A 57,671-nucleotide genomic window follows, 5' to 3' on the forward strand; every position below is an offset into this window, starting at 1 on the left:
GCAAATGGTCAAGCGGATCGACGTGAACAAAGACGGAGAAACTCACGTACAGACATATATTTAGTCATGCGTGCTTGAAAACACGTTACGAATGTGATGCAAAAGTTAAACGTCAAAGGCCGTTCTCAGGCCGTTGTCGAGCTGATCAAGCTTGGGGAATTAAAAATCTGATCGAAGCCTCTCTTGCGACCTTGGCCTTCTGCAGGATGTCTTCCTTGACGGGAAGGCATGCGGGAGGTTCTTTATTTTGTTCACTTTCCATCTTATGCACGGATTTCGTTACATGAGAAAGGGTACCCTGTCGGGCACCCTTAGCAGATGGTTACTGTCTGATGATAAGAATGTCCTGAGGCGGTCTGCCGGTGCTTTGGATTTGGGAAATTTCGGCGTTCGTCAGGTTGCGTCCAACGAGGATGAAAGAAGACGTGACGTTGTTAAAGTTGAAATTGCCCAGGTTGGCTACATTTTGACTGCCGCGGAACACGCGGAAAGATCCCTGGAAATTAATCCGTGAGAACAAAACAAGCGTCACTTGATTGCTCTGCACCGTGTTTCTGAGCCGGAAGCTGGAGAGGACATTGTCGAAGCGGAAAGCTCCAAGGTCGCGGACCGCAACTCCACCGCGTCTGAACAAAATTCTGCGGCCCGTAAAATTAATGCCGGACCAAAGGGCAAGACGTACATCGCTGTTTGCCAAATATATCACTCCTTTTCTTAAGATTGATATATTCTATGCCGGCTTCACCAATTGGTATCGGACAGATGATAGCGTGCAAAAGTTTGATTTTTCATAGATTCATATTTTGTGGGCTCGTGGGGAGCGGGAAGGCCCAGCTAAGGAAAAAAATGCTATACCCAAACTTTATCGCTTCTTCAAAGTGAAGGCATGAGATAATGAGCGAGGCCATACCAAAACCATTTTTTGGAGGAATACATATTGTCAAACTCTACGATTCGCCGTTTTGGCAAGGAGGATTTTCCGGCGGCCGCGGCGCTGCTGAGCCTGATCTGGTCGGAATCCGTCACCGCCAAGCAGCTGCAGGACGAAGAGGAGAGCATTCCGCCGGGCCAGCTCCATTACGACGAAGAGGGGCGGCTGATGGGCTGGGACCGCCCGAAATGGGTCGCGGTGAGCGGGGAAGGAGAGGTCATCGGTTACGCCATCGCCTGGCGTGCGCCTTGGAACGAACCCGGCAATCTCCACGTCACCCTTGTCGTTCGTCCGGATGAGCGCGGCCGTGGAGCCGGCAGGGCACTGTCCCGGGAAGTACGCGAGTGGGCGGGTCAGGTTAAGGCTTCCCGTCTCGTTTGTTATATGAGGGAGAATGATGTGGAATCGCTGGTGTTTGCGGAGCGCCGGGGCTACCTGGTGGAACGTCACACCTTTGAATCCGTGCTGGACTTGTCGTCTTTTACCGATCAAGCTTTGCTGCCATGCATCCGCAGCGCCGAGGCAACCGGCATCTCGTTCGTGACGCTGAAGGGCGAGCCCGGCGAGGCACAGGAGCGGAAGCTTCATGAGCTGTACAAGATCACCCATCAGGACATTCCGGGATACAACGAGGATTTCCCCTGGTTTGAGGAATGGAGGAAATGGAGCATTAACCTGCCCGGCGTGCGGCCGGAGTATGTTCATATCGCCAAGGACGGGGACCGCTATGTCGGCGTCGTGACCCTGCAGCAGAACGAACAGACCCAGGCGATGTACCACCAGTTTAGGTGTGCTGCCCGAGTATAGGGGCCGGCGGATCGGGCTGGCGCTGAAGCTTCTAGCCATACAAACCGCACGCACTGCCGGTGCGCCGTATCTGCGAACCCACAACGATTCGCTGAACGGTCCCATGCTTCGCATCAACCGCGATCTGCTGGGGTTTCAGGCGGTTCCCGGAAACTTCAAAATGGTCTGTTCTCTGGATAAGGAACGGTCATAAAAACAGCAGCATAAACAACCCGATCACGATAAAAATCGAGCCGAGCACGATCGCAAGGAAGCCGCGGACCTGTTGGAGTTCCAGGTAGGACTCGCTGGGCTCCGCTTCTTCTTCCGTCTTCCAGCTTTCATTGATCCGCCATCCCATTCCCGGGTTCCGGCGGGTCATGATGCCGCCGCCTATCAGGATCAGCCCTAAAATGACCAGAACGAGGTCCATATCCATCAGCTCCTTTCTATATAGAACGTCTAAATGGAGCATGTCGTTCCAGAACATAAGAAATATGCAGCTTCATATCATTTTCCGCAATTCATAAGAAATCCCGGGAAATTAAACATGTTAGGATAAGGGCAGAATCAACGAATCCTTGAAATAACTTGGAGGAGGATAACCGTGGATACGAAAAACACAGCATTTCCGCAAATCGTTTCGGAGGAAGAGTGGATGGACGCGCGCGATAAGCTGCTCGTCAAAGAGAAGGAGCTTACCCGTGCGCTGGATGCGCTGGCCGCAGAGCGCCGCAGGCTGCCGATGGTACGGATCGGCAAAGATTATATTTTCGAGGGACCGGACGGTACAGTGCCGCTGCTTGAACTTTTCGAAGGACGCCGCCAGCTCATGGTGTACCACTTCATGATGGCTCCGGGCGCTAGTCAAGGCTGCACAGGCTGCTCCTCTTTTGTCGACAACATTGGTCACCTTGCCCACTTGAACGCCCGGGATACGACCTTTATTCTGGTCTCGCCCGCGCCCCTGTCACAGATCCAGCCGTTCAAAGACCGGATGGGCTGGCGTGTGCCCTGGTTCTCTTCGAACGGGAACAGATTCAACAATGACATGGGAGCTGGGGACGGATTTGGCTTGAGCGTCTTCCTACGCGATGGAGATGAGGTGTTCCGCACCTATTTCACGGCCTCACGCGGCGTCGACCGGATCCGCGCGGACTTCAACTTGCTCGACCTGACACCGTTTGGCCGCCAGGAAACCTGGGAAGATTCGCCTGAAGGATGGCCGCAAACCCAGCCTTACATCTGGTGGCGCCTCCATGACGACTACCGTTAATCCGTTTTGACGATACGCGATGCCGCTCTGCATTGGTTATTCACCAATGCTCCGTTTCGTGGCGACAGCGGAGGGATTCCACGCGTACCCATCCCGAACACGAAGTTACCTTCCGTCGGCTTCTAACCGATAAAATAAGGCAGCCCCTTCTCTTTCCCCGATTCGGAAGAGAAGGGGCTGCCTTGTGCTGTCTGCTGAGCCGATATCAGACCAGCTTCTTCAGCATCGCGTTGATCATGCCGGCATGCGATGCCTCGTGGCTGATGTTCATGACCAGCAGCTCGTCGATCGTCTCGGCTTTGGCAAAGTTGTCCGCTTTGGCCACAGGCTGATTTAGGTCGTCACCGAGCTGCTCTTGGAAGAAGCGAACCTGCTCGGTGAGCTGCGAGATCAGGGTATCCCACGCCGGTGCCTCGCCCTGCCAGTCCGCCGGTTTCGTCCCGGAAGCGAAATAAGGACGGTATTCGGCCGGAATGACGCCATCCTTGCCGCTGTACTGGAGCACGAGCACGTCGGATATGACCAGCAAATGCCCGAGATGCCAGTGGATATTGTTGTTGAATCCCTCGGGGACGATGTCCCGCTTGGATTCGGGCAGCGCAGATACCTTGTTGATGATGCCCATACGCACGCGTTCAATTTGGCCGAACAAATAAGGACTTCTCATATTGTACCTCCGTCGTTCTCCGATTATGATGTAACAGTAGTTATTGTAAATCTGCAAGGCTTGTCAGGCAACCCGCCGAACGTCCCGCTTCTACCAAACGACCCCTGTAGGGCACAGGGGATCCGCAAACAAGAGACCTGCCAGAGAAGGCCGCTCGTCCGCAGCCAGCATGCAAGCTGATTGGAATGAAATGAAAAAGTTTAAAAAATGCTTATCGGTTAAAAGCTATACCGGTAGCTTGTGACGAGTAAGGCAGTAAAGGAGTGTGCACCATGTACAAGGTGGTTCTGGTCAGACATGGGGAAAGCGAGTGGAACCGTGAAAACCGGTTCACCGGCTGGACGGACGTCGATTTGACGGACAAAGGGGTCCAGGAAGCGATCAAGGCCGGGCACCTGCTGCAGGACGTTCCCTACGAGATCGATATCGCATATACGTCCGTATTAAAGAGGGCGATCAAAACGCTGAATTATATTTTGGACGTCAACGACCTGTTATGGATTCCGATCCGCAAATCGTGGAAGCTGAACGAGCGGCATTACGGCGCGCTCCAGGGACTAAATAAAGAGGAGACGGCGAAGAAATACGGTGCGGAGCAGGTCATGCTGTGGCGCCGGAGCTTCGACGTGCCCCCGCTGCAGATTACGGCCGACGATGACCGCTACCCTCCTAAGGACAAGCGCTACGGCAACTTGACGAAACAGGAGATCCCGCTGGGAGAAAGCCTGAAGGATACGATCGCGCGCGTGCTCCCTTACTGGGAAGCGGAGATCGTGCCGCAGATCAAGGCGGGTAAGAAAGTGCTCGTCGTCGCGCACGGGAACAGCCTGCGGGCCTTGATGAAGGTGCTGGAAAATATCAGCGACGAGGATATCGTGGATTTGAACATCCCGACCGCAGTGCCGATTCTGTACGAACTGGACGACGATCTGAAGCCGCTGAACCGCCATTTTCTGGGGACACCGGAGCGCGTGCAGGAGAAAATCGACGTCGTCGCCAACCCGTCGAAAATTATGGAATAGAAGTGTAAGGCTTCGGATTCGGCACCAGCAGTAACCATTGGCATAAAGGAGTGATCTCTTGGGGAGGTGACTCCTTTGCCGTTTTTATGGTAGGTTAGTAATGCCGATAGTTTTAGATCGGGCACAGCTTTAGAAAGAAAGAGAAAGAAGGGAACGGCTTTGCCTTTTGTCAGATTTACAGGTTTTGAAAAGAATGTGGTGGAGACCGCCGCACCGGCCATTATCGAATGCATTTCGGGAATCGCCAACATTCCGGAAGAAATCGTCAAAATTGAGCTTTTACATGTGGAAAAAATCACAAACAGTCCCCGGTCCGTGGAAATTTTCATGTTCCCGCGCGAGGAAGAGAAGCATCATGCGATTGCCGAGAACATCAACCGGATCCTGGAGAACCTCGGATGCCCGCATACCCATATTTTCTATGTGCTGCTGAATCCGTCGCTGTATTATAAAGAGGGCCAGCCGCTGAAGCGGATACCGGCCAAGACACCTCCCGAAATCAGGCTGTAACAAAGCGCTCAGGAATAAATCTCTGTAAAGGAATTGGAATATAGCCCAATTACCGCTATAATCGTATGTAGATTACGGCATGAACCAAGTCTTCATTTATTCCAATCGATAAAGGAGCAGTTGAAACCATGGCAAAAACATTGATTTTCGGGCACAAAAACCCGGACACGGACACGATCACATCGGCGATCGTATACTCTTACCTCAAGAATAAGCTCGGCCACAATACGGAGCCGGTACGTTTGGGCGCCGTCAACGGGGAAACGCAGTTTGCACTGGATTATTTCAAAGCCGAGGCCCCTCGCCAAGTGGAAACCGTGGCTAACGAAGCTAGCGAGGTTATTCTCGTTGACCATAATGAGCGCCAGCAGAGCGCGAGCGACATCGATCAGGTGCGTGTGAGCGAGGTTATCGACCACCACCGCATCGCGAATTTCGAGACAAGCCATCCGCTGTACTACCGCGCTGAGCCTGTAGGCTGCACGGCAACGATCCTGAACAAATTGTTCAAGGAAAAAGGCGTTGAAGTTACGCCGCAAATCGCCGGACTGATGGTATCCGCGATCGTATCCGACACGCTCCTGCTGAAATCCCCGACCTGCACCGAGGAAGACGTAGCCGCTGTCCGCGAGCTCGCCGACATCGCCGGAGTCAACCTGGAGCAATACGGACTGGACATGCTTAAAGCGGGTGCGGATGTCAGCAGCAAGACGATTGCCGAGCTGATCTCCCTGGACGCCAAAGAATTCCAAATGGGCAGCAGCAAAGTGGAAATCGCCCAAGTGAACACCGTGGACCCTAACGACGTCCTGAACCGTCAGGCTGAACTGGAGGACGCCCTGAACGCGATCATCAGCGAGAAAGGTCTGGATCTGTTCGTATTTGTCGTAACGGATATTCTGAACAACGATTCCGTGGCGCTGGCCCTCGGCAAATCCGCTGCTGCGGTAGAAACGGCTTATAACGTGAAGCTTGAGAACAATACGGCTGTATTGAAGGGCGTTGTGTCGCGTAAATCGCAAATCGTTCCGGTGCTGACCGAAACGCTGAGCAAATAATGACATTGAACGGCTGAACAAAAAGCAGGCTGCTTCCTTGACATTGGGGGACGGCCTGCCTTTTCTTTTTTTAACCGAAATTCAAAAAACCTGTTCATCGCTGAACAGGTCTGTAGGATTAGCTTCTGTGTATCTGGGAGAAGGGATTGTGTTGCCAGTTAAGCTTCTTCGTCGTCTTCTTCATCTTCGGCTTCTTCGTCTTCGTCCTCATCCGCCTCTTCTACGAATTCGGATTCTTCCTCGTCTTCCGCCTCATCATCTTCTTCTTCGATGTCGTCGATTTGCTCTTCCTGTTCTGCTTCTTCGTCAGCCATCAAGATGTCCAGTTCCAAATGCTCCATATCTAATCCCTCCAATTTTTAAAACACTATGAATTAGTGCATTTTCACTATATCACTACTCAGGTGAAAGGTTTGTCGCAATATGGGCTCGTTTCCGCATTATTTTCCGCTATATTTCGGCAAAGGATGGCGGCTGTGGCCGCACCCGAATAATTAGGGACGGGACTTTTTATTGCAGGGGATCGACACCGGAGGGGTGGATGGATTAATCTGGATTCAATTCATTTTATATTCGGTTCAAGGGAGGAGACCTGTAGATGAGGCTGGAGACGAACAGGCTGGTTATTCGCGAGTTTACGCCGGAAGACTGGGAGAGTGTACACCGGTACGCATCAGATCCCGAAGTCACCCGTTATACCCTTTGGGGTCCCAATACTGAGGAAGAAACGAAGGATTATGTCGCTGGCATGATGGCCATGCAGCAGAAAGAGCCCAGGACTCATTACGAGTGGGCGGTGACCCGCAAAACGGACGGAGAGCTGATCGGCGGCTGTGGAATCAACGTCTCGGGCTCGAACGGAGAAATCGGCTACTGCTTCCATGCGGATCATTGGGGCCAAGGGTACGCTTCCGAATGCGCCAAAGCGATGCTGGAATTCGGCTTCCATCAGCTCGGAGTGCACCGGATTTACGCGACCTGCCGTCCGGAAAATATCGGATCCGAGCGGGTCATGCAGAAGATCGGCATGCAAAAGGAAGGGTATCTCCGTGAGCATATGCCGACGAACAAAGGAGGCTTCGCGAATTCCTGGCTGTACTCGATCCTGGCGCATGAATATGTGCCTGAGTCGTAAGCCGGACCGGTCCTATATCCGTCACATTCATACAATCCCGTGGCGCGTCGAATCCTATACCACATACGGCAGGCACAGGCTGCCGCAGGCTGGTTTCAATCGTCCCTTTTGAATGTAATGATGAATGGAACGACTCACACAGGAGGATGACGCAGAGGATGAGGGATTGGTATGAAAAAAGCTTTGGGGAGGATTACCTCCTGGTATATAAGCACCGGGACATTGAAGGGGCAGCCCGGGAGGTAAAGACGATGATCTCCTGGCTGGACCTGCCGCCAGGGGCGCAGGTGCTCGACTTGTGCTGCGGAACAGGCAGGCATTCCCTCGCACTGGTGGATGCTGGCTACCGCGTCACCGGGGTGGATCTCTCCGACGTGCTGCTGCGGGAAGCCCGGAAGCTGGACACGAAGGAGCGGGTGGAATGGCGGCAGGCCGATATGCGGGAGCTCCCGCTGGAAGGCGGGTTTGACGCGGTCGTCAATCTGTTTACTTCGTTCGGGTACTTCCGCGAGGACGGCGAGCAGCTCAAGGTGCTCCGGGAGATTCTCCGGATGCTGAAGCCCGGAGGCTGGTTTATTATCGATTTCATGAACTCCCCTCATGTCCGGAGCCACCTGGTTCCGGAATCGGAACGGGAGGAGGAGGGGCAGCGGATCGTGGAGAAGCGCCGAATCGACGGAGATTTTGTAATCAAGGACATCTCCATTTCGGATATGCACGACACCAAGGGCACAAGGGAGTATCATGAGCGGGTGAAGCTGTATACGCGTCCCCGGCTGGAGGCAATGCTGCAAGAGGCCGGGCTCATGACAGACGAAGTGTACGGCGGCTATAATGAAGAAGTGGAATACGACGAGGCCCGCTCACAGCGGATGATTTTCGTGGGTCGGCGCCCGCTGGAAGAAAAAGCATAAAAGAAAGAAGGACGGGGCATTGAAGATACCCGAGATTACGCAATATGAAGACGGCATCATCCAGATAAAGATTGCGATGTCGTACCCTTTGCGCTGGGTAAACAGCTATCTGCTGCGGGGGCCTTCAGGCGGGGTTACGGTGATCGATCCGGGACCGCGGACTACGGAGAATGAAGCTGCCTGGGACAAGGTATTGGATGAACTGGGCATCCCTTTCGGGAATATGGAGTCGGTCGTGCTTACGCACCATCATCCCGATCATTTGGGATTGTCAGGGTGGTTCCAGGAAAAGGCGGGCTGCCCGGTCCGGATGTCCGTGCGGGCGGCGGAGGAAATGCAGCGGATGTGGGGCGAGGCATCCACGATGAATGACGACCTGCCGCTATTGTTCCGGCGGCATGGCATGCCCGAGGCGTGGACAAGCCAGCTCCCCGCCCATTTGGAGAGCTTCTTCCCGCAGGTGGAGCCGCTGCCTTCGGCGCTGCCGCTGACCGAAGGGGAACCGCTGGAGATGGGCGGGCGGCGATGGATGCCCATCGAAACGTGGGGACATGCACCCGGCCATATGTCGCTGCTGCATGAGGAGAGCGGGGTCATGCTGTGCGGAGATGCGGTGCTGCCGCAGATCTCCCCGAACGTCAGCCTGCTGCCCGGAAGCGATCCCGAGCCGCTGCATTCGTTTCTGAACGGGCTCAGGAAGCTGCAGGGCTTTCAGGTAAAACGGGCCTATCCGGGGCACCGGAATCCGTTTGACCATGTTGAGGCCCGGCTTGAAGCGCTCCTGCAGCACCATGAAGAGCGGCTGGTCCGGGTGCTGGGACGGATTCAGGCAGGGCCGGCGACCGGCTTTGAGCTGTGCGCCGACCTGTTCGGCACCGCGCTCGGCATTCACCAGATGCGCTTCGCCATGTGCGAGACACTGGCGCATACGCAGGAGCTGGAGCGGCGCGGCCAGGTCAAGCAGGTGCCGGGCGATGACGGCATCATTCGATATGAGGCCGTTATATAGCGGCAGGAAGAGCGGGAAGGACGGCCAAGAGGCCGTCCTTGTTTGCGTTCGGGGCATTGCATCCGCCCGGCTTCGTACCATCTGTGTTATTTTCCTCGCCAAATGACAAGAGGAGGGCTGACGAATCAGCCCTCTCCCGATATGAAGATGATGTTTTTAGTGATCTTCGGGAAGCTGAACCTCATCCGGCTCGTCGCCCGTTTCCTTCTCCGCCTGCTTGCCGTGCGCGATCCGGCTGCTGGCCGCCGCGGCGACCGCGCCGACAATATCGTCCAGGAACGTATGGGTTTCCCCGGTGCTCTTGTCATTCAGGCGCTCCAGCACGCCGGGTTTGAGCTTATCGATATACCCGTAATTCGTAAAGCCGATGCTGCCGTATACGTTCACGATGGAAAAGGCCAGCACTTCGTCGACGCCATATAGACTCTCGTCATTTTCCAGCATGTCCTGCAGCGGGGAGAGCAGCTTGCCCTGCTCGGCCAGCATATCGAGCTGGATGCCGGTCAGTACCGCGTTTTGCACTTCGCGCTTGCTCAGCACTTTCTCCACGTTCAGGATGCATTCTTCCATCGTCAGGTTCGGGTAGTACTTTTTCTGCAGCAGCATGACGAGCTCGGCGATCTCCTCCACCCTCACGCCCCGGTGATGAAGCCATTCCCGCGTCGCTTCGGATACCTTTTTACTGTTTAAGCTGTATGGAATTTTTGCTTGCTTTGCCTCATTTGCTTCACTCATTACGTCACCCCGTCATCCAAGTAGTATGTAACTTCACGCACTTTGATTGTATGTTTTGCAGTATATCTTTGTCCAGTTATGCCCATTTTGACGCATCCTCAAGCAGCAGGGAAGGCGCAGGAACCTGTATAAAATTTAAATATGGACCGGCTGTTATTTTTTCGGAAAGGGGCTCGTATACATGGTAGTACAAACTGTACAAAATGATTAGGAGGAACCAGACTTATGACCAAGCTTAATAAAATTCGCGGCATTTCCGCCGCCGGATTGCTGGCCGTTCCCGTTATTCTGTCCGGCTGCGGTTTGTTCGGAACCCATTCGGCTTCGGAAGACCTTGATGCGCCGCCGAAGGCGGTCGAGGAGCAGATGCTCAATATGTCGGACGGCACTGGCACCACAGGCGCCAAGGCCGAGCTCACAGGCACCCCGACGACCGTCTATTTGGCGGACGGAAACGGAATGCTTGCACCCGTTACCCTCGGTCTGCCGGAAGTGAAGGATAAAACTTCGGTTCAGCTGTCGGTGGAAACGCTCGTTTCCGGCGGAGCTTATGCCAAATATATTCCGGAAGGCTTCACGGGTGTCCTGCCTGCGGGAACCGAGGTCAAGAAGGTCACGGTGGACAAGGATAACAAGCTGGCTGTTGTCGAGTTTAACAGTGCATTCACGAAATACAAAGCGCCGGATGAGCGCAAAATTCTCGAATCGCTGGCCTGGACTCTGACCGGTAATGCGGATGTGCAAAAGGTCCAGCTGTGGGTGGACGGCAAGAAGCTGTCGGAAATGCCGGTTGCGGGCACTCCGCTGGATCAGCCGCTCAGCCGCAGCATGGGCATTAATCTGGAAGTCGGGCAGGGGGCCACGCTGACGAATTCGTCGCCGGTCACCGTTTACTTCTCGGCGGCATCGCCGGCCGGTATCCAGTATTATGTTCCGGTAACGCGGCTTGTCAAACCGGGACAGGACGCGCTGCAGTCGGCACTCGCCGAATTGATCCGCGGTCCGCAGGAAACAGACGGCCTGGAACAAGTCATGACCGACGAAACGCAGCTGCAGTCCGTGAAGAAGGAGAAAGACGGCACGGTAACGGTATCCTTGAAGGAAGACATGTTCGCCGAAGGCGATGCGGTACCGACCGAAATGCTTCAGTCCGTCGTGCTGACGGTGGCGGAAAACGCGGGAAATCCCAAGGTCAAAATCGAGCTGAACGGGGAGTCCAAGGTCGTCGGTACCGACAATCTGGACTACAGCCAGCCGGTCACACGTCCCGACTATATTAACGAAATCCCGCTTTAAGGGCAGCTCAGGGTGTTTTTATCCCTCCATTTTGGTAAAATAAAGGTTGCTTAAACAGGATGCGAACGAAGTAGGAGGCAGAAATGATGAGATCAAACGGACGCAGCAGCCATCAGCTTAGGCCGATGAATTTGACAGTGAACGTAAACAAGTACGCGGAAGGCTCCGTGTTCATTGAAATGGGGGACACCAAAGTCCTTTGCACCGCCACGGTGGACGAGAAGGTTCCTCCTTTTTTGAAAGGACAGGGGAAAGGCTGGGTAACCGCGGAGTATTCGATGCTGCCCCGGGCTACGCAATCCCGCAACCAGCGGGAAGCCGCGCGCGGCAAACTCAGCGGACGTACGATGGAAATTCAGCGGCTGATCGGCAGAGCGCTACGCTCCGTTGTGAATTTGCAGGCGCTGGGCGAGCGGACCATTACGCTGGATTGCGACGTCATTCAAGCAGACGGGGGCACGCGCACGACGTCGATTACCGGCTCGTTCGTGGCGATGGCCATCGCGATCAACAAAATCGCCCAGCAGCATAAGCTGCCGGTGTTTCCGATCACCGACTTCCTGGCTTCGGTCAGTGTCGGGGTGGTCGGCGAGGAGCCGCGGCTCGATCTGAATTATGAGGAAGATTCGAAGGCGAAGGTGGATATGAACCTCGTCATGACCGGCAGCGGCGCGTTCGTCGAGCTGCAGGGAACCGGCGAGGAAAGCCCCTTCACGCGGCAGGAGCTCGATGAGCTCCTGAAGCTTGGGGAGCAGGGCATCCGCGAGCTGATCATCAAGCAGAAGGAAGCCCTTGGCCCGATTGCGCTGATGATCGGCTCAGGACAAGCCGGAAGAGAGGCCTAGCATGATTCCGGCGGGTGATACGATTATTGTGGCGACGAAGAACAAAGGGAAGGTCAAGGAGTTTGAGCATGCCTTCGCCCCGCTGGGCAAACAGGTGAAAAGCATGTTCGACTATCCCGGCATTCCGGATGTAGTGGAGGACGGGAGCACGTTTGCGGAGAACGCGCTGAAGAAAGCCAAAACCGTAGGCGATGCCCTCGGGCTTCCGGTGCTTGCCGACGATTCCGGCTTGTGCGTTGACGAGCTGGAAGGCCGTCCGGGCGTATACTCCGCCCGCTTTGCGGGCGAGCATGCCACGGATGAGCAGAACAACGAGAAGCTGCTGCAAATGCTGGAGGACAAAAAGATGGGCGCGGACGTTCAGGATTCGCTGCTCAGCCCGGCGAGCTTTGTCTGCACGCTGGTGCTGTACGATCCGGCAACGGGCGGCTTCACCGAGGCTTCCGGCTCGGTTCAGGGGTGGATCACCGCCGACCGCGCCGGCTCGGGCGGATTCGGGTACGACCCGCTTTTCTATCTTCCCGATTACGGGAAAACGATGGCGGAACTGACGATGGAGGAAAAGCAGGCGATCAGCCACCGGGGAGCGGCGCTCCGCAGCCTGATGGCCAAGCTGACTCCATCATAAATGTGATTCCGGTAAAGGCTGTTCCCTTGGATCAATCGGATCCAAGGGGGCGGCCTTTTAGCCGTGTCCAGCATTGCGCGTCCCCACACGGGAGTTCCCGCAAAGCAGCATCGATTACATCCAAGCAATGAACCCGCCTGCAGGGGGATTCATGCCTTGGACCCAATTTTGTGATCGCTTTCCGGCGGATTATGGTAGAATGGGCGTGCGCAAACTTTGAGAAATGAGGTGCTGATGTGAGCAACACAGCCAAACCGGAGATCGAGCTCCGGTTCATGTCGTATAACATCAAAAACGACTATGACAAGGAAGGCGAGAACACTTGGGACAGCCGGCGGGACCTGGTTGCCGGAATCGTCCGCTTCCACCGCGCCGACTTGGTCGGCATGCAGGAGGTGCTGCATAACCAGCTTACCGATCTTGAAGAACGTCTGCCGGAGTACGGCTGGATCGGAGCCGGCCGGGAGGACGGGAAGCAGGACGGCGAATACGCCTGCATCTTCTACCTGAAGCAAAGGTTGGAGCCGCAGGAGCATGGACATTTCTGGCTGTCCGAAGAGCCGGAGAAGCCGGGCAAATTGGGCTGGGACGCAGCCTGCACCCGGATGGTGACCTGGTGCCGGTTCCAGGATACATATACGGGAAAAGAATTTATCCATCTGAACACTCATTTTGACCACATCGGCGTGGAGGCGGTCAAGCAGAGCGCGCATTTGATCAAAAGCCGGATCCGGGACATGGTGGAAGAGGGCGCCGCGGTGCTGACCGGGGATTTCAACGTCACCAGCGATTCGGAAGCCTACCGCGTCCTCTGCGGCGAAGAAGAGGGCAGGGCTATGCTGCGTGATGCGGCGGTCAGCGCGGATTACCGGCATTTCGGCCCGGCGTTCACCTTCCAGGGCTTTGACTCCCGGGAAACGGCCGCGCGGCTGTTCCCTGCGTATTTGAACTCGGGCGTGGAGCATGGCCTCGAGTTCGAGAGCGCCATCGATTTTATTTTCGTGACCGGCGGGGTACGGGTGCGCAATTTTGGCGTGATCACCGATCACCGCCAGGGCCAAATGCCGTCCGACCATTTTCCGGTTGTCGCCGACCTGCTGGTATAGCAGGCGTTGGCCATACTAAGGTATTAGGATTTCCTATGTATTAGGATCTCCTAGGGATTAGCACTTGCTGTGTGTTGGCATTTATCAGTCAGGTCATTATATGGTTTCGGCCGCATCAGCAAAAAAACATCCGTTTGGCTTTGTCAGCTGCGGATGTTTTTGCATGGTTGCGCTTCTCTCTTTATCCGTTTAGCGTAGTTTTTCCGGACCCTGCGCCGGCCGTTTTGCCGTCATGGCGAACCATCGTCAGGACCATTAGGGCGATCAGCAGGCTGGCCGACGCGACGACAAACAGGGAGGCATAGCCGAACTGGTCGATGATCAGCCCCAGCAGCGGCGGCGAGGTGATCGCCGCCAGGGAGGACACAAGGTAGTACAGTCCGGTCCGGGTTCCGATGCTGGCTTCGCTTCCGGTCGATACGATGAACGGATAGGAATTAATATTGATGCACGCCCAGAAGATGCCTCCGAGGGCGAGCAGTACGCGGAGCGGTCCCACGGTTCCGATGAACGGCACGGCCGCGAACACGAGAAACAGGCCGGCGACGCCCATCAGAATGATCCGCTTCTTCCCGAATCGGTTGCCGAGCCAGCCGCTTGGGATGGCAAACAGGACGAAGAACAGCGAAAAGAAGGTCAGGGAGAAGGAAGCGGCGCTCTCCTGCAGTCCCATATGATGCTTGCCGTAAAGCGTAAACAACGATTCGACGCCCTGATACCCGACGAACCAGAAAAAGATCGCGATCAGCAGCAGCACCGTCGTCCGGTCCAGCTCGCCGCGCAGCTTGATCCGGCTTCCTTCCTGCGGCGCGGAGGAAGGTGTGGGGCCGCTTCCACGAACGGGTACGAAGCGGTACAGAATCCACAGCGACAGCAGGGTGATGACCGCCGCGGCGATAAACGGGAAGGAGCGGTTCTGGTTGTACAGCAGCGATCCGCCGGCAAACGCGAGAATACCGCCCACGCCGCCCATGAAGTTGATGACGCCGTTGGCTTTGGTCCGCTTCCCTTCCGGCATGATGTCCGGCATGAGTGCGATCGTCGGCGAGCGGTAGAGGCTCATCGCCAGGTTCATCAGCATCATGAACAGGACCAGCGTCAGCAGGCTGGTGTGAAAGGGGATCAGGATGACGAACAGCGCAGCGAGCGGCATCCCGATAAGGAGGTAGGGCATCCGCTTGCCGAAACGGGAGACGGTCCGGTCGCTCCGGTTACCGATCCATGGCTGCAGGAACAGGGCGAAATAGTTGTCGATGGTCATCATGAAGCCGATCCATGCGGCGCTTTTCAGGTACGGATCGAGAAAAAACGGAACAAACGCGTTGTACAGCGCCCAGGTGATGCTGATGCTGAAAAATCCGAAGCCAAGCAGCCAGGTCTTTTTCATGGACGACAAATCCTCCGTTTCGTGTTAGGGGTCATTTTCCACTATTATACAACAGCGGTGTATCCGGGAGCTTCATGCGATTGTAAAATTTATTTTAGGAAGGATATTCCTGCCGCGTGTCGTATTATGTTTCAGGACACCCCAAGTGGGAACATAATAGGAGGTTTTGTCATGTTGAAAGGAATTTCCGCATTGCTGTCTCCTGAGCTGTTGAAAATATTAAGCGAAATGGGGCACGGGGACGAGATCGTATTCGCCGACGGGAATTTCCCTTCCGCCAGTCTGGCTAAGCGGCTGGTTCGGGCGGACGGCCACGGCATTCCCGAACTGCTCCAGGCTGCGCTTGAACTGCTGCCCCTGAACAGGTACGTGGAGTACCCCGTCATGCTGATGCAGGTGGTGCCGGGAGATCCGGTGGAAACGCCGGTGTGGGAAGTATACCGCAAGATCGTGCATGAGACGGAAGGGGAAGACATCAAGTTCACCGAATTGGAACGTTTCGAATTTTATGAACGCGCGAAGAAAGCCTATGCGGTCGTGGCGACCGGAGAGCGTGCGTTGTACGGCAACCTGATTTTGTCCAAAGGGGTCATTTCTTAATGGAATGACAGATACGAAAGATCCAGATTCCTCACCCCCAAGCAAGTAAAAAACGGTGCTCACCTCGTCTAAGAGGAAGCACCGTTTTATTGTATTTTCTGACATGTCACGAAAACGTAACAAGCTTAGAGCTGGGGCATAATATCCGCCCAGACGGCATCGAGAATGCCCTGCATATCATCTTCGTCACTGTTGATGGCGATCACGGCCTCTTTGTCCGGGATGACGACGCAAAACTGTCCGTGCATGCCGTCGGCGCGGTATGCTCCATGCGTGCACAGCCAGAATTGGCCGCCGTAACCCGCGCCCCAGTCCGCCGTTCCCGGCGTATCGATTTGCTTTCGGGTAACCTCGCCGATCCATTCCTCCGGGATCAGCTGGACGCCCCGCCACCGCCCCTTCTGCAGCAGCAGCTGGCCGAACCGGCTCAGCTCTTCGCAGCGGATCCACAGCCCGGTGCAGCCGAGCGTAACGCCGAGCGGTGACGTGTCCCACCGGACATCCCGGATGCCGAGCGGCTCGAACAGCCGTGGCACTAAATAATCGCGCACGCTCTCCCCGACCGCAGCCTGAACCATGGCCGAGATCATAAACGTATCGCCGCTGCTGTACGTGAAGGTCTCTCCGGGCATCCGGTCCAAGGGCAGGGACAAATAGTATTTTGCCCAATCCTTCTCCTGCAGCGTTTCCCGCTCTTCCGCCCAGAGCGGCGGGGCATCATGGCCGGAGGCCATCCGGAGCAGATGACCGAGGGTCAGCTCTCCCGGAGGATAGGGCGAATCGGTCACCAACTTCCCGTAATCCGGAAAAAAATCGTTTAACCGCGCATCCAGCGTCAGCTTTCCTTCGGCAACCGCAAGTCCGACCGCCATGCTTGTAAAGGACTTGCTGACCGAATGCTGAAGCCGGCGGGCGTCGCCATCCCGGTCCCATTGCCCCAGCCGCTGCCCATGTTGCAGTACCCGGACGGATAAGACGTTCAGTTTTCTGCTGTTAATGTCATCGACAAAACTGTCAATTTGAAAAGTCATCGTTATGCCTTCCTTCCGCTTGATCCCAGTGGCTGAAACGGGCTACAGCATATGCCGCTTCCGGTCCCGCCGTCAGGAATCGGATGAATTCTATAGAAACGTTTCCACGTATTATCGTTAATCTTGAGATTATTACAGATTCCTTCCTCATGTCAACCCCATTTTGTAAGCGGTTACCGAGACTCTTTTGGTATAGATTTTGCCGCATTAACGTAAGCAAGATCAGGGATTTGCACAAAAATACAGCTCGCTGGGCCTTTGTAAAAAAGGTTGTTGACAGGTTTAGACAACCGGATTATGATGTTAATCGAAACGATTCGAAAAAATCGCTTTCATCGCTTTTGGCGCTCCTGCAGCATCCACCGATAACGTCTGACAAGGCTGAAATCGGATCGTGGACAGCGGGAATGCGAGGCGATCAGAAGGACCAATGACGGGCCGAAACTGTCCGTTATCGGCTCAGCCGGGCCGGCTTCCCGTAAGGGGGCTGCCGCTGACTAAGGCGGACAACTCGATAGAGCAGTCGAACTGAAGTGAAAGGGGTTACATATGGCGCATTTAACGATCGATACCGGCTCGCCCACGCTGCGGATGACGACCAGCATCCATGTGATCTCTCCGGTCGATACCGGCGTCCCTGCTTCAAGCACGCTGTACCTCCTGCATGGGGCGGGGGATAACGCCAGCACCTGGCATCGCCTGACGACCGTGGAAATGTTTGCGGCGAGGCACAGCTGCACGGTGATCATGCCGGAAGTTGGACGAAGCTATTATACCGACATGGTTTATGGACTGGATTATTTTACCTACATCACAGAGGAGCTCCCTGAGCTGTGCGGACGCCTGCTGCACTTAAATACCGATCCCGACAGCACGTTCGTGGCGGGATTGTCGATGGGCGGCTACGGAGCGCTCAAATGCGCGCTCACCTACCCGGAGCGGTATGCCAAAGCGGTATCTTTCTCGGGCGTGACCGACATCGCCCAGCGTCTCAACGATCCGGCGATGCCGGAAGGGATGCGCAGGGAGATGCAGGCCGTCTTCGGACCGGAGCTTGAGGTGAAGCCGGATCAGGATTTGTATGCGCTGTCCGCGAAATTGATCGACGAGGGCCGAAGGCTGCCGCCGGTGCTGTGCTGCTGCGGTTCGGAAGATCCGTTCGTGGCGATGAACCGGCAGTTTGCCGGCCGCATGGAGCACAGCCCGTTCGATTTCCGGTACGTTGAAGGACCGGGAACGCACGACTGGCTCTTTTGGGAAGAGCATTTGAAGACCGCTTTTGACTTTCTGTTTGAAGACAAGACCCAAGAATAGTGAGGAGATGCCAATTGAAACCCGCAGCCTTAGGGCCGAACAAAAATGCAAAGGAGCGTTCCAAAACCGGTAATCTGTTTACGGAAATTTGGAAGCACCGGATGACGTATACGCTGCTTATTCCCGGCATCATCTGGCTGATCCTGTTTGCTTATCTGCCGATGGGCGGCTTGTCGCTCGCATTTAAGCATTACAAAGCCAACATGGGAATTTGGGGCAGCCCTTGGGTCGGACTGGAGAACTTCAAGTATGTATTCCGCGACCCGACGTTTGCCCAAGCGGTGTGGAGAACACTGTACATCAACATTATCAAGCTGATCATCACCTTCCCGTTCCCGATTCTGCTGGCGCTCCTGCTGAACGAGCTCCGGATGCGGAAGACGAAGAAGCTGTTCCAGACGATTTTTACGTTTCCGCAGTTCCTGTCGTGGATCATTGTCTCGGGGATCGTGATCAACGTCCTTTCCTATGACGGTCTGCTGAACAGCGCACTGCAGCTTCTTGGACTTCCGACGATCAACTTCCTCGGCTCCGAGCCCATGTTCCTACCGATGCTGATTCTGACGGACATTTGGAAATCCACCGGATGGGGGGCCATCATCTTCCTGGCGGCCATTTCGGGGATCGACCAGGACCAATACGAATCGGCGCAGATCGACGGCGCTTCACGGATGCAGCAAATTTTCAAAATTACGCTGCCGAATATTTTGCCGACCGTCACGGTCATGTTCATTCTGAACGTGGGCGGCCTGATGTCCGCCGGCTTCGACCAGATCTTCAACTTGGCGAATGCAGCGACGCAGAATGTGTCCCAAGTGCTCGACGTGTACATTTACCGGATCACATTCCAGTCTTCGACGGACTTCTCGTTCTCGACGGCGGTCAGCTTGTTCCGTTCGCTCGTGAACATGATTCTGTTGCTTGCTGCGGACCGCGTGGCCAAACTCATGGGCGGAGACGGATTGTTCCGTTAGGAAAGGAGTGTTAGAGAGATGAGTACGCATGCTGAGAAACGGCATAAATACCGGGTCGGTAAAATGACGCTTCTCGATTACATCATGTTTATCGTGCTGATTGTGTTGGCTTTAATCATTTTGATTCCGTTCCTGAACGTGATCGCGATCTCCCTCGCCTCACAGAAGGAATATGCCGATAATCCGATGCTGCTGTGGCCGAAGCATCCGACGCTGGATGCCTACCGGGCGCTGTTCGAAGACGGCAGGCTGCTGACGGGCTTCTGGAACACCATTAAAATTCTGGTGGTCGGACTGCCGCTGAGCTTGTTCCTGACGAGCACGATGGCTTACGGCCTCAGCCGCAACAAGTTCCCGGGGAAAAAGATAATCTTCTTCCTCGTCCTGTTCACGATGATCTTTAACGGCGGGATTGTGCCGCTGTACCTGGTCATGAAATCGCTGCACCTCACCGGTTCCCTGTGGTCTGTCATCTTGGTAGGAAGCTTCAGTGCCTTCAATATGATCCTGATGATGAACTACTTCCAGGGCCTGCCGGAGTCCTTGATGGAATCCGCAAGGCTCGACGGGGCGGGCGAATGGCGTATCCTGTTCTCCGTCGTCCTTCCGCTCGCGGCGCCGATTATGGCGACCATTACGCTGTTCTACGGCGTGGCCTTCTGGAACGGATGGTATGATGCGATGATCTTCCTGCGAAAAGCGGAGATGCTTCCGCTGCAAAACGTCCTGCGGACCATTATCGTCGAATCGTCGACAAACGTTTCGAATGCGGCCAGCGTGGACGCCCTGAACAAATCCGGTTTCTCGACGGGAATGAAGATGGCTTCGGTCTTCGTATCGATGGTGCCGATCATGTGCTTCTTCCCGATGCTGCAAAAGCACTTCGCCAAAGGGGTGTTAACAGGGGCTATCAAGACCTGATACCACAATAGATTTTTTAACGAAAAAAATCTGATCAAAAAGAGGGGAAAAAACATGAACACCAAAAAGCTGTTCAAGCCGCTTCTAGCTGTCGCGCTGTCGGCGGCTATGCTGACGGTCACGGCCTGCGGGAAAGATTCGGCATCATCCGGCGGCAACGAAAAAGACGCAGACGGAAGCTACAAGGACAAACTGAAAATTTCCGTCGCGCAGACCACGGAAGTGAAAGACGGTGTGCTCGACAACGAGTTCCACAAGTACTGGATGGACAAATTCAACGTCGAGTGGGATTACAACTACGTGCAGTGGGATTCCTGGCCGGAAAAACTTCGCCTGTGGATCAACTCCGGCGACCTGCCTGACGTGGCCAGCTGGAACTATGTGCACGGCGATTTCATGAACTATGTCGATCAAGGCTTGCTCTACAAATTCCCGGATGACTGGAAAGAGCGCTGGCCGAATGTGGCGGCAGCCTACAAGCTGACCGGCCTCGGCGACAAGCTGGAAGAGCTGACAGGCGGCACTTACATTCTGCCGAAACCGGTGTACTTCCAAAACAAACCGGCCGATCCGCTTGTGAACCAAATCGGCGTCATTGCGATCCGCAAGGATTGGGCTAAAGCCGTCGGGTTTGAATTGAAGGACGCTTATACGACAAGCGAACTGATCCATTATGCGGAACTGGTCAAAGAGAAAGATCCAGGAAAGCTCGGTTCCAAGCTCGTCCCGATGTCTTACACCGCGGATGACGCCTTGACCAACATCATCATGGCCAACAGCGAGCATTCCCGCGTCGAATCGGCTTTCTACAGAGGAGAAGACGGCAAGTTCCATTGGGGACCGGCTGATCCGGAGACGCTGACCGGTCTGAAGCTGATGCAGAAAGCGTACAAAGAAGGCCTGCTCAATCCGGAATTCTATACCTGGAAAAACAACGAGGGCAGCGACAACTTTAGAGTCAAAGGCGTCGCTGCGATGATGTCCCTCGGCGGTCTGGCTTCGTACAGACAAGACATGGACAAGAACATGCAGAAGAACCTGGGCGTAAGCAGCGACGACCTCGTCCATACGGCGATCGTTCTGGGTGACGACGGCAAATACCGCAACCTGGAGCAGCCGAACTTCTGGTCTGCGCTCATCTTCTCGCCAAACATCAGTAAAGAGAAGTTCGAACGCATCATGGATATTATCGATTATTCGACAACCAAAGAAGGACAAATGCTCCTGAACATGGGCTTTGAGGGCAAAGATTGGAAGTACGACGAGAACAAAGAGCCGGTCAGCCTGCTTCCGGAAGGAACGACCCTGGAAGACAAATATCCGGCACGTTTTGAAGGATTGTATATTTTGGGCGACGACTTCAGTATTGTGAACCCTGCCATCAAGAAGGATTACCGCGACCGCGCTGTGGAGCTGTTCAAAGAGAAAGCCAAGCTGGGCAGCGAAGGCGGCAAGCTGGCAACCTACGACTGGGATGTGCAGCTGTACGATTCCAAAGCGAAGAGCCAGGCATCCTTCGATTACCAGAACGAGTATGCCAACCTGATCCTGCAAAGCGGCGATCTGGAAGCAAACTGGAAGAAGTGGGTACAAAGCAAGCAGTCCCTTGTTCAGCCGGTTCTGGATGAACTAAACAGCAAATTTGCCAAGTAACAAATCGTTCTGAAATCAGGATAAGAACTGAGCATGATACGCAGTCCGAGTCTAAGGAACCCGGTGTGCAGCACATTTGATGCAGCCGGGTTCTTCTCTTCCATGGTGGTGCCGGGCCGGGTTTCTTCTATTATATGTAGGCCGGCCTGGCCGCAGGGAGGGGAACAGGTAAGAGTTCTTCTGTAGATTATAGAATGCAAACGTATATCGATAGACGCTTTTCTTCATGAGGAATTTGCACAAAAGATAAGCGCCAAGGACGGGCTTCATCCTTGCTGCCCTTATCAGCCAGGTTTTGTGCAAGCTCCTGAGAAAGGAGAAAGGGTCTGAAAGAGCCGGACCCTTCATGTCCGGATGGCCTGAATCATCATACGACTTTGTTGTGGAGGGAATGGAATGGACAACCGGCAGTTAACCGAACTGTTGAATCAGATGACGCTGGAGGAGAAGATTGCGCAGCTGCTCCAGCTGACCGCCAATTTTCATGAAGGCGGCGACGGAGAAAGCCAAATTACCGGACCGCTTGAGGAAATGGGGATCACCGAATCGATGGTGACCGCTAGCGGCTCCGTTCTGGGGATATCGGGAGCGCAGTCGATCATCGACGTGCAGAAATCATATTTAAGCAAAAGCAGGCTCGGCATTCCGCTGATGTTTATGGCCGATGTGGTGCACGGCTTCAAAACGATCTTTCCGATCCCGCTGGCGATCGGATGCTCCTGGGATACGGAGCTGGCCGAGAAGAGCGCCGAAATCGCCGCGAGAGAATCGGCGGTGTCCGGCATTCACGTCACTTTTGCACCGATGGTCGATCTGGTGCGCGACCCGCGGTGGGGACGCGTCATGGAGACGACCGGCGAAGATCCGTACCTGAACAGCCTGTTTGCCCGCGCTTTTGTCCGCGGCTACCAAGGCGCGAGCCTGAAGGAGGAACCGGAGCGGCTGGCTGCCTGCGTGAAGCACTTCGCCGCATACGGCGCCCCCGAAGGGGGACGCGACTACAACACGGTCAACATGTCGGAACGCAATCTCCGGGAGCAGTATCTGCCGGCTTATAAAGCGGCGCTGGACGAAGGCTGCGAAATGGTCATGACGTCGTTCAATACCGTGGACGGCATTCCGGCTACCGGTAATGAGAAGCTGATGCGCGGCATCCTCCGCGATGAGTGGGGTTTTGACGGCATCCTGATCTCGGACTGGGCGTCGATCCGCGAAATGATCGCGCACGGAGCGGCGGAGGACGACTGCGAAGCCGCTTACCGGGCGATCCGGGCGGGCGTAGATATCGAGATGATGACCCCTTGCTACGTGCAGCATCTGCCGGGCCTCGTCGAGAGCGGACGCGTGGACGAAGCCTTGGTTGACGAAGCGGTGCTGCGCATATTGCGGCTGAAAGACAAGCTCGGGCTGTTCGACAATCCGCTGAGAGGCGCCGACCCGGAGCGCGAGCGCGAAGTGGTGTTCTGTCAGGATCATCGAAACGTTTCATACGAGCTGGCGGCCAAGTCGAGCGTCCTGCTGAAAAACGAAGGCGGCCTGCTGCCGCTTGCGCCTGGGAGAAAGGTTGCCCTGATCGGGCCGTTCGCCCAGAGCGACGACATCCTCGGCTGGTGGTCCTGCGTCGGCGTGAAGGAAGACGCCGTGAAGCTGGGAACCGCGCTGCAGGAAAGGCTGGCTGAGGGACAGCTGGTTATTGCCGAAGGCTCCGGCGTGGTCAGCGTGGATCAAGGGCAGATTGATGCTGCCATCGCCGCATCTCAAGAGGCAGACGTGATCGTGCTCGCCCTGGGCGAAGATTCGGCCATGAGCGGGGAGGGCGGATCCCGCACGAACATCCGCCTGCCGGAAGCCCAGCTGGAGCTGGTACGGCAGCTCAAGAAGACCGGCAAGCCGATGGCTGCGGTGATCTTCAACGGCCGTCCGCTGGATCTGCACGGAATCATTGACGAAGCGGACGCCGTCCTGGAAGCCTGGTTCCCGGGCAGTGAGGGCGGAGCCGCGATCGCCGACATTCTGATCGGACGCGTGAATCCTTCGGCGCGGCTGACGATGTCCTTCCCGCATTCGGTGGGTCAAATTCCGGTCTATTACAACCATTACAATACCGGCCGTCCGATGGATCCGGACAAAACGGAAGAGCGGTACGTGTCCAAATATATCGATAGTCCGAATGATCCACTGCTTCCGTTCGGATACGGCCTATCCTATACGACGTTTGAATACGGCAGCCTGAATTTATCCGGAAACGAGATGACGGCAGATCAGCCGCTTCAGGTCAGCGTGAACGTGACGAACACCGGGGACCGTGCAGGCATCGAAACGGTTCAGCTGTATATCCGCGACGTGGCCGGCGAGGTGGTCCGCCCGATGCGCGAGCTGAAAGGTTACACCCGCCTCGAGCTTGCTCCGGGAGAAAGTGCGGAAGCGGTCTTTACGATCACGGAGGAACAGCTCCGTTATCATCATTCCGACCTAACGCAAGCCAGCGATCCGGGAACGTTCCAGGTGTTTGTCGGTCCGAACAGCCGGGACAACCTTGCTGAGTCGTTCCGGCTGGTTTAATGAACAAGCCGCCATGCGCGTACACAAAGAACAGCCATGGCTAATGGAGAGAGCTGACCATCTAGACGATGCAGGATGAAAAATACTGTAAAAGCTGCCTCGAAGCCGTACCGGACAGGTTCCGGCCGGCTTCCGGGATAGGAGGATGAACAACCATGACAACCATTACGAATTCCAAGCTTCACGTCCAGGCCGGCGATCTGTCCTTTACGTTCTGGGAAAGCGGTGACCTGTTCCAGGCCATCAGCGGCAAGACGATGATCAACCAGCTGATGAGCAGCCCGCTCGACGGGGCCTTAAATAATCTGTATCTTCGCATCCATGACGATTCCGCTATCCGCTTCTACCCGCTGCTGGGCATCCGTTCGGACAGCCGGGTCAGCACAGGCGAGGGACGTCTCGTCTGGACGGGGGAAGCCGAAGGGGTGGCGTACAGCGTGACGTTTGCGCTCAGCCCGCTCGGCGTATGGTTCTGGGACGTCCGGGCGACCGGACAGGGCCACAAAATCGACGTCGTTTACGGCCAGGATATCGGGGACGCGGATCCGGGCGCCGTCCGCAGCAACGAGGCGTACCTGTCCCAATATATCGACCATACCGTTTTCGATGACAAAGACCACGGATATGTGGTGTGCTCGCGCCAAAACCAGCCGCAGGGCGGAGCGTTCCCTTACATACAGCAGGGTTCGCTGACGCGTGCCGCCGGGTACTCCACGGACGGCTTCCAGTTCTTCGGCCTGTCCTATAAAGAGACAAACGTGCCGGCATGTCTCAGCCAGCCTCAATTGGCGTGCGAGGTCTACCAATACGAGTTCGCCTACACGGCGCTTCAGTCCGAAGCGGTAACGCTGGACGGGGAAGCACGCTTCGTGTTCTACGGCTTGTTCAAGCCGGATCATGCGGCTGCGGTAACCGAGCTGGAATTCAAGGACGAGGTGCTGAAAGCCTGGGCTCAAGTGCAGGAGAGCCTGGCTGCCGCGGACGGTCCGCTGCACGAGCTGCCGCAGGTCCGCCTGAACCCGGAGATCGGCGAACCGATGCATACCCTTCCGCTCACCGCGGAAGAGCTCGAAGCCCTTTTCCCGGCAGCCGGAAGACAGGAAGAAGAAACCGAGAACGGACAGCTTCTGGCGTTCTTCACCGATACCTACGAGCATGTCGTGCTGAAGGAGAAGGAGCTGCGGGTGGAGCGTCCGCACGGACATATCCTGATGAGCGGCGGCAGCGTGAAGCTGGGGGCCAAAGTCGTGACGACGACTTCTTACATGTACGGCATTTTTAACTCCCATCTGGTGGTGGGCAATACCAACTTCAACAAAATGATGAGCAATGCCCGCAGTGCCCTGAACGTGCCGAAGACGGCAGGACAGCGGATTTACGTGAACATCGAAGGCGCGTACCGTCTCCTGACGATGCCGTCCCTGTTCGAGATCGGCTTCAACTACGTGCGCTGGTATTACAAAACGGCGGATGACATGCTGGTGATCACCAATTTCGCGGCGGCGGATGCGCCTGAAATACGCCTTCATGTGCGCTCGGAGAGCGGCAAAGCGTATCAATTTTTGGTGACCAGCCAGGTCACCATGGACGTCAATGAGTTCGAAGCGCCGGTCCGCATGACGGAATCGGCGGGGGTGCTGACGTTCCACGGCGCCCAGGACGCGCTCCGCAAGGAAGCCTATCCGCTCCTGAAATACACCATGCGGATCGACGGCGCCAAGGCGGCCGTTAGTGACGAAACGGCACTCACAAGCGGCGTTCAGGCTGGGGAAGCGTCGGTCGTGACGCTCAAGCTGGATGCTGCTGCGGAGTGGACTTTAACGATGCAGGGGCTGCTGGACGGAGAGGACCTTCCTGAGGCTAGCCGCAGGGCAGAGGATGAAATTGCGAAGCACCGTGAGTTCTTCCGGGACGTGATGAACGGATTCCGCTTAACCGGCGCGGATGGCACGGAAGGCAAGGACTTTTTTAAGGTGAATGCCCTGGCCTGGTGGTACACGCATAACATGCTGGTTCATTATTCGGTTCCGCATGGCTTGGAACAGTACGGAGGTGCGGCTTGGGGAACACGGGACGTTTGCCAGGGGCCGACCGAGTATTTTATGGCGACGCAAAAGTTTGAACAGGTCCGCGACATTCTGAAAATGGTGTACTCCCACCAATACGAAGACGACGGCAACTGGCCGCAGTGGTTTATGTTCGACAACTACTTCACGGTTCAGCAGGAGGAGAGCCACGGCGACATCATCGTATGGCCGCTGAAGGTGCTCAGCGATTACCTGCGGGCGACCGAAGACTTCGGCATTCTAGAGGAGAAGGTTCCGTATACGGTCAAGCACAAGTTCCATTTTACCGAAGAAACGGCCACGATTCTGGATCACGTGTACAAGGAGATCGGTTACATCCGCAGCCACTTCCTGCATGAGACCCATCTGTCCTCCTACGGGGATGGGGATTGGGACGATACGCTGCAGCCGGCCAACGCCCAGCTGAAGCAGTACATGGTCAGCAGCTGGACCGTCGCCCTGACGTACCAGACGATGACCCAACTGTCGGGCGCCCTGAAATCCGCCAAGCCGGAATTGGCTTCGGAGCTTCATGACATGGCGCGGGGAATCAAGCGTGATTACGAAAAATACATCCTCGAAACGGATGTCATTCCAGGGTTCCTCTACATGGAGAATCCGGCCGAAGTGAAGCTGATGCTCCATCCGACCGACGAGGAGACCGGCATTCAATACCGCCTGCTGCCGATGACCCGGAGCATGATTGCGGAGCTGCTGGATCCGGAGCGCGCGAAGGCCCATTATGAGCTGATCAAAGAAAAGCTCTTTTTCCCTGACGGCGTCCGTCTGATGAACCGTCCGGCCCAATATGCCGGCGGCGTCAGCACGCACTTCAAGCGGGCGGAGCAGGCGTCAAACTTCGGGCGCGAAGTGGGCCTGCAGTATGTCCACGCCCATATTCGCTTTATCGAAGCGATGGCGAAGCTCGGACATGCGGATGATGTATGGAACGGTCTGAACGTAATTAATCCGGTCGGGATCCGGAGCGTGGTGCCGAACGCCGAACTGCGTCAGAGCAACGCTTATTTCAGCAGCTCCGACGGCAAGTTCAACACGCGTTATGACGCGCAGGCGCATTTCGATGAGCTGCGCAGCGGCGGCGTGCAGGTGAAGGGCGGATGGCGTATCTACTCCAGCGGTCCTGGGATCTACATGAATCAGCTGATCTCGAACGCGCTGGGCATCCGCCAGGAACAGCAGGATCTCATCGTGGATCCGGTGCTGCCGAAGACGCTGGACGGACTGCGCTTTGACTTCCGTTACGACGGGCAGGATGTGGCCTTCATTTACCATTTGGACGGCACCGGCGAGCGCCGCGTGAAGCTGAACGGCCGGGAGCTGGAAGCTTCGGCGGTGAGCAATCCGTACCGCGAGGGCGGTCTGCGGATTTCGAAGGACGTGTTCGAGCAGGGAATGAAGCCGGACGGCCATAATGTGGTTGAGATTTTTATGTAGCAGTTTAAGGCGATCTTCACGGATCGCCCTTTTCCATGAGAACAGCAATATGGATAATTTTGGACCAGGAAATGGTTTGGTATGGGGGAGCGAGGAACATTGGTTAGTATTAAGGATATCGCTAAAAAAGCCGGGGTTTCCATATCGACGGTATCATATGCCCTGAACGGCAGCAGCAAGGTGACGGATGAAACCCGCTCAAAAATTTTGGCGATCGCCAAGGAACTGAACTATGTGCCGAACGCGGCCGCGAGATCGCTGAAGAAGCGGGAGTCCCGCATCATCGGGGTATTTCTGACCGATTTTAAAGGGGACGTATATGGCGACCTACTCGACGGAATGAAGGAAGTCTGCAACGCCCAGGGCTACGACCTGATCGTGTGCAGCGGCAAGCAGGCCCACCGGATGCTTCCGGAGCGGATGATCGACGGGGCCATTATTCTGGACCATGCGTTTACGAATGCCGAGCTGCTGAAATATGCCGAGCGAAACCACAAAATCGTCGTGCTGGACCGGGAGCTCGAGCATCCCAACATCAATCAGGTGCTGCTGGATAATAAGGCAGGGGCTACGCTGGCCACCGAATTTTTGGTCGAGCAGGGCCATAAGAAGATTTATGTCGTGACGGGACCTGATGACTCGTTTGACTCCATTCAGCGCATGAAGGCGGTCAAAATGGTTGCGGACCGCACGGAAGACGTAGAGTGGATCGAGATCCCCGGCGATTTCAAAAAAAGCGGAGGGGAACACGCTGCCGAACAAGTCATCGGGGAGTATACCGGCCCGGCTGCCGTGTTCTGCCTCAATGACGAGATGGCCATCGGTTTTTGCAACCGGCTCGCAGAGACCGATTACCGGATCGGGGAGCATGTGCATTTGATCGGCTTCGACAATATTGAGCTGACGAGCTACATGCAGCCGCGCCTGGCGACCATCAACTACTCCAAACGGAAATGGGGGGCGCTCGCGTCGGAACAGCTGATCAAGATTTTATCCGGTGAAGAAGTGGAGCATGAGCGCATCTACGTCACGCTGATCAAAGGGGAATCTGTCGGAAAAAGGGGCCGGCAGGTTAACGCGGGCTAAGATGAAGCGCGTATGCACAGCGGTAAACAAACAGAAGGGTATCCGGCTGAATAGAGCCTGTCGGATACCCTTTTTGCATGTTCATTTTACGTTAACGAATGGCCACATTGTAAGTTTTCAACCAGTTGTTGACCTGGGCCAGGTAAGCAAACAGCTGTGGTCCCGACATTAGCTGGCCGAACCAGGGCAGATTCGAGGACGCTTCAGGGGAAGCGGCGATCTCGAGAATTTTGTTCTTATCGATCAGTGGCAGGATCGGGGCAGACGGATCGTCCAGAATACCGAGCATCTGCTGCTTGACGGTGGCAAGGAAGTCCGGATTGTGGGTTTTCGGATATGGGCTCTTTTTGCGGTAGAGCACATCGTCCGGCAGCACGCCTTCCAGCGCCTTGCGCAAAATGCCCTTCTCCCGTCCGCCGGTCATTTTGATTTCCCAAGGGATATTCCACACGTACTGAACCAGCCGATGGTCGCAATAAGGCACGCGTACTTCGAGGCCGACGCCCATGCTCATGCGGTCCTTGCGGTCCAGCAGCGTCGGCATGAAACGGGTGATGTTCAGGTAGGACATCACCCGCATTTTGGCCTGCTGGCCGGTCTCGCCGCGCAGCTTGGGAACTTCCCGCACCGCATCGGCGTAACGGTCCCCGAGGTAATCCAGCGGCCGGATCCATTCGCGGATTTCGGGAGACAGCAGGCTGGCCCTCATGTCGGGTGCGACCGACCAAGGGAACGTGCCGGAATTGAGCATTTCCTCGCGGTGAAACCAGGGATAGCCGCCGAAAATTTCGTCGGCCGCTTCGCCCGAGACGGCCACCGTCGCGCCTTTTTTGATCTCACGGCAAAATAAGTACAGCGAGCCGTCTACGTCCGCCATACCGGGCAGGTCCCGGGTCAGGGTGGAGGCGTTCAGCGATTCCACGAGCTCGGGGGTATCAAATTCAATGTAATGGTGCTGCGTCCCGAGTTCCTCCACCATCCGCTGGATAAACGGAGCGTCGGCTCCCGGCTGGAAGGCATGCGATTTGAAATGCTTCTCATTGCCGACGTAATCAACTGAATAGGTGTGGACCTGCCCTTGGTTGGTCCGGTTATAATACTGAACGGCAAGGGCCGTCAAAGCGCTGGAATCCAGCCCTCCGGACAGCAGGGTGCAGACCGGAACGTCCGAAACCAGCTGCCGTTCCAGCGTATCCTGCAGCAGTTCGCGCAGTTTGGCCGCCGTTTCCTCCACGCTGTCTTCGTGGATGTGGCTGTCCAGACGCCAATAGGCGTAACTGCGCAGCCCGTCGCGGCTGAAGATCATCGCGTGGCCTGCCCGCAGCTCTTTCATGTCTTTATAGACGCCCTGTCCCGGCGTCCGCGCCGGGCCGATAATAAACACTTCGGCCAGTCCTTCCGGGCCGACCACAGGCTCCATCTTGGGATGCTGCAGCAGCGCTTTGGGCTCGGAACCGAATATCAGCGTGCCGTCGATGTAGGCGTAGAACAGGGGCTTAACGCCTAAACGGTCCCGAGCCATAAACACCTGCTCCCGGACGCTGTCCCAGATGGCAAAAGCAAAAATGCCATTGAACCGGTCCACGCAGGCCGGCCCCCACTCGATGTATGAAACCAAAAGAACTTCCGTATCGCAATGGGTCCGGAAGTGATGTCCTCTTTTGACCAATTCGCTCCGCAGCTCGGCCGCGTTATATAGCTCCCCGTTATAACAAATCGCGTACACGTCATCATCATCATGAACGATCATGGGCTGTGCGCCGTTTTCGGGGTCAATGACGCTCAGACGGCGGTGGCCGAAGGCGCATGGATTGGAGATCCAGGTTCCCGAGGCGTCCGGTCCGCGATCCGACATCGTTTCCGTCATTTTGACAAGGATCTGCGAATCCTGGGTTAAGTCGCCGCTCCATTGTATAAAACCGGTTATTCCGCACATGATGGGTCATCCTCTCTTTGTCGTTTGTCCACTCGCTGTCCTTTCTGTCTGCCAAAGTGATACAGTTATATGCCGAAACGGGGCATAAAATGTCTGTCCTTTAACGAAAACTATAGGAAAGGCAGTGTAAGAAAAACGTATCTGTCGACGCACTTCTACAGAAGACGGACCGCCTTTAGCGGATGTTTTTCTTGCGATCATGGAATGGTTCAGCTCCGCTGACAACTTATATAAATTTTTTTGATCTTCACAAAGGAGAGTAATGTGACATGGATAAGCAGCATTTTTATGTATCGGTACACGGCAGAAGCGTTCTCGCTGAACAAGGCGCCGCTCCTTACGAGCTGGTGATGTACTGCACGGTGGGACAGGCTAGGGAAGTGCAGCAGATGATGGAGGACATGCAGGAGCATGCCGAGGACTCCTTCCTGGCCTATACGTTTCCATGGCCGGATACGCCGGAGGATGACGTCAATTCGCAGTATACGCAAAGCCTGAACCAGCTGTACCGGAAAATTTATGAATACGGCACGGCGGAAACGCGCCAGCATCTGACGGAGAACAAAATGCTGGGTTATACTTGATTTCGGAATTCAGGCCGACCAGGGAGGGAAGCAGCTTGTATTATATTAAGGATGCCAAGGTGCGGCGGATGACGGAGCTGGACGGGGTCCGCTGCGCTGAAATCGGTGTGCTGCCCGGAGCGGTCGATGATCCCACGCTTTTGGCTTATGTAGCCGAGTCGTCACCGGGCTGCTACGACATGATCCGGCTGATCCGCAACGATGCCGACACAGAGCTCGACTGGTATGACAACAGTATGCATCAGGCATATACCGATGTGACGATGCAGGCGTTCGAAGGCGGCTTCTTTCTGACGGCGGATGAGGAGCGGGATCTGTTCCTGCGCGACCTGATCTCTTTTGGAAGCGTAGAGGAGGATCTGCGGAGCAGGTTCGCAAAGTAAACGCAGCCATTATTTAAGGAACATAGCCGGCAGCCTCCCGCCCCATACTATGGTTAGGGGAGGTGAGCTAAATGGCGGACTTCACGAACAAAAAAGGCAAGAGAAGCAAGTACGCCCGTCAAAACGCATTTGCGGGTGGTGTGACGAGCAGAAATTCGAGAAATTTGGCTGTGCCCCATAACCCAAGACGTTTTGGCAACCAGTAGCCTCCTTGAACCATGAACAAACCTCCGGGAATGCCCGGAGGTTTATTCAGCTGTTCTTAGCTGTTACGCATATTCGCGAAGCACCTGAATGCCTTTAACGATGTTATAGACGAATGTGCCGAAGTAAATGACGCAGAACAGCAAAATATAGCCCAGGATCGAGCCGGCATGATGGGCTGCCAAAGTAAAAAACAGCAGTGGTACGGCCGCGATGAACGGCAGCAGATGCGAAAGCAATGCGCGCTTGGCATGCCGGGCGACGTATTCGTCCCGAACGGCGATCCATACGATCACCGGCAGGATAAACGGGGCGAAAAATATGCTGAAGTAGGAAAGTGAAGATAACAACTGTCGCATGGGGAATGCTCCTTTACAACGGATTTTGTTTAGTTTGGCGATCCGAATACCGCAAGAAAAGCTGCCGCTACCTGCAGTCTGCTTACGTGGGCTGTCACCGATAGACGTTTTTTATAATGTTATTACCCATAGTATTTCCCGCCAATCGGTTTTCAAATTTTCCTCTTGAAAAATTGGCTAAATACGGTATAATAAATAACGCATTCGCTTTTTTTATTACATAGCAAGTCCCAGTAGCTCAGCTGGATAGAGCAACGGCCTTCTAAGCCGTCGGTCGGGGGTTCGAATCCCTCCTGGGACGTACAAGGAAAGCCCTCACTCGAGGGCTTTTTCTTTAGATTATAAGCAAGTGCAGCGAGAAGGGAGAGAGACCGGATGAATCAGGATATCAAAGTATCGCAATGGACCGCACTGCTGATCGAGCAGGCGAAGCGGGCCGGGATGTCCGGGGCCGCAATCGCCGAGGCAGTCAATAACAAGGACGCGGAGCCGTTTACCCAGGCTGGGCTCGAGGGCGAGCGTTATGCCAATCTGTTCGGCTACTCGGAGGAACACGGCGAGCCGCTGGCTCAGGCGGCGATGGAAGGCTACCGCATGACGTTTAACACGCGGAACGGGCTGAAAAATTGGCTGGTGCAGCGTTTTGGCCTGGACGAAGATAAGGACTTCGAGGTGGGCGAAGGCGTAATCCACGGGCTGCGGCTCACCTTGGAACAACTGGCAGCTTTGCAAAACGCACTGGCCGTAAATTGGGTGATTGCCGGATCGCGCGACCTTCCGGGCGGCATGGTGGAGTTGGATTTGTCCATCCGTGCCCTTCAATCCGCTTCTCAAGCTTAATTCGCTCTAAATAAGGCCATGCCGGTTAGCCGTGAATAAAAGGGGCTGTCCCATTTGTCGTGTTATACACGACGGTGGACAGCCCCTTTGTCATATAGCTTCAATCGCTCCTATTGAACGATTCCTGCTTAACTTACCTTGTTAACCACGCCCAGCTGTAAACGGTCCCGGCTAACTGATCAACATCAGGATAATCGAGGACAGTGACAGGCAGGCACTGAGCAAATAGATGAACACGACCGCCTGCTTCGGGCTCAGCCCCCAGGACAGCAGCCGGTAATGGAGCTGGCTTCGGTCGGCCTTGTACACCGGCTTGCCGTCACGATACCGTTTGATCACGACGTAAATATTATCGAAGATCGGCACGCCAAGCGCCAGCACAGGCACGAGAATGGAAATGACGGTCACCTGCTTAAAGGCCCCGTCCAGGGCGATGATGCCGAGCATAAACCCGATAAACGTCGCGCCTGCATCCCCCATGTAAATTTTGGCGGGCGGCTTGTTGTATCTCAGATAACCGAGCGTCACCCCGACCAGCAGCACCGCCATGATCGCGGAATGGGACTGGCCTTTGGCGATAGCAACGATAAACAGCGTCAAGGCCGAAATCGCGGCCACGCCTCCGGACAGCCCGTCCAGCCCGTCCATAAAATTAATGACCGTCGTGACGCCGAAGATCCACAGAATTGTCAGTATAAACTGCAGCCACTCCGGAAACACGACCATATGGCCGGCGAACGGAACGGTGATCCCTTCGAATGAAATCCCCGAATAGTACACGATCACCGCAGCGCCTACCTGCACGAGCGTTTTGGGTAGAGCGGCGAAATCCTTGCCTTTCGTCTTGTACCAGTCATCGATCATGCCGATGCCGAGGATGAGCAGCGAGCCGGCCACAATGCCGGCCATTTCTTTGTCCCAGTGTCCGGTGAGAACGATATAGGGAACCATAAAGCCGAGAAAGATGGCGATGCTTGCCAGATGCGGTACGGGTTCCTTATGTATTTTGCGATGGGTAGGCCGGTCGACGAAATCAACCCGGATCGCGAGCTTTCTTAAAGGAGGAATCAAAGCCAAAACGATAACAAGCGACACAATAAATCCAATTACATACACAATGGTCAGGCCTCCAATACTTAGCTTTACAGTTTGCTGTCGTTTCATCAGAAGTCTCTGGTCTGGATTACGGATACATTAAGATAGATTGAACTAAAGTTTCTTCTTGAAATTTTTGGTATCGCGGCTATCTAGGGCGTTTATTTCTTTAGTTCATTCAATATAGATGTAGCATTTGTATTTTTAACTAGAATAATCGCTATTTTTGCAAAATACAACGATAAAATATTTAACTTTTCCATAAAATTCCAATCGACCGCCTTTTACATTTCTAGTAGAGAATAGGTCTATAGCACTTATTCTAATAGAAGAAGGATGAGCCGATGTTGAAGAAAAATAAGATGTTTCAGGTACTGATGGCCTCGGGTCATCGGCAACACGGCACAGCTTGCCAAGTCCCTGTTTACGCCGTCTTCGGTTCTGACCAGCAACATCGTCATGCAGATTTCCAACGTGGAGTTTGACTCCACCTGGAATTACGCGCTGCACATGATGGCCTTCCTGGCCGCGGTGCTGGTCATCGTCGTCCTCCTGATGAACCTGCTGTTCCGCATTCCGCTGTGGATGAGCAACCGACGTCTAAAGAAATAGATCCTGCCCGTATCCATACCGGAATACGCCTTGAAACAAGGAAAAAAGGGCTGTCTTCCGGCAGAATGAATCTGCCGGCGGGACAGCCCTTTTAATTTGACTGAATTTAAGCGAAGCCGAACGCCTGCGATTACGGCAAGCCAAACTTAGGCTGAAGGCGGTCAGCATGTTTGCCCTTATCGGCCCGTGATGATATCCAGCTGTGCGGAAGTATCATACACCATCTGATAAGGGTCGGCGCTGTACGGAGTGAGCTCGGCCGTAACGGTATCGGTGTAGCCGATCTCGTTCAAGGCCCGCCGTACTTCGTTCCAGTTGACGCCGCCCGAGAGCAGCGGGACGAAGCCGTTCGGCCCGGCCGCCGGATTGAAGTCCTTCACGTGGACTTTGCGAATCCGCTCGCCCAGCGTCTGGATCCAATGCTCGGGATAGCCGAAGAGCAGCACGTTGCCGATGTCAAAGTAGGCTCCGGCCCAAGGCGATTCGAGCTCGTCGATATACCGCGCCATCTCCATCGGGGAGAGCAGAAATTTGTTCCAAACGTTCTCGATGCCGATGTGAACGCCGTGCTGTTCCGCCAGCGGAATGAGCTCCCGCAGTTCTTCCTGGCTGCGGGCATAGCATTCTTCATAGGTGACCGAAGGCGTCACCGCCCCGGGAACGACCAGCACGGTGTCCATCCCAAGCAGGGATGCCAGCTCCAGCTGCCGGGTGACGATCTCCCGTCCGCCGGCGCGCACATCCGGATCCGCCGCGGACAGCGGGGATTTCCACAGCATCCCGGTTGACAGGCTGCGCAGCTGAATGTGGTGACGGGAAGCCAGAGCCAGCACGGCCTCCGCCTCCTGGGCGGTGGTGTCCATGGTCAGCCCGGTTCCGCCGGACGGGTACAGATTCAGCTCGACGGCATCGTAACCCGCCTGCTCCGCATGAAGAAAAATCGTTTCGAGCGGGGTTCCCTCCGGAAAACCCCATTGATTTATTGACTTCAGCATCGCTTCATACACCCCTTTATCAGGTTTAGGTTCAGAGCTCTGCAGGCGAAACGGCGGTCAGGCGCTCCGCCGAGCGGTACGCGGCCAGGGCCACCTCGAGCGCCTTGAGCCCGTCGACGCCCGTCACGTTCGCCTCGGTCCTGCCTTCCGCGATCGAGGCTACAAAATCCCGGACCAGGCCGAAGTCCATATCGTCGCCCCAGAAGTGGTGCCGGTAGCCACGCTCCTCGCTGAATACGTTCAGCTTCTGTCCGAAGGCGTCGATCGTCAGGGTGCCGGCCGTTCCGACGATTTCCAGCGTCACGTCGCCCCAGGTAGGGAAGGAAGGATTCCGGGACCAGCTGCAGTCCAGCGTGGCAAAGACGCCGTTGTCAAATTCGATCGACAGGATTCCGCAGTCATCGATGGGGACAGCGGACATCAGCTGCCCGATTTCCGCGTACACCTCTTTCACCTCTGCGCCGGTGAACCAGCGCATGATATCGGCGACATGAACGGTATGGTCAATGACCGCTCCGCCGCCGGACAGAGCGGGGTCGACGAACCATCCGCCCGGATTTTGCCCGCGGTTGGTCCCCTTCATGGCGAGGATCCGGCCAAGCTTGCCTTCATCGATCATTTGTTTGGCCCGGATCACGGACCGGTTATACCGAACCGGAAAGGCCGTCTGCAGCATGACGCCGGCGGCTTTGCAGGCCTCGATCATGTCCCGGGCGTCCGCGGCATTGGTCGATATGGGCTTTTCGCATAGCACATGAACCCCCGCCTTCGCGGCCGCAAGGACATGCTCCTTATGGTTCGCGTTCTCCGATGTAACGACGATCCCGCTGAGGCCTTGGGACAGAAGCTCGGCATAATCCCCGTAATAGCTGGTGCCAAGGATGCCGGCGAACTTTTGACCCCGCTGCTCATCGGGATCGTAAATGCCGGCGAGCTCCACTCCTTCCAATTGAATCAGCGCTTTTGCATAACTGTAAGCGTGCATATGGGCAAAACTGACGATGCCGATTTTCATGAACCGATCACTCCTTTGCTGCTCAGGTCGGCTGCGCCGGCTCCCAGATCAACCGGCCGCCCGGTCTCCATCGATTTCAGCGCCGAGAGCGCAATACGGAGTGCCTCATAGGCGTCTTCCGCGGTTACGATCGGCTCTTCATCCTGCTCGATGCAATTCAGGAAATGGCGGAGCTCCTGAAAGTACGGGTTTTCCTCAACCGGACTTTCCGGGACGGGGACGCCGCCGCCTCCGCCTGCATGGCCGCCGCGCTGAAAAGACAGCAGCGGTTGATCCCGGGCGCTGTCATAGCCGATAATCCCCTGCGTGCCGGCGATCTCCAGGTTCATGGAGAAGCCTTCATGCGACCAGGTTCCCTCGACGTGGGCGATTGCGCCGCTTTGAAAGCGAAGGGTCACGAGTGAATAGTCCAGCTGGGCGTGAACCCTCCCATGGAGTCCCTTGGCATACACGCGTTCCACTTCGCCGAAGCACCAGCGAAGGAAATCGAAATCGTGGATCATGGCGTCAAGCGTAATGCCGCCGCTGGCCCCGAAATCGCTGTACCAATGCTGCCAGCCGATCGGATACCCCCCGCCGCGGCCCGCGCGGATGACGGCCGGATTGCCGATGACGCCATCATCCAGCAGCCGCTTGGCATGCGCGTATTCGTGGAAGAAGCGGAGGACATGCCCGACGAACAGCCGGACGCCACGCGAACGGCAGTGGTCGATCATTTCCCGGGCGTCGGCCAGACTGCGCGCCAGCGGTTTCTCGCAGATGACATGCTTGCCGTCGTCGGCCGCCTGAAGAACATGCTTCTTGTGAAGCGGCGTCGGCAGGCAAACATCGACGACATCGACGCGGTCAAGCGCTTCCATCGCCTTTGCATAGGAAGTGAACGAAGAGGTGCCGCATGCCTCGGCCACCCGTGCTCCCTTGCCGGCGTCGGTGTCGACGATACCGGCCAAGTACGCATTCGGCATATCGGCATAGGCTGCGGCATGGGTGCTCCCCATTGCCCCGGCGCCTATAACGAGAACGTGAATCATAACGGTTTTCAACTCCTTTTTTGATGGACCGGTTACACTTGTAAAAGGTCTATTCGTTTCCTTATCCTTTGATGCCATTCATGGCGATTCCTTCTATAAAATAGCGCTGCAGGAAAATGAACAGGATGATAATCGGCAGCGTAGCCATGACGGCTCCGGCCATCAGCAGCGGATAATCGGTCGAATGCTGACCCTGGAAGGAAGAGATGCCGATCGATAGCACGCGCATATCCTCCGAGCTGGTCATGATGAGCGGCCACAGCAGGTCGTTCCATGCTGCCAGAATCGTAAAGATGGCCAAGGAGACGAGCGCGGACTTGGACAGCGGCAGATAAATATTCCAATAAATCCGGAAATAGCTGCAGCCGTCGATTTTGGCCGCTTCCTCCAGATCCTTCGGCAGCGTCATGAAGAATTGCCTCAGTAAAAAGGTGCCGAAGGCGCTGAATATGCCGGGGATAATCAGGACATAGAACGTATCCAGCCAATTCAGCTGCCGCATGATAACAAAGCTCGGGATCATGACGACCTGGGAAGGCACCATGAGCACAGCCAGCAGGGCGAGAAAAATGACGTTTTTCCCCGGGAATTTCAGGCAGGCGAAGGAGTATGCGGCCAGGGAACACAGCAGCAGCTGTCCGGCCGTGCGGCCCAGCGTAACCAGAATCGTATTGAGGTAATAAGTGCCGAAATCAATGGTGGTCAGCACCTTGGCGTAATTTTCAAAATGCCATTCCGACGGCAGCAGCGTAGGGGGCACCTTCATGGAATCCGCAAAGGACTTAAACGATGTGGACAGCATCCAGACAAAAGGGGTCACCATCAGGACGGCTCCCGCGATCAGCAGAATATGAACGGCGAGCCGTCTTCCGCGGTCGGAAGTTGGGGTTATCATGACAGCCTCTCCTCCTTATGAAGGTTATTGATAATGAACCCAGCGTTTTTGGAAATACATCTGAAACGCGGTGATGATCAGGATGACGATAAACAGGATGAACGCCTCCGCCGAAGCGTAGCCCATGTTGAAGTACTTGAAGCCGTCCTCCCAAATGCTGTACACGACGGTGCGGGTGGAATCGAGCAGGGAGGTCTGCTGACCCATCATGATGAAGACGAGGTCGAAGACCTGGAAAGAGTTGATGAAGGACATGACGAGCACGAAAAACAAGCTCGGTGTCAGCAGCGGCAGCGTAATCCGGAAAAAGCGGTAGAACGTGCCGGCGCCGTCCAGCGACGCCGCTTCGTAATAGCTCGACGGAATTCCCTGCAGCCCCGACAGCAGGATGACGGCATTGTATCCGACGCTGGTCCACACGCTGACAATGACGATCGACATGAGCGCAAATTTCTCATCGAACAGCCAATTCGGCTGGGGCAGATGCATTGCCCCGAGCACGTAATTAATCAGGCCGAACTCGGAATTATACAGCCATTTCCACACCATCCCGACCGCGATCGGCATGGTGATGACCGGGATGAAATAGAACGTGCGGTACACGACCATCCCTTTGATTTGCTGATTGAGCAGCACGGCGAGCAGCGTGGCAAAGACGATGGACAGCGGGACGGTCGCGACGGTATAGAGCAGCGTATTCAGCAGGGACCGCGTGAACTTCTCGTCCTGCATCAGCTGGGTGAAATTGTCGATCCCGTTGAACGCCGGAGCGGACATGCCGTCCCAGTTCGTAAACGACAGAATCAGGGATGCGGCGGAAGGCACCATATAAAAGAGGGCCAGACCCAATGCGACGGGGAGGATAAATACGTAACCCCAGACCGCTTCCCGGATGGCCAGCTTGGAAGTTTTCCGTTTCCGGCCTGCAGGCAGGTTCGGGTCTTTCGACTTGACGGCCAGCGGCGTATTCACCGGCAGCACCATCCTTTCTCTTGAAGTTAAGTGGATGCAAGCATACGACTTTTCTTTAATCCTTCTTCTCTTCCGCGAGAATCTCGTTCATTTTATCAGCCACCGTCTTCAGCGCTTCCTCAAAGGATTTTTTTCCGAGGAAAGCGTCCTGAAGCTCCTTGGTCTCCACGTCCTGCCATTCGGCCGTCCGCTCGGACACCGGATACGGCACGGCAAAGTCCAGACTGTCCACGAATACCTTGAGGTCAAGGGATGGGATCGACTTCAGCCAGCCTTCCTCCGTTCCTTTATAGGCGGGAATGCTGAAGCCCGATTCGGCCAGGTACTGCTCGCCTTCTTTGCCGGAAAGCACCTGAATCAGGTCCCATGCTTCCTGTTGATGCTTCGTTTTTTCGTTCATCGTCCAGCTCAGGCCGTGGACGATCGTCGCTTTCTGCTTGCCTGCGGGCAGCGGGGCAACCCCCAGCTTGTCTCCCAGCAATTTGTACAGCTCGGGAGCGCTGACGGAAATGGCGGGGAACATGGCGGCTTTGCCGGAGCCGAACAGCTGGAGCGGCTTGGTCTCAAGCTGCTGCTGGGCGTTCGGGGAATAGCCCTGGTCCATCAGCTTTTTCTCCCACTGAAAAGCGGACAGCGCTTCGGGTGAATCGAAGCCGGATTTCGTTTTATCTTCGGAGATAATGTAACCGCCGGCCTGATGGATCAGATCGTAATATCCAGACTGGCTGTCGATCAAGGCTGTGTAGCCGTACACGCCGTTCTGCTTGTCCGTCAGCTTGGCGGCATTCTGCTCGACCGTATCCCATGTCCAGCTGCCGTCCGGGTAAGACACGCCGGCTTTGTCGAAAAGTTCTTTATTGTAGTAGAGTCCCACCGCATCGAGGAAATAAGGAAGTCCATAGAGATGATCGTTGTAGGTGTACAAATTTACGAGGGCGTCCGTGTAAACGGAGGTGTCGAGCTTGCTTTCATCAATAAGCGGCTGCAGATCCTTGATCCAGCCTTTGGATGCATAAGCGTAGAAGTTGGGGCCGTTCATCCAGAAAACGTCAGGCCCGCTGTTGCCGGCGAGGCTTGTTTTCAATTTGGTCCAATAATCGGCCCAAGGGGTGTATGTTACTTTGACTTCCACATCGGGGTGGTTTTTCTTGTACAGCTCAATCGATTTGTTGACGGTGTCCTTCACGTTCTCATCCCACAGAGCCACGTTGATTACTTTTTTGCCGCCGGCTTCTCCGGAAGAGCCGCCGCAGCCCGTCAATACAGCAGTAAACAGAAACAGGAACACGAGGATGATCGACATTTTTCTAGCCATTCCAATAACCTCCTCTAAATATGGTTCTTGCACTCATTCTTTGATCTGCCGCAGTTTCTATGATGTACGAATCTTCCCCCCTTATCTCGCGAAAATCCATTCGCCATACTTATTCCAATAGTCAAAATAAGTAGATGCCGACTGACCATTCAATGTAAGCTATCAGGAAAAGAATGGCATCTATTTGCGTAAGATTATATATTTGGTGATTGTTATTTTCAATAGTTTGATAAATATTTGCATAAAAACTTTTGATCGGCAGGAAAAGGGCGTTTTCAAGTGGAAAGTATCGGTTTCCGCATATTTTGGTCATTGGAATATGTTACATGGAATGGAGCATTGGGAACTGTATTTTAGAGCAAATATGGAATAACATGGAATATAGTGATGCATTTTGACGAAGAAAGGGGAAGATGGTTGAAAACGATGAGAAAAGGCGATTGGAAACTGATTCAGGAGCTGAACCGGTCGATCATTTTAAATAAAATTCGCCTGGATGGTCCGATTTCCCGGATCGAGCTGGCTAAAGGAAACCGAATTAGCCCTTCCACCGTAGCTGCGGCGGTGCAGGAGCTGATCCGGGAAGGCTATGTGACCGAAATCGGCAGGGGAGAGTCCAGCGGCGGGCGCAAGCCCATTTTGCTGCAATTTGCGCCGGATAACCATTTTTTGTTTGCCGCATCGATCTCGAACACGGTCATTGAAGTTGCCCAATTGAACCTGGAGGCGAGCATCCTGCGCAAAGCATCCGCCCCGGTCGGAATGCGGCAGGGAGAAGGCGTCATTGAACTGATGCTTGGCATGATCGACCGATTCGTCACCGAAACCGGCAGCATGGACCCGTGCATCGGCATTGCCGTCACGACACCGGGCGTGGTCAATGTGGAGCAGGGGGTTGTCTACTATAATTCCAAGCTTCGCCTGAACGACGTCCCGGTCAAGCAAATCGTGGAAAGCCGTTATGGGATTAAAACATGGGTCGAGAACGATACCAACTCGCTCGTGCTTGCGGAACGAAGGTTCGGGAGCTACAGCTCTTTTGCCAATCTGATCTATATTATGGTCGGCAATGGGATTGGGGCAGGCATCCTTGTCAACGACATGATCCTCCGGGGGAAACTGGGGGGAGCGGGCGAGTTCGGCCATACAAGCGTCAACCGGAGCGGAATCCGCTGCGAATGCGGAAACGTCGGCTGCCTGGAGAACTCGGTCAGCTGGCCTGCGGTGCACTCCCGAATGATGGCGGCGATGGCCTCGGGTCGGCAGACGCTCATCCACGATCTGACAGGCGGAGACTTCAGCCGGATCGGGCCTGCGGTGTATAAAGAGGCACTGTCCAGACAGGATCGGCTGGCCATGGACATCACTGAGGAGATCGCCGAGCATCTGGGTGCAGGCATCGTCAACCTGGTGAACCTCTTCAATCCGGAAGCGATCGTGTTAGGCGGGAATGTGGCTCAGGACAATCCCATTTTGCTCCATAAGGTTGAGGAGCATATTTCCAGGTACGCGATGCGTATTTTGAAGGACGATCTGGTCGTGGGGCAGTCTTCGCTCGGGGATGACGGCAAATTGATGGGTGCGGCCGCTGTCGTGCTGCAGGATCTGTTTCAGTTTTCATTAACTTAGCCTTAATCCTCTGCCTCATACATAAACATGGTTGATGGAAAACGGTTCTAGCAGTAAAATAAGGCAGCGGTTCCCGAAGGAATTCCGTTAACATCTTTTGCAACCGGCAGAGAAAGGTTTGATATGGTGACGAAGGTAAATGCAATCATGCAGAGGCTGCGTCCTCTCGCCCCACTAGTACTAATGCTCATTTTTCCCGTTCTGGGGTCGATTTACCAGCTGGTGAACCACCCGAATGCCCGCGTGTACTCCCTTGTCACACAAGCGGACCTGGCTGTTCCATTTATTAAATATTTTGCGCTCCCTTACAGCGTATGGATCTTCTATATCTATGCCTGCCTGGTCTACCTGTTCTTTAAGGACCGGAATTTATATTACCGGGGCATTATACTGTACACGGTATGCGCAATGACATGCTACGGCATTTATCTTGTGTTTCAAACGACGGTGCCAAGGCCGGTCGTTACCGGCAGCGATCCGTTCAGTGAGCTTGTCCGATTTATTTATAAACGGGATCAGCCCTATAACTGTTTTCCGAGCATTCACTGTTTCTCGAGTTACATGGTCATGCGTCTCTTTCTGACAAGCAAGGCCCGGAACCGCGTGATCATGATTTTCGTCAGCACGATGTCGATCCTCATCATCGCCTCGACGCAGTTCGTGAAGCAGCATGTCCTCTGGGACGCCGTTTCAGCGATCGCGATGGTTGAAATCTACCACTTCGTGATCTATGTCCTGCCCGGTGCACTCCGCAGCCGGGAGAAAGTACGGCAGCGGAAGGAACTTCAAGCATAAGGCAGCATGCTCTAACAGAGCCCGGCTGCACCGGATCGGCAGTCTTCCAAGTGAAGGCTGCCGTTGCTGCGTTTCAGGGTCTCTCATGGCGCATAAACGAAAAAAAATGTGCGGGAAACCAAAGTTCGTGTTACAATGAACCAAACATCCTATGTTTGGAGGTATTCGTCATGAACTTGCAGCGTCCAACGCGTTCGACGCTTGTCGAGCAGGTCGCTTCCCAACTGGAGAAGCTGATTGAGGAAGGGCAGTGGCCCATTGGGGAACGCATTCCTCCGGAACCGGAGCTGGTGGAGAAGCTGGGTGTCAGCCGAAATACGATCCGTGAGGCGATCCGAGCCCTGATTCATGCGGGTCTGCTCCGGACACGGCAGGGGGACGGGACGTACGTCGTCGCGTCGAGCAGCCTCGGGCCTGTTCTTCAGCGGCGGATGGAGCGCTCCAAGCTGAGCGAGACGCTGGAGGTTCGCGCTGCGCTGGAGCAGGAGGCCGCCCGGCTTGCCGCCCGGCGGAGCACGGCGAATGATATCAAGCAGATCCGGCTTACGCTTGCGGCATGCAGCGCCGCAGAACAGTCCGGAGATATGGAAGCTTACATCATCGCGGATTTGGCCTTTCACAAGCAGGTGATCTCTGCAGCACATAACCGGCTGCTCAGCGATTTGTATGACAGCATTAGCGAATCCGTGACGAATTCCCTCTCGCTGGGCAGCTTGCGCTGGGATTTGGTGCTTGTGCACAGCCGGCTCAATGAGCGTCTGCTTGAAGCCATTATCCGCCGGGATGCGGCGGAGGCGGGCGAAATTGTCCGATCGTATATCCAGGCATCCCAGGATGCCTTGCTTGATTTGTCTGAAGGAGGAAATACAGAACATCATGAATAAAACGTATGAAATGTCTACGCAGCCGGCGGAGAATCCCCAGGTTTCCACGGGGATGAAGGCGCTGCTGCTGGTTCTTGGAATTATTCTGATCGCGACGACGCTGCGGGCGCCGATCACTTCGGTGGGGCCGCTCGTTGAAACGATCCGGCTCGATACGGGAATGTCGCATACCCTTGCGGGGCTGCTGACGACGTTCCCGCTGCTGGCTTTTGCCGTCGTCTCCCCGATTGCTCCGAAGCTGGCCCGGAGATGGGGCATGGAGAAGACGCTGTTTAGCGGAGTGGCCGCCGTAACGCTGGGCATTGCCCTGCGGTTCGTACCATCGGTTGCCGCTTTATTTGCCGGCACGATCCTGCTCGGCCTCGGCATCGCGGTCAGCAATGTGCTGCTGCCGAGCCTGATTAAGCGGGATTTTCCGCTGCGGGTGGGCGTCATGACGGGAATCTATTCCGTTTCGATGAACATCTTTGCGGCCATCGCCTCCGGCGTCAGCCTCCCGGTGTCGAATCATCTCGCTTCCGGCTGGCGGGGGTCCCTGCTCATCTGGGGGATCCTGTCGTTGATCGCGCTCTTCGTCTGGCTGCCGCAGCTCCGGTACCGGCATCGGACCGGCGAGGTGCGGATTTCGTCGAAAAGCAGCATCTGGCGCTCGAAACTGGCGTGGCAGGTCACGATTGTTATGGGTTTGCAATCATTCGTGTTTTATTCGATCGTGTCCTGGCTGCCTGAAATTTTGACCGACCGGGGCATGAGCGGCTCGACGGCTGGCTGGATGCTGTCGCTGATGCAATTTTTCAGCGTGCCGGTCACGTTCTTCGTGCCGATTCTGGCGGGACGCTTCCAGAATCAGCGCGGACTGGTCGTCGGCACGTTTCTCTGCTTTGTTCTGGGCTTCGTGCTTCTGCTTAGCGGATGGAATGCGATCGTTCCGGTCGCGGTCGTATTGGTTGGCGTCGGCACCGGTGCGGCCTTCGGCCTCGTTACGATGTTCTTTATGCTCCGCACCCGCCGGACGGAACAGGCTGCGGAATTGTCCGGTATGGCTCAGTCGATCGGGTACCTGCTGGCCGCTGTAGGACCTATGCTGATTGGCCTTGTCCATGATCTGACCGGAAGCTGGACAGCGGCGATCTTGGTCCTGCTGATCGTAGCCATCGTCTATATGCTTGCCGGCTGGGGTGCCGGAAACAATACTTACATTGAAGAATAAAGCAAACAACCTCCGCCGGAAGGGCGGAGGTTGTTTGCATTTTTCTTGAGACGGGCCGTTACAAATAAATGCCGCTGCTGAAGCCCCTAATGTACATGGAAGGCTTTCTCCGGGAGCTGCGGCGCATCATAAGAATGCGGGACTTGCTGACGCTGCCGGCCGCAGATTTGTGCCGGGAGTGCTGGGACGCTTTTCTCCGCTTCCTCATGATGACCCTTTCACTCCGTTCCCTTTCGCTCCGGTGGCGGGAGGATGGTTTTCTTGGCGAGAGCTTGCGGGTTTTGCGCTTCATATGCAGATGCCGGGCTTTTCTGTCCGTGCTTCTTCTGATGGGCGCCGGGAGTATTGGCTCATTGCTCCATGGCGTTAGTCTTAGATTATCCTGATAGAGGGTATATCCTGGGGATAGCGGGTCCCAGCACTTCATGTCACCGGCAAAGTGAACGATTTTTTGCTGGAGATCCACTTCGGCCCCCGGGACGTAAAACCAGTTGAACCGTTGATCCAGCAGCAGGCAGTTTCCCCCGAATACGTGGTTCAGGCAGTCCTGGTCAGGCATCGAGGTGCCGGGAAAGGCGCGGAAAAAGTTCAGCATTTCTTCAAACCAGGTCACGTGCTGCCGAATGGCATTGAGGTCAAATAAAATGACCCCGGAGTTAAAATAAGTTTCGGGGTTTAAACCCTGGACAGCCACGACTTCTGCGATGCCTTGGATGCCTTGGTCGTGGATAGCCCCAAGGTAGCCGCCGTTCAGGTCGATCCCCCACAGCTCGGTAATGTCCATATTGACCATCACGTCGCAGTCAAGATAGATTACCCGTTCAGCAGGTACCACGGCGGGCAGCAGCAGCCGGTAAAGACTGCCCCACGTCCATCGGTCGATAGAGCCGGTTCCCGACAGAACGTCCATCATTTCGACCGGCAGGGTCACAGGATAGAAGTGGATCGGATGCTTGAAACCCGCCGCCAGCTGGGCCAGCTTGTTCTTATTTTCTTCCAGCAGCGACTCGTCATGGAGAATGTGAACCTGAAGCTCGGAGGAAGTGTTGCGGAACACCGAAGCCAACGCGGCGGCAGCGTGCTCGGAATAGCTTCCGTCCTTATCCGTAAAAGCTAAAGCCAATTCAATCATTTGCGGTGACACCTCTCTTTAAAATTGGTTTTTCCGTTACATGATTGCATCACGCGAAGGCACGCGAGTGAAGCTTGGGCTCACGGCGCAGGGTCACCGGAACCGGAATCCGGTGATTGCGGGTCCTCTTTTAACAGCTCGTTCATTTCGTCCTCAAGATTTTGCCTCAGATGCGCTCTTTGCTTCGTCAGTGCCAAAATGGCCTTCACATAACCCAGCGGATCGCCGACGTCATGCCAGCGGCCATTAATCTCGCATGTATAAATCGCTTCTTTAGCAAGTAATTGATTCAATGCATCCGTCAGCTGAATTTCGCCGCCGACTCCCGGGGATTGGTTTTCCAGAATATCGAAAATGGATGCAGTCAAAATGTACCGGCCCACCATGGCCAGCCTCGATGGCGAGGCATCGACCGCAGGTTTTTCCACCAAACGGTTGACATACGCAAACGAATCGATCAGCGGTTTGGCGTCGACGATGCCGTAGCTTGACACCTTGTCTGCCGCCACGCTTTGCACGCCTACGATGGACGTCTTCAGCCGGTCATACCCATCCATAAGCTGTTTTAACGACGGCGGGTCGGCGTCAAAGAACGTGTCTCCAAGCAGGACGGCAAAGGGTTCGTTTCCGATAAAATTGCGCCCGATGCCGATGGCATGCCCCAATCCCTTTCTCTCCGATTGTCGGATGTAGTGGATGTCGACAATGCCGGTGAATTCCCGGATTTTGCGGAGCTCCTCGAACTTGCCTTTTTGCTCCAAATAATATTCGAGTTCCAGTGCCGAGTCGAAGTGATCCTCGATCACCTTTTTGCCTTTGCCGGTCACGATCAAAATTTCCTCAATCCCGGAAGCCGCGGCTTCTTCGATAATAAACTGGATGGTGGGCTTATCGATAATCGGCAGCATCTCTTTGGGCATTGCTTTGGTGGCGGGAAGAAACCGCGTTCCGTAACCGGCTGCCGGAATGATCGCTTTACGAATCTTCAAGCGGTCCTCCTCCTTTGATGATAGCAATTTCGCATACTGCCATCTTATGCGGGAAGGGGCTGGGGATCGTGGACATTTATCCTGTGCTGCAAAATTAATGAACGGCGGGTTTTTTGCAGGCAGAAGCAAGACCTTGAAAAAAATTTATCCGTTCCGGGACACGGTTTTTTCGCTGCTCTGCAGGTTGGGAAAAGCCCAATCTTTTTTTTCTGTGGTATATTTTAATGGATAGGTCGGAAGCGGGTAATGATGAAATATCATTCAATGGAAACCAAAGGAGGGAATGGAACTCTTGAAAAGCTTCGAACTGCTCACCAATTATTTGAAGAAAAACGCGCTTCTCTACCTGACCGCCGTCGTCCTGATCATTCTGTCCAACGTGGATCAGGCGCTGCTGCCGCAGATTCTCGGTAAGGTGACCGATGGACTGAAGGAACGTTCGATCGGTCGCGAGGACATCATCCGCTACAGCTTGATCCTGCTAGGGATCGCCGTGTCCTATGGCGTGCTGTTCGGCTTGGGGCAGTTTACCATTATGCGTCTCGGCCGGCGGTTCGAGTTTTTGACAAGGGGCCAAATTTTTGCCCAGTTTTCCCGCCTCAGTGAGGACTTTTTTTCCAAACAGGGGACCGGCAAGCTGCTCAGCTATGTCATGAACGACGTGACTTCGGTTCGGGAAGCGATTTCATTCGGAGTCACGCAGACGACCAACGCCGTATTCATGGTCATCTCCTGTGTTGTGATGATGCTGGTTACAGGTATACCGGTAACCCTGATTCTGGTCAGCGTCTGCCCGCTGGTCGCCATTCCGTTTCTGGTCATTTATTTTGGTCCCCGCATCCGGAACCGGTCGATGGATGTGCAGGAAGGGCTGGCCACGATGACGGAATCCGCCGATGAGCAAATCGGGGGCATCCGCGTCACGAAGACGTTCGCGATCGAGGAGACGGCGCAGCGCCGGTTTGACGAGACGGTCGACGGGGTGCGCGGCGCGCAGCTGCATCTGGTGAGGATGTCATCCTTGTTCCAGGCGCTGCTTCCTTTTCTGGGGGCGTTATCTCTGGTCGTCTCGCTGCTGGTCGGCGGATATATGACCATTCAGGGCAGGATGACCCTCGGGAGCTTCGTTGCGCTGACCTTCTACCTCCGGATGCTGACGGGACCGCTGCAGCAGATCGGCAACGTCATCAACATGATGCAGCGTTCGGGAGCTTCCCTGGAGCGCGTCAACAGGCTGCTGGCCCGGGTGCCGAGCGTGATGGACAGGGACGGCGCTTCGGACCTTGCCCGCATCGGGGAGATCGCCGTGGACCACTTGACGTTCTCTTATCCGGGGACGTCGGAACAAGCGCTTAAGGACGTCAGTTTCACCATTCCGGAAGGCCGCACCGTCGGGCTCATCGGCCGCACCGGCAGCGGCAAATCGACGCTGGCGAAGCTGCTTCTGCGCATTTATGAGCCCCCGGCCGGCAGCATTAAGGTGAACGGCCAGGACATTACCCGCGTGACCCTGGAGTCGCTGCGCCGCAAGATCGGCTATGTGCCGCAGGACGGCTTTTTGTTCAGCACCGATATCGCCGACAACATCGCCTTCAGCGACCGTTCCGCCGGCATCGAGCAAATCCGCGAGGCAGCGGCCCAGGCTTTGCTGCTGGAAAGCGTCAATTCCTTTGAAGCGGGATTTGAGACCCGGCTCGGCGAACGGGGCCTTACGCTGTCCGGCGGTCAAAGGCAGCGAGCGAGTCTGGCGAGAGGGCTGATGAAAAAGCCCGAGTTCTTGATTCTCGACGACAGCATGAGCGCCGTCGACGCGATGACGGAATCGGGCATCCTCGGCAATTTGATCCGGGAGCGCAGCGGCAAATCGACGCTCATTATCGCGCACCGGATCAGCAGCGTCCAGCATGCCGATGAAATCATCGTGCTGGATCAAGGACGCATTGTCCAGCGGGGCAACCATGAGGAATTGATGGCCTGTCCGAACGGGCCTTATGCATCTTTATACCGGATCCAACAGGAGGGACTGCAGCATGCCTAATTCTTCAGCCGCTGCCCTCAAGGCAACACAAGCGAAGGATACAGCGGATAAGAAAAAATCATTTGAAGCCTTCAGGGCGATACTGGCTTACGGCAAACCGCACAAGTGGGCTTTTGCCGGCGTGTTCGTCTGCGCGATTCTCGGCATTTCCGCCGATCTGCTCCAGCCGTATCTGGTCAAGATCGTTATCGACGATCATTTGGCTGTCGGCGGCAGGGACATGGGATATATCGCCACGATCGGCGGCATTTATCTTGGAATTTCGGTCGTCAGCTTCATATTCACGTATTTGCAGAATAACCTGCTGCAGTACGCGGGTCAAAGCATTGTAGCACGGATCCGGAAGGATCTGTTCCAGCATATTTCCAAGCTGTCGATGTCCTATTTCGACCGCGTTCACCGCGGCAGTCTGGTGACCAATGTCTCCAGCGACACGGAGACGATCAGCCAGTTTTTCACGCAAGTGCTGCTCAGCTTGATCCGCGACGGCATGACGCTTGTGCTGATCATTGTCTTTATGTTTCAGCTCGATACGACGCTGGCCTGGTATTCGATGATCGTCCTGCCGGTCATCGGCCTCGTGGCCTTCCTGTTCCGCCGCTATTTACGCCAGGCGTACCAGGTAACCCGGAGCCGCTTGTCCCGGTTAATCGGATTCATTGCGGAGAATTTGTCCGGGATGGGGCTGATTCAGGCCTTCCGCCAGGAAGAGGAGCAGACCCGGCGTTTTAACGAAAATAACCAGAGCTACTGGGAAGCGAACATGAGGGAGGTCCGCGCCAACGTACTGTTTAACCGGACCTTCGACATACTGGGCAACGTCGCCCTTGTCACGGTCGTCTGGCTGGGCGGACTGGCGGTATTCCATGAGCATATGGCCGTCGGAGTTCTGTACGCATTTACGAGCTACATCCGGCAGTTCTTCCAGCCGATCAACCAGATCACGATGCAGTGGAACACGTTCCAGTCGACGACCGTATCGATGGACCGGATCTGGAAAATATTCAGCACCGAGCCCGAAGTGAAGGACCCGGATCCTGACAAAACGTGCCGGCTGCGCTTGTCCGAAGCCCGCGGCCGGGTCGATTTCAATCACATCTCTTTCGGTTACTCGGAATCCAAGCCTGTCATTCCCCATCTGGACCTTCATTTGAAGCCCGGGGAGATGGTCGGCATCGTCGGCACGACGGGGGCGGGAAAGAGCACGATGATCAGTCTCTTGAACCGGTTCTATGACGTCAATTCCGGCAGCATCAAGATCGACGGGGCGGATATCCGCGATATTCCGCAGCAGCAGCTCCACCGTCTCGTCGGACTGATCCAGCAGGAGCCTTATCTGTTCGCGGGAACCGTCCTGGATAACGTCCGGCTGTTCCAGGAAGACATCTCGCGTGAAAAGGTGATGGATGCCTGCCGGTTCGTCGGTGCGCATGACATGATCATGCGGATGTCCGGCGGATACGACACGCTGCTCTCGGAGCGGGGCAGCGGCCTGTCGGCCGGGGAGCGGCAGCTGATCTCCTTCGCGCGGATCATGGTCTTTGAGCCGAGGATCCTCATCCTGGATGAGGCGACGGCCAACCTGGATTCGCATACGGAGCAGCTGGTGCAGAGCGCGCTGGCGAACGTGTCCACCGGCCGGACGACGCTGGTGATTGCCCACCGGCTGTCCACGGTCATGCATGCCGACCGCATTCTGGTCATGAAAGACGGACGGGCGATCGAGGAAGGCACTCATGATGAGCTGCTGGCTATGCACGGATACTATGAGCAGCTGTACAATCATGCACGGCAGGCGGCCGATGAAGAGTAGCCCGGGATGCGGGGACTGCCCGGCGACACGGCTGAGTCGGATGTATAGAAACGGGGAGAGAGCGATGCTCTTTCCCCGTTTTTTATATTAAATAGATAAACTTTGGAGACTCAGCTTCCTTAACGCAAAAAACGACCGCTGACCATAAATCCACTGCGATCTTTTGAACTATGAGTATAGACCTGTCCGTTTATTTGTCCGGCTGCGGCTTGGCATCGGGTGCGAAGCTTTCCCTGTATTGGGCAGGGGACATCCCGTAGGTATTCCGGAACACGCGGTGATAGTAGGAATAACTGGCAAAACCGCAGGTTTCGGCGATCTCCTCCTGAGTCATGGTGCTGTATTTCATCCGTTCGATGGCGGCGTTCAGCCGGATTTCCAAGGCGTACTGGATCATTGTTTTGCCGTACTGTTCTTTGAAGATTTTCACGGCTCTGGACAGGCTCAGGCCGACATGGGCAGCGGCTTCCTCCAATTTAAAGGTAACGGTGGCATGCTCCTCGACAAAACGCTTCAGCCTCAGCGCGGTATAAGCGGTGCGGTTCGCCGGCTTCGTCTCCGTGATGGCCCGGTCCAAGCACAGGCACAAGCTTCGCAGAAGGTAACCGGTGAGCTCCACATTTTCCCCCTCCAGGCCGCGCCTTTTTTCAAGCAGCAGCTGCCTCCACAGTCCAAGCAGGCGATCATCGCTGCCAATCCGGCTGACGACCGGCCGGTTCATCCGGTTCCACCAGGCATCGATCCAGCCGCCTTCGCAAAACAGAAAATAATCCCCGCTCGAGACACGTCCCCCGCCGGCATCGTCATGCACCATAAGCTCGTATTCGTCCCCCGGCTTCAGCAGCAGCAGGTCCCCGCCCTCGACATGGTAATCGGTGCCGTTGCAGAATACGGTGCAGGATCCTTCCGTCTGCAGCCGGAATAAATAGGTCGTCAGACCCGCGCGGTGGCTGTTGCTGAACTGCTGGAAATGGTAGGAATAATCGCATATCAGCAGTCTGGCTTCCATCATGTGCTCCCCTTTCTCAAAAAAAACAAGCAGATAGTTCATGTTGCAATCATATTGTTTATGTTCATTTTAGCTTACTTGCATGTATGATAGTAGCAGATAGAGCAATCAATTATTGGGAAACGAGGTGCCCTTTTATGAAAAAATTGAACATTGGCTTGCAATTGTATACGCTTCGTGACGAAACGGCCCAGGATTTCCGCGGAACGCTTCGCAAAGTGGCTGAGCTTGGGTATGAAGGCGTGGAGTTTGCCGGATACGGTGACATTCCTGCCGAAGAAATGAAAACGCTTCTTCAAGAGCTTGGTCTTCAAGCGATCGGCGCCCATGTGGGTCTGCATCTGCTCCGGGCCGACCTGCAGAAAGAGATCGATTACCTGAAAACGATCGGCGCGAAAACCATGATGTGCCCTTACGTTGCACCGGAGAACCGCGAGAACATTGAGCAGTGGAAGGAACTGTTTACTTTCCTGGAGGAAGTAGGTACCGAGGCACGCAAACAAGGATTGACGTTCGGTTATCACAATCACGATTTTGAATTCGCGGACAAGATCGACGGCGAGTTTGTATTCGACGCTATGTACTCCTCCACTTCGCCTGAAGCCGTTCAAGTGGAAATGGACGTATGCTGGGTGCAGTTTGCCGGACAGGATCCGCTCACCTATATCCCGAAATATGCCGGACGCCTGCCGCTCCTTCACCTGAAGGACTTCAGCAAGGATGCCGAAGGCAACATGAAGACGCTTGAGCTTGGTCAAGGGGACGTGAATTTGCCGGGTGTCATTCAGGCCGCTTCCGATGCCGGAACACAGTGGCTGATCGTCGAGCAGGACGTCTGCCAGAATCCTCCGCTGCAAAGCGTGGAGAACAGCATGAACTGGCTGAAGCAGAACTACTTGAACCAATTTTAATGTGATTGAGATCAGAGCTGAAGAAAGGGAGATTTGTATCCATGAGTAAAATTAGAGTAGCGGTTTTCGGCTGCGGCGCCATCGCCCAGCGCAGACATATTCCTGAATACGCAGCGAACCCGAACGTGGAGCTGGTTGCTTTTGCGGATCCGCTCAAGGAGCGCGCTGAAGAAGTGGCGGCACAGTATGGTGCCAAAGCATACACCGACTACAAGGAACTGCTGAAAAACGAGAAGCTTGACGCAGTCAGCGTATGTACGCCGAACTACCTTCACGCTTCGATGAGCATCGACGCGGCGAATGCCGGTCTGCACGTCCTGGTGGAAAAGCCGATGGCGACCACGAAGGAAGAAGGGGAGCAGATGATCGAAGCGGCCCGCAAAAGCGGCGTCTTCCTGATGGTGGGCCATAATCAGCGCCTCATGCCTCCGCACGTGAAGGCCAAAGAAATTCTGGACTCCGGCAAGCTCGGCAAAGTGCTGACGTTCCGCACGTCTTTCGGCCACGGTGGTCCGGAAAGCTGGAGTGTTGACGGACGCGACAGCTGGTTTTTCCGTAAAGATGAAGCGATCATGGGCGCCATGGGCGACCTCGGCGTGCACAAATCCGACTTCATCCGCTATTTGCTGAACGATGAGATCGTGGAAGTCGCCGGCTTTATCGGTACCGTTCATAAGGAAGGTACGGATGTGGACGACAACGCGACCTGTATCGTCCGCATGAAGAACGGAGCCGTGGGCACGTTGATGGCAAGCTGGACGCACTACCGTTCCGGCGACAACGGCACGGTGCTCTGGTGCGAAAACGGCTGCATGAAGATCGGTACCGTCGAAGGCGACGAGGTTATCGTCGAACTGACCAACGGCACTGTGGAAACGTACAAAGTCGGCGCCATGGCGACGAACGAAAAGCAAGTACCGAGCGGCGTCATCGACGCCTTCGTGGAATCGATCCTGACCAACACGCCGCCGCAAATTTCCGGCGAAGAAGGTCTGCGCTCCCTGAACGTCATCCTGGGCGCGTTTGAATCGCAGGACACCGGCAAGATCGTGAAGCTGTAACAAGTATGAAGAGAGGACCTTGGGGTCCTCTTTTTTTGTGTTCTGTTGCGAGAAGGGGGAGTTATGGAAGTGGATGCTACCGAAGCGTATGCTCCGACGAACCCCCTGAAGGGGTTCTCAATTCCCTCCTGAAACTAAAAAAGCTCTCCAATATGGAGAGCTTTCATACGTCCCGGATCGGGATACCGCCCCAGCGGGCGGACTGCGAAGCGGATGCTACCGAAGCGTATGCTCCCGCGAACCCCCTGAAGGGGTTCTCAATTCCCTCCTGAAACTAAAAAAGCTCTCCATTATGGAGAGCTTTCATACGTCCCAGAAGGGATACCGCCCTAACGTGCGGACTGCGAAGCGGATGCCACCGAAGCGTATGCTCCGGCGAACCCCTGAAGGGGTTCTCATCATTCCCTCCTGGAACTAAAAAAAGCTCTCCAATATGGAGAGCTTTCATACGTCCCAGATCGGGATACCGCCCTAGCGGGCGGACTGCGAAGCAGATGCTAACGAAGCGTATGCTCCGACGAACCCCCTGAAGGGGTTCTCAATTCCCTCCTGAAACTAAAAAGCTCTCCAATATGGAGAGCTTTCATACGTCCCAGGAGGGATTCGAACCCCCGACCGACGGCTTAGAAGGCCGTTGCTCTATCCAGCTGAGCTACTGGGACATAAAAAATTCAAGCAAGGAAGATCATAACATATAGTTGGAACAATATCAACATGTTTTTCTTTCCTTTCTCATCGTCCCCCGAATCTGTTCTCCGGGCTTAAGAAAAAAGTTGTTTCAATCCCCGTTTATATTATTAATGGTTTCTATACGTTTTTCATAGAACGAATGGGTTCCCCGTCCATTCACATGTTTTTTTTCAAGTTGAAAGAGGTATGCTATAATCAACAATTATTTGCAACAAGTAGCGGGGAAAGGAGGGAATACATATTAAAGAACATATTTCCCCAACGAAGGACAACGTCATTTTGTTTCCAAAGACGCTCGACTTCTATCAGATTCAGCTGACCGTCATGCTGGAAAATGAACGGTACGGGGAAGCGATGGAGCTTTTGCGTTTCCTGCTGCAGTGCCAAGGGCAGGATGAGAGGCATTATGAAGAATGGCAGGCGCTTCTGGAATGGCTGGAAGCCGCTTTTCCACAATATATGAATCACGGCGGCGGGCAGGGCACAGGCTTGGACTCTTATGAGCATGAAGAGGAGCCCAACGAGGAAGAAATGAAGCGGCAGAACGTGCGAGCCAAGCTGGCCGAAGACCACCATTACGCCGACAAGCTGCTGCACACCGCCATGGAAGAGCCTTTATCGGAGCAGACCATGCTCGCTCTCGAGCAGCTATCCTATCTGGAAGGCTCGGATATCGATGACAAGCTGGTGGAGTGGCTGATGCAGGCCCGTCTTCATCCGCTGCTGCAGTTCAGGGTGCTTCAAACGCTGCGCAAGCGCGGCATGCACGGCACGGTGCAGTTCAAGCGGGGACAGGAGCAGGTAAGCGTCGATATGGAGACGGTGCCTTTGACGCCGGAGGAGTTTCCGCCGCAGGTGGCAATGGTAGCGGAACGCGTGGCTGCGCAGACCGAGGTGCAGGAGCCGACGCTGTATTATTTCGCCCAGGAGCTGTGGTCGCAGTTTATTATGGCGATCTACGGGACGGAGGATTACCGGTCGATCCTGGATGAGGACGACACGACGATCGACATTTGGGCGGCCGCCCTGCATCAGATCGTTACCGAGAGCCTCACAGGCAGCCGCAACGAGGAGGAGTCCCGGGCGATGTACGGGATCACGGACACGATGCGCTTCCGTTTTGAGCAGGCTTACCGAAGCTTCAGGCAGTTCGTGTCGGCCGGCATGCAGGAGTAAGCGGTCGGAAACGTTTACCTGAAGAGTTGCCAAGGGCTTGCCCTTGAAAAACACGGCAATGTTGTTTATACTATAATGGTTATTCTGTGCGTGCTGATAACTTAAGTACATGTGAATTATTTTTGGAGGGGAAAGCATAAAATGAAAGCAACCTGGGAAAAAATAGAGAAGAACCTTGGCGTTCTTGAAGTTGAAGTGGAAGCAGACCGTGTAGCTGCAGCCCTCGACAAAGCTTTTAATAAAGTAGCAAAAAAGGCTAACGTGCCTGGCTTCCGTAAAGGTAAAGTACCTCGGCCGATCTTCGAAGCCCGTTATGGCGTCGAAGCTCTGTATCAAGACGCAATCGACATTTTGCTTCCTGAAGTATACACAGAAGCTGTCGACCAAACCGACATCTTCCCTGTAGACCGTCCTGAAGTGGAAATTGACCAATTCGCCAAAGGCGAAGTGTTCAAATTCAAAGCGAAAGTAACGGTTAAGCCTGAAGTGACTTTGGGCGAATACAAAGGCGTGGAAGTTCCGGTACAAAAGGTTGAGGTTTCGGACGAAGAGCTTGACGCTGAATTGAAGCGTCTGCAAGAACGTCATGCTGAATTGTCTGTTATCGACGAAGGCGCTGCCGAGAACGGTGATGTCGCCGTAATCGACTTCGACGGCTCTGTTGACGGCGTTCCTTTCGAAGGCGGACAAGCTGAGCGTTATTCTCTGGAACTGGGAAGCGGCACATTCATTCCTGGATTTGAAGAGCAGGTTGTCGGCATGGCAACTGGCGACTTCAAGGACGTGGAAGTGACTTTCCCTGACACATATCATGCGGAAGAACTGGCCGGCAAGAAAGCCGTGTTCAAAGTGAAAGTGCATGAAATCAAGCGCAAGCAGCTTCCTGAGCTGGACGATGAATTCGCCAAAGACGTAAGTGAATTCGAAACGCTCGCCGAGTACAAGGAAGACCTGAAGAAACAACTTCTGGAGCGCAAGGAACAAGAAGCGAAAGGCAATAAGGAAGCAGCTGTCGTAGACAAAGTTGCCGCCAACGCCGAAGTGGAAATTCCGCAAGCGATGATTGACAGCGAAATTCAAAACATGATGCGTGATTTTGACAACCGTCTGCGCAATCAGGGTATGAACCTT

General features: G+C 55.1%; 53 protein-coding genes, 2 tRNA genes and 1 pseudogene (1 of these 56 running past the window's edge). 36 read left to right on the forward strand and 20 right to left on the reverse strand.

What is annotated here, in order from left to right:
* Positions 1-81: 81 nt before the first annotated feature.
* Positions 82-171 (forward strand): annotated as a pseudogene (locus tag FHS19_RS35835) (helix-turn-helix domain-containing protein); the annotation flags it as partial.
* Positions 172-322: 151 nt separating this feature from the next.
* On the opposite strand, the gene FHS19_RS31705 reads toward FHS19_RS35835, so the two are convergent.
* On the reverse strand, positions 323-697 hold the full coding sequence (locus tag FHS19_RS31705) for a hypothetical protein (RefSeq protein WP_145029211.1): 375 nt from the start codon (positions 695-697) through the stop codon (positions 323-325).
* Positions 698-937: 240 nt separating this feature from the next.
* Between FHS19_RS31705 and FHS19_RS31710 the strand changes: the two genes are divergently transcribed.
* A complete protein-coding gene (locus tag FHS19_RS31710; protein WP_183587064.1) occupies positions 938-1,738 on the forward strand; it encodes a GNAT family N-acetyltransferase in 801 nt (266 codons plus the stop codon).
* A 187-nt stretch (positions 1,739-1,925) separates the two neighbouring features.
* Here the strand turns inward: FHS19_RS31710 and FHS19_RS31715 are convergent, their stop codons facing one another.
* Complete coding sequence (locus FHS19_RS31715; RefSeq protein WP_183587066.1) at positions 1,926-2,150, reverse strand: DUF6199 family natural product biosynthesis protein; 225 nt, start codon at positions 2,148-2,150, stop codon at positions 1,926-1,928.
* 174 nt (positions 2,151-2,324) lie between these two features.
* Between FHS19_RS31715 and FHS19_RS31720 the strand changes: the two genes are divergently transcribed.
* Positions 2,325-2,993, forward strand: a complete 669-nt coding sequence (locus FHS19_RS31720) for a DUF899 domain-containing protein (RefSeq protein ID WP_183587068.1) — start codon at positions 2,325-2,327, stop codon at positions 2,991-2,993.
* A 205-nt stretch (positions 2,994-3,198) separates the two neighbouring features.
* On the opposite strand, the gene FHS19_RS31725 is transcribed toward FHS19_RS31720, so the two are convergent.
* Positions 3,199-3,660: a DinB family protein gene (locus tag FHS19_RS31725; protein ID WP_183587070.1), complete on the reverse strand. Its 462-nt coding sequence runs from the start codon at positions 3,658-3,660 to the stop codon at positions 3,199-3,201.
* Positions 3,661-3,932: 272 nt separating this feature from the next.
* On the opposite strand from FHS19_RS31725, the gene gpmA reads away from it, so the two are divergent.
* From gpmA to FHS19_RS31740, 3 genes are all read left to right on the forward strand, one after another.
* Entirely contained in the window at positions 3,933-4,682 is a 750-nt protein-coding gene (gene gpmA, locus FHS19_RS31730; protein WP_183587072.1) for a 2,3-diphosphoglycerate-dependent phosphoglycerate mutase, read from the forward strand.
* Positions 4,683-4,841: 159 nt separating this feature from the next.
* The gene (locus FHS19_RS31735) at positions 4,842-5,192 is read left to right on the forward strand and encodes a DUF1904 family protein (RefSeq protein ID WP_089548421.1); all 351 of its coding nucleotides are present in this window, start codon (positions 4,842-4,844) and stop codon (positions 5,190-5,192) included.
* 128 nt (positions 5,193-5,320) lie between these two features.
* Positions 5,321-6,250 (forward strand): manganese-dependent inorganic pyrophosphatase, encoded by a 930-nt coding sequence (locus FHS19_RS31740; protein ID WP_183587074.1) that lies wholly within the window; start codon positions 5,321-5,323, stop codon positions 6,248-6,250.
* Positions 6,251-6,408: 158 nt separating this feature from the next.
* On the opposite strand, the gene FHS19_RS31745 is transcribed toward FHS19_RS31740, so the two are convergent.
* Positions 6,409-6,591, reverse strand: coding sequence for a hypothetical protein (locus tag FHS19_RS31745; RefSeq protein WP_183587075.1), 183 nt, complete (start codon positions 6,589-6,591; stop codon positions 6,409-6,411).
* Positions 6,592-6,848: 257 nt separating this feature from the next.
* Between FHS19_RS31745 and FHS19_RS31750 the strand changes: the two genes are divergently transcribed.
* The 3 genes from FHS19_RS31750 (at position 6,849) to FHS19_RS31760 (ending at position 9,308) form a co-directional block, all read left to right on the forward strand.
* Positions 6,849-7,385, forward strand: coding sequence for a GNAT family N-acetyltransferase (locus FHS19_RS31750; RefSeq protein WP_183587076.1), 537 nt, complete (start codon positions 6,849-6,851; stop codon positions 7,383-7,385).
* Between the two features lie 158 nt (positions 7,386-7,543).
* Positions 7,544-8,299, forward strand: a complete 756-nt coding sequence (locus FHS19_RS31755; RefSeq protein WP_183587077.1) for a class I SAM-dependent methyltransferase — start codon at positions 7,544-7,546, stop codon at positions 8,297-8,299.
* Between the two features lie 19 nt (positions 8,300-8,318).
* Complete coding sequence (locus tag FHS19_RS31760; protein WP_183587078.1) at positions 8,319-9,308, forward strand: MBL fold metallo-hydrolase; 990 nt, start codon at positions 8,319-8,321, stop codon at positions 9,306-9,308.
* Between the two features lie 156 nt (positions 9,309-9,464).
* Here FHS19_RS31760 and FHS19_RS31765 read toward each other — a convergent pair whose 3' ends face one another.
* Positions 9,465-10,043, reverse strand: coding sequence for a phosphatidylglycerophosphatase A family protein (locus FHS19_RS31765; protein WP_183587079.1), 579 nt, complete (start codon positions 10,041-10,043; stop codon positions 9,465-9,467).
* Between the two features lie 225 nt (positions 10,044-10,268).
* Between FHS19_RS31765 and FHS19_RS31770 the strand changes: the two genes are divergently transcribed.
* The 4 genes from FHS19_RS31770 to FHS19_RS31785 all read left to right on the forward strand — a co-directional run bounded on the left by FHS19_RS31770 (position 10,269) and on the right by FHS19_RS31785 (position 13,918).
* Entirely contained in the window at positions 10,269-11,339 is a 1,071-nt protein-coding gene (locus FHS19_RS31770; RefSeq protein WP_183587080.1) for a GerMN domain-containing protein, read from the forward strand.
* Between the two features lie 83 nt (positions 11,340-11,422).
* On the forward strand, positions 11,423-12,184 hold the full coding sequence (gene rph / locus FHS19_RS31775) for a ribonuclease PH (protein ID WP_281382617.1): 762 nt from the start codon (positions 11,423-11,425) through the stop codon (positions 12,182-12,184).
* A gap of 1 nt (position 12,185) precedes the next feature.
* Entirely contained in the window at positions 12,186-12,812 is a 627-nt protein-coding gene (locus FHS19_RS31780) for an XTP/dITP diphosphatase (protein WP_183587082.1), read from the forward strand.
* A gap of 236 nt (positions 12,813-13,048) precedes the next feature.
* Positions 13,049-13,918, forward strand: a complete 870-nt coding sequence (locus FHS19_RS31785; RefSeq protein ID WP_312887396.1) for an endonuclease/exonuclease/phosphatase family protein — start codon at positions 13,049-13,051, stop codon at positions 13,916-13,918.
* Between the two features lie 181 nt (positions 13,919-14,099).
* On the opposite strand, the gene FHS19_RS31790 is transcribed toward FHS19_RS31785, so the two are convergent.
* Entirely contained in the window at positions 14,100-15,305 is a 1,206-nt protein-coding gene (locus FHS19_RS31790; RefSeq protein WP_183587084.1) for an SLC45 family MFS transporter, read from the reverse strand.
* A 171-nt stretch (positions 15,306-15,476) separates the two neighbouring features.
* Here FHS19_RS31790 and fucU point away from each other — a divergent pair, with 171 nt between their 5' ends.
* Positions 15,477-15,905, forward strand: coding sequence for an L-fucose mutarotase (gene fucU / locus FHS19_RS31795; RefSeq protein ID WP_076174215.1), 429 nt, complete (start codon positions 15,477-15,479; stop codon positions 15,903-15,905).
* Between the two features lie 125 nt (positions 15,906-16,030).
* Here fucU and FHS19_RS31800 read toward each other — a convergent pair whose 3' ends face one another.
* Complete coding sequence (locus FHS19_RS31800) at positions 16,031-16,936, reverse strand: serine hydrolase domain-containing protein (RefSeq protein WP_183587086.1); 906 nt, start codon at positions 16,934-16,936, stop codon at positions 16,031-16,033.
* Positions 16,937-17,485: 549 nt separating this feature from the next.
* Here FHS19_RS31800 and FHS19_RS31805 point away from each other — a divergent pair.
* From FHS19_RS31805 to FHS19_RS31835, 7 genes are all read left to right on the forward strand, one after another.
* Entirely contained in the window at positions 17,486-18,250 is a 765-nt protein-coding gene (locus tag FHS19_RS31805) for an alpha/beta hydrolase (protein ID WP_183587088.1), read from the forward strand.
* Positions 18,251-18,264: 14 nt separating this feature from the next.
* Positions 18,265-19,224, forward strand: coding sequence for an ABC transporter permease (locus FHS19_RS31810; RefSeq protein WP_076174221.1), 960 nt, complete (start codon positions 18,265-18,267; stop codon positions 19,222-19,224).
* A gap of 18 nt (positions 19,225-19,242) precedes the next feature.
* Complete coding sequence (locus tag FHS19_RS31815; protein WP_183587090.1) at positions 19,243-20,145, forward strand: carbohydrate ABC transporter permease; 903 nt, start codon at positions 19,243-19,245, stop codon at positions 20,143-20,145.
* Positions 20,146-20,199: 54 nt separating this feature from the next.
* Complete coding sequence (locus tag FHS19_RS31820) at positions 20,200-21,798, forward strand: type 2 periplasmic-binding domain-containing protein (RefSeq protein ID WP_183587092.1); 1,599 nt, start codon at positions 20,200-20,202, stop codon at positions 21,796-21,798.
* A 396-nt stretch (positions 21,799-22,194) separates the two neighbouring features.
* The gene (gene bglX, locus FHS19_RS31825) at positions 22,195-24,360 is read left to right on the forward strand and encodes a beta-glucosidase BglX (protein WP_183587094.1); all 2,166 of its coding nucleotides are present in this window, start codon (positions 22,195-22,197) and stop codon (positions 24,358-24,360) included.
* Between the two features lie 155 nt (positions 24,361-24,515).
* Positions 24,516-27,881 (forward strand): GH36-type glycosyl hydrolase domain-containing protein, encoded by a 3,366-nt coding sequence (locus tag FHS19_RS31830; RefSeq protein ID WP_183587096.1) that lies wholly within the window; start codon positions 24,516-24,518, stop codon positions 27,879-27,881.
* A gap of 99 nt (positions 27,882-27,980) precedes the next feature.
* The gene (locus FHS19_RS31835) at positions 27,981-28,967 is read left to right on the forward strand and encodes a LacI family DNA-binding transcriptional regulator (RefSeq protein WP_183587098.1); all 987 of its coding nucleotides are present in this window, start codon (positions 27,981-27,983) and stop codon (positions 28,965-28,967) included.
* 91 nt (positions 28,968-29,058) lie between these two features.
* Here FHS19_RS31835 and asnB read toward each other — a convergent pair whose 3' ends face one another.
* Positions 29,059-30,903, reverse strand: a complete 1,845-nt coding sequence (gene asnB / locus FHS19_RS31840; protein WP_183587100.1) for an asparagine synthase (glutamine-hydrolyzing) — start codon at positions 30,901-30,903, stop codon at positions 29,059-29,061.
* 269 nt (positions 30,904-31,172) lie between these two features.
* Here asnB and FHS19_RS31845 point away from each other — a divergent pair, with 269 nt between their 5' ends.
* Complete coding sequence (locus FHS19_RS31845) at positions 31,173-31,487, forward strand: hypothetical protein (protein ID WP_183587102.1); 315 nt, start codon at positions 31,173-31,175, stop codon at positions 31,485-31,487.
* Between the two features lie 35 nt (positions 31,488-31,522).
* A complete protein-coding gene (locus FHS19_RS31850; protein ID WP_183587105.1) occupies positions 31,523-31,870 on the forward strand; it encodes a hypothetical protein in 348 nt (115 codons plus the stop codon).
* Between the two features lie 269 nt (positions 31,871-32,139).
* Here FHS19_RS31850 and FHS19_RS31855 read toward each other — a convergent pair whose 3' ends face one another.
* Positions 32,140-32,433: a magnetosome magnetite crystal formation protein family gene (locus tag FHS19_RS31855; RefSeq protein WP_076174239.1), complete on the reverse strand. Its 294-nt coding sequence runs from the start codon at positions 32,431-32,433 to the stop codon at positions 32,140-32,142.
* A gap of 227 nt (positions 32,434-32,660) precedes the next feature.
* On the opposite strand from FHS19_RS31855, the gene FHS19_RS31860 reads away from it, so the two are divergent.
* Together FHS19_RS31860 and FHS19_RS31865 are read left to right on the forward strand one after the other, a co-directional pair.
* Positions 32,661-32,734: transfer RNA gene (locus tag FHS19_RS31860), tRNA-Arg, on the forward strand.
* 74 nt (positions 32,735-32,808) lie between these two features.
* Positions 32,809-33,273, forward strand: coding sequence for a hypothetical protein (locus tag FHS19_RS31865; RefSeq protein WP_183587107.1), 465 nt, complete (start codon positions 32,809-32,811; stop codon positions 33,271-33,273).
* Positions 33,274-33,444: 171 nt separating this feature from the next.
* Here FHS19_RS31865 and FHS19_RS31870 read toward each other — a convergent pair whose 3' ends face one another.
* On the reverse strand, positions 33,445-34,437 hold the full coding sequence (locus tag FHS19_RS31870) for an MraY family glycosyltransferase (RefSeq protein ID WP_183587109.1): 993 nt from the start codon (positions 34,435-34,437) through the stop codon (positions 33,445-33,447).
* A 390-nt stretch (positions 34,438-34,827) separates the two neighbouring features.
* Here FHS19_RS31870 and FHS19_RS31875 point away from each other — a divergent pair, with 390 nt between their 5' ends.
* Positions 34,828-34,980 carry a hypothetical protein gene (locus FHS19_RS31875; RefSeq protein WP_376772014.1) on the forward strand — a complete coding sequence of 51 codons (153 nt, stop codon included), beginning with the start codon at positions 34,828-34,830 and terminating at the stop codon, positions 34,978-34,980.
* Between the two features lie 176 nt (positions 34,981-35,156).
* Here FHS19_RS31875 and FHS19_RS31880 read toward each other — a convergent pair whose 3' ends face one another.
* From FHS19_RS31880 to FHS19_RS31905, 6 genes are all read right to left on the reverse strand, one after another.
* Complete coding sequence (locus FHS19_RS31880) at positions 35,157-35,975, reverse strand: sugar phosphate isomerase/epimerase family protein (RefSeq protein ID WP_183587111.1); 819 nt, start codon at positions 35,973-35,975, stop codon at positions 35,157-35,159.
* A gap of 31 nt (positions 35,976-36,006) precedes the next feature.
* Positions 36,007-36,990: a Gfo/Idh/MocA family protein gene (locus FHS19_RS31885; RefSeq protein ID WP_183587113.1), complete on the reverse strand. Its 984-nt coding sequence runs from the start codon at positions 36,988-36,990 to the stop codon at positions 36,007-36,009.
* The gene (locus FHS19_RS31890; protein ID WP_183587115.1) at positions 36,987-38,021 is read right to left on the reverse strand and encodes a Gfo/Idh/MocA family protein; all 1,035 of its coding nucleotides are present in this window, start codon (positions 38,019-38,021) and stop codon (positions 36,987-36,989) included. The genes FHS19_RS31885 and FHS19_RS31890 overlap by 4 nt, the downstream gene beginning before the upstream one ends.
* Before the next feature lie 61 nt (positions 38,022-38,082).
* Entirely contained in the window at positions 38,083-38,916 is an 834-nt protein-coding gene (locus FHS19_RS31895; RefSeq protein WP_183587118.1) for a carbohydrate ABC transporter permease, read from the reverse strand.
* A 24-nt stretch (positions 38,917-38,940) separates the two neighbouring features.
* A complete protein-coding gene (locus FHS19_RS31900) occupies positions 38,941-39,888 on the reverse strand; it encodes a carbohydrate ABC transporter permease (protein ID WP_183587120.1) in 948 nt (315 codons plus the stop codon).
* Between the two features lie 55 nt (positions 39,889-39,943).
* Positions 39,944-41,203, reverse strand: a complete 1,260-nt coding sequence (locus tag FHS19_RS31905; protein WP_183587122.1) for an ABC transporter substrate-binding protein — start codon at positions 41,201-41,203, stop codon at positions 39,944-39,946.
* 426 nt (positions 41,204-41,629) lie between these two features.
* Here FHS19_RS31905 and FHS19_RS31910 point away from each other — a divergent pair, with 426 nt between their 5' ends.
* The 4 genes from FHS19_RS31910 (at position 41,630) to FHS19_RS31925 (ending at position 45,721) form a co-directional block, all read left to right on the forward strand.
* Entirely contained in the window at positions 41,630-42,832 is a 1,203-nt protein-coding gene (locus FHS19_RS31910; RefSeq protein ID WP_183587252.1) for an ROK family transcriptional regulator, read from the forward strand.
* Positions 42,833-42,955: 123 nt separating this feature from the next.
* A complete protein-coding gene (locus FHS19_RS31915; protein ID WP_183587124.1) occupies positions 42,956-43,627 on the forward strand; it encodes a phosphatase PAP2 family protein in 672 nt (223 codons plus the stop codon).
* 170 nt (positions 43,628-43,797) lie between these two features.
* Positions 43,798-44,511, forward strand: a complete 714-nt coding sequence (locus tag FHS19_RS31920) for a FadR/GntR family transcriptional regulator (RefSeq protein ID WP_183587126.1) — start codon at positions 43,798-43,800, stop codon at positions 44,509-44,511.
* A complete protein-coding gene (locus FHS19_RS31925; protein WP_246426940.1) occupies positions 44,504-45,721 on the forward strand; it encodes a CynX/NimT family MFS transporter in 1,218 nt (405 codons plus the stop codon). The genes FHS19_RS31920 and FHS19_RS31925 overlap by 8 nt, the downstream gene beginning before the upstream one ends.
* Before the next feature lie 58 nt (positions 45,722-45,779).
* Here FHS19_RS31925 and FHS19_RS31930 read toward each other — a convergent pair whose 3' ends face one another.
* Together FHS19_RS31930 and galU are read right to left on the reverse strand one after the other, a co-directional pair.
* Positions 45,780-46,853 carry a glycosyltransferase family 8 protein gene (locus FHS19_RS31930; RefSeq protein ID WP_183587128.1) on the reverse strand — a complete coding sequence of 358 codons (1,074 nt, stop codon included), beginning with the start codon at positions 46,851-46,853 and terminating at the stop codon, positions 45,780-45,782.
* 80 nt (positions 46,854-46,933) lie between these two features.
* Positions 46,934-47,842, reverse strand: a complete 909-nt coding sequence (gene galU / locus FHS19_RS31935) for a UTP--glucose-1-phosphate uridylyltransferase GalU (protein ID WP_183587130.1) — start codon at positions 47,840-47,842, stop codon at positions 46,934-46,936.
* A 283-nt stretch (positions 47,843-48,125) separates the two neighbouring features.
* Here galU and FHS19_RS31940 point away from each other — a divergent pair, with 283 nt between their 5' ends.
* Both FHS19_RS31940 and FHS19_RS31945 read left to right on the forward strand, forming a co-directional pair.
* On the forward strand, positions 48,126-49,880 hold the full coding sequence (locus FHS19_RS31940) for an ABC transporter ATP-binding protein (protein WP_246426941.1): 1,755 nt from the start codon (positions 48,126-48,128) through the stop codon (positions 49,878-49,880).
* Positions 49,873-51,693 carry an ABC transporter ATP-binding protein gene (locus FHS19_RS31945; RefSeq protein WP_183587134.1) on the forward strand — a complete coding sequence of 607 codons (1,821 nt, stop codon included), beginning with the start codon at positions 49,873-49,875 and terminating at the stop codon, positions 51,691-51,693. Before FHS19_RS31940 ends, FHS19_RS31945 begins: the two co-directional genes overlap by 8 nt.
* A gap of 190 nt (positions 51,694-51,883) precedes the next feature.
* On the opposite strand, the gene FHS19_RS31950 is transcribed toward FHS19_RS31945, so the two are convergent.
* Positions 51,884-52,702, reverse strand: coding sequence for an AraC family transcriptional regulator (locus FHS19_RS31950; protein WP_183587256.1), 819 nt, complete (start codon positions 52,700-52,702; stop codon positions 51,884-51,886).
* 137 nt (positions 52,703-52,839) lie between these two features.
* Between FHS19_RS31950 and FHS19_RS31955 the strand changes: the two genes are divergently transcribed.
* On the forward strand, positions 52,840-53,613 hold the full coding sequence (locus FHS19_RS31955; protein WP_183587136.1) for a sugar phosphate isomerase/epimerase family protein: 774 nt from the start codon (positions 52,840-52,842) through the stop codon (positions 53,611-53,613).
* A gap of 41 nt (positions 53,614-53,654) precedes the next feature.
* Positions 53,655-54,674, forward strand: a complete 1,020-nt coding sequence (locus FHS19_RS31960; protein ID WP_183587138.1) for a Gfo/Idh/MocA family protein — start codon at positions 53,655-53,657, stop codon at positions 54,672-54,674.
* Positions 54,675-55,262: 588 nt separating this feature from the next.
* On the opposite strand, the gene FHS19_RS31965 is transcribed toward FHS19_RS31960, so the two are convergent.
* A tRNA-Arg gene (locus FHS19_RS31965) sits at positions 55,263-55,336 on the reverse strand.
* A gap of 262 nt (positions 55,337-55,598) precedes the next feature.
* Between FHS19_RS31965 and FHS19_RS31970 the strand changes: the two genes are divergently transcribed.
* Together FHS19_RS31970 and tig are read left to right on the forward strand one after the other, a co-directional pair.
* Positions 55,599-56,540 carry a hypothetical protein gene (locus tag FHS19_RS31970; RefSeq protein WP_376772015.1) on the forward strand — a complete coding sequence of 314 codons (942 nt, stop codon included), beginning with the start codon at positions 55,599-55,601 and terminating at the stop codon, positions 56,538-56,540.
* A gap of 141 nt (positions 56,541-56,681) precedes the next feature.
* Positions 56,682-57,671: the 5' portion of a trigger factor gene (tig, locus tag FHS19_RS31975; RefSeq protein WP_183587140.1), read on the forward strand. It continues 339 nt past the right edge of the window; only the first 990 of its 1,329 coding nucleotides appear in the window; its start codon is at positions 56,682-56,684; the stop codon falls past the right edge of the window.

This window comes from Paenibacillus rhizosphaerae, from assembly GCF_014192015.1.
Classification (GTDB): Bacteria; Bacillota; Bacilli; order Paenibacillales; family Paenibacillaceae; genus Paenibacillus_AQ; species Paenibacillus_AQ rhizosphaerae.

What these genes read in the sequence shown, in the direction of transcription:
- FHS19_RS31930 (WP_183587128.1), bottom strand. Translation starts at nt 46,853, where the DNA reads ATGATTGAATTGGCTTTAGCTTTTACGGATAAGGACGGAAGCTATTCC.
- FHS19_RS31820 (WP_183587092.1), top strand. Translation starts at nt 20,200, where the DNA reads ATGAACACCAAAAAGCTGTTCAAGCCGCTTCTAGCTGTCGCGCTGTCG.
- FHS19_RS31725 (WP_183587070.1), bottom strand. Translation starts at nt 3,660, where the DNA reads ATGAGAAGTCCTTATTTGTTCGGCCAAATTGAACGCGTGCGTATGGGC.
- FHS19_RS31940 (WP_246426941.1), top strand. Translation starts at nt 48,126, where the DNA reads ATGGAACTCTTGAAAAGCTTCGAACTGCTCACCAATTATTTGAAGAAA.
- FHS19_RS31905 (WP_183587122.1), bottom strand. Translation starts at nt 41,203, where the DNA reads ATGGCTAGAAAAATGTCGATCATCCTCGTGTTCCTGTTTCTGTTTACT.
- FHS19_RS31780 (WP_183587082.1), top strand. Translation starts at nt 12,186, where the DNA reads ATGATTCCGGCGGGTGATACGATTATTGTGGCGACGAAGAACAAAGGG.
- FHS19_RS31880 (WP_183587111.1), bottom strand. Translation starts at nt 35,975, where the DNA reads ATGCTGAAGTCAATAAATCAATGGGGTTTTCCGGAGGGAACCCCGCTC.
- FHS19_RS31830 (WP_183587096.1), top strand. Translation starts at nt 24,516, where the DNA reads ATGACAACCATTACGAATTCCAAGCTTCACGTCCAGGCCGGCGATCTG.
- gpmA (WP_183587072.1), top strand. Translation starts at nt 3,933, where the DNA reads ATGTACAAGGTGGTTCTGGTCAGACATGGGGAAAGCGAGTGGAACCGT.
- FHS19_RS31945 (WP_183587134.1), top strand. Translation starts at nt 49,873, where the DNA reads ATGCCTAATTCTTCAGCCGCTGCCCTCAAGGCAACACAAGCGAAGGAT.
- FHS19_RS31770 (WP_183587080.1), top strand. Translation starts at nt 10,269, where the DNA reads ATGACCAAGCTTAATAAAATTCGCGGCATTTCCGCCGCCGGATTGCTG.
- FHS19_RS31845 (WP_183587102.1), top strand. Translation starts at nt 31,173, where the DNA reads ATGGATAAGCAGCATTTTTATGTATCGGTACACGGCAGAAGCGTTCTC.
- bglX (WP_183587094.1), top strand. Translation starts at nt 22,195, where the DNA reads ATGGACAACCGGCAGTTAACCGAACTGTTGAATCAGATGACGCTGGAG.
- rph (WP_281382617.1), top strand. Translation starts at nt 11,423, where the DNA reads ATGATGAGATCAAACGGACGCAGCAGCCATCAGCTTAGGCCGATGAAT.
- FHS19_RS31815 (WP_183587090.1), top strand. Translation starts at nt 19,243, where the DNA reads ATGAGTACGCATGCTGAGAAACGGCATAAATACCGGGTCGGTAAAATG.
- FHS19_RS31755 (WP_183587077.1), top strand. Translation starts at nt 7,544, where the DNA reads ATGAGGGATTGGTATGAAAAAAGCTTTGGGGAGGATTACCTCCTGGTA.
- FHS19_RS31855 (WP_076174239.1), bottom strand. Translation starts at nt 32,433, where the DNA reads ATGCGACAGTTGTTATCTTCACTTTCCTACTTCAGCATATTTTTCGCC.
- FHS19_RS31790 (WP_183587084.1), bottom strand. Translation starts at nt 15,305, where the DNA reads ATGAAAAAGACCTGGCTGCTTGGCTTCGGATTTTTCAGCATCAGCATC.
- FHS19_RS31740 (WP_183587074.1), top strand. Translation starts at nt 5,321, where the DNA reads ATGGCAAAAACATTGATTTTCGGGCACAAAAACCCGGACACGGACACG.
- FHS19_RS31885 (WP_183587113.1), bottom strand. Translation starts at nt 36,990, where the DNA reads ATGAAAATCGGCATCGTCAGTTTTGCCCATATGCACGCTTACAGTTAT.
- FHS19_RS31750 (WP_183587076.1), top strand. Translation starts at nt 6,849, where the DNA reads ATGAGGCTGGAGACGAACAGGCTGGTTATTCGCGAGTTTACGCCGGAA.
- FHS19_RS31960 (WP_183587138.1), top strand. Translation starts at nt 53,655, where the DNA reads ATGAGTAAAATTAGAGTAGCGGTTTTCGGCTGCGGCGCCATCGCCCAG.
- FHS19_RS31745 (WP_183587075.1), bottom strand. Translation starts at nt 6,591, where the DNA reads ATGGAGCATTTGGAACTGGACATCTTGATGGCTGACGAAGAAGCAGAA.
- FHS19_RS31890 (WP_183587115.1), bottom strand. Translation starts at nt 38,021, where the DNA reads ATGATTCACGTTCTCGTTATAGGCGCCGGGGCAATGGGGAGCACCCAT.
- asnB (WP_183587100.1), bottom strand. Translation starts at nt 30,903, where the DNA reads ATGTGCGGAATAACCGGTTTTATACAATGGAGCGGCGACTTAACCCAG.
- FHS19_RS31895 (WP_183587118.1), bottom strand. Translation starts at nt 38,916, where the DNA reads ATGATAACCCCAACTTCCGACCGCGGAAGACGGCTCGCCGTTCATATT.
- fucU (WP_076174215.1), top strand. Translation starts at nt 15,477, where the DNA reads ATGTTGAAAGGAATTTCCGCATTGCTGTCTCCTGAGCTGTTGAAAATA.
- FHS19_RS31915 (WP_183587124.1), top strand. Translation starts at nt 42,956, where the DNA reads ATGGTGACGAAGGTAAATGCAATCATGCAGAGGCTGCGTCCTCTCGCC.
- FHS19_RS31805 (WP_183587088.1), top strand. Translation starts at nt 17,486, where the DNA reads ATGGCGCATTTAACGATCGATACCGGCTCGCCCACGCTGCGGATGACG.
- FHS19_RS31715 (WP_183587066.1), bottom strand. Translation starts at nt 2,150, where the DNA reads ATGGACCTCGTTCTGGTCATTTTAGGGCTGATCCTGATAGGCGGCGGC.
- FHS19_RS31765 (WP_183587079.1), bottom strand. Translation starts at nt 10,043, where the DNA reads ATGAGTGAAGCAAATGAGGCAAAGCAAGCAAAAATTCCATACAGCTTA.
- FHS19_RS31800 (WP_183587086.1), bottom strand. Translation starts at nt 16,936, where the DNA reads ATGACTTTTCAAATTGACAGTTTTGTCGATGACATTAACAGCAGAAAA.
- FHS19_RS31875 (WP_376772014.1), top strand. Translation starts at nt 34,828, where the DNA reads ATGCAGATTTCCAACGTGGAGTTTGACTCCACCTGGAATTACGCGCTG.
- FHS19_RS31950 (WP_183587256.1), bottom strand. Translation starts at nt 52,702, where the DNA reads ATGGAAGCCAGACTGCTGATATGCGATTATTCCTACCATTTCCAGCAG.
- FHS19_RS31925 (WP_246426940.1), top strand. Translation starts at nt 44,504, where the DNA reads ATGAATAAAACGTATGAAATGTCTACGCAGCCGGCGGAGAATCCCCAG.
- FHS19_RS31870 (WP_183587109.1), bottom strand. Translation starts at nt 34,437, where the DNA reads ATGAAACGACAGCAAACTGTAAAGCTAAGTATTGGAGGCCTGACCATT.
- FHS19_RS31910 (WP_183587252.1), top strand. Translation starts at nt 41,630, where the DNA reads ATGAGAAAAGGCGATTGGAAACTGATTCAGGAGCTGAACCGGTCGATC.
- FHS19_RS31865 (WP_183587107.1), top strand. Translation starts at nt 32,809, where the DNA reads ATGAATCAGGATATCAAAGTATCGCAATGGACCGCACTGCTGATCGAG.
- FHS19_RS31955 (WP_183587136.1), top strand. Translation starts at nt 52,840, where the DNA reads ATGAAAAAATTGAACATTGGCTTGCAATTGTATACGCTTCGTGACGAA.
- FHS19_RS31920 (WP_183587126.1), top strand. Translation starts at nt 43,798, where the DNA reads ATGAACTTGCAGCGTCCAACGCGTTCGACGCTTGTCGAGCAGGTCGCT.